This is a genomic window from Mesorhizobium sp. P2_E10 (assembly GCF_056404235.1).
This window is the reverse complement of sequence record NZ_JBFUEK010000014.1, coordinates 57,114-114,158: the sequence shown is the minus strand read 5'-3', so window position 1 is coordinate 114,158 and position 57,045 is coordinate 57,114. Positions and strand designations below refer to the sequence as shown.

51 protein-coding genes, 2 tRNA genes and 1 pseudogene (1 of these 54 cut by a window edge) are annotated in these 57,045 nt (G+C 61.6%); 23 read left to right on the top strand and 31 right to left on the bottom strand.

Annotated elements, in window-relative coordinates:
- Positions 1-27 precede the first annotated feature (27 nt).
- Complete coding sequence (locus AC1D0N_RS26520; RefSeq protein ID WP_477248925.1) at positions 28-645, top strand: DUF2062 domain-containing protein; 618 nt, start codon at positions 28-30, stop codon at positions 643-645.
- A 195-nt stretch (positions 646-840) separates the two neighbouring features.
- Here AC1D0N_RS26520 and AC1D0N_RS26515 read toward each other — a convergent pair.
- The 7 genes and pseudogenes from AC1D0N_RS26515 to AC1D0N_RS26485 all read right to left on the bottom strand — a co-directional run.
- Positions 841-936 (bottom strand): annotated as a pseudogene (locus AC1D0N_RS26515) (BA14K family protein); the annotation flags it as partial.
- 280 nt (positions 937-1,216) lie between these two features.
- On the bottom strand, positions 1,217-2,953 hold the full coding sequence (locus AC1D0N_RS26510) for an adenylate/guanylate cyclase domain-containing protein (RefSeq protein ID WP_477248933.1): 1,737 nt from the start codon (positions 2,951-2,953) through the stop codon (positions 1,217-1,219).
- A gap of 144 nt (positions 2,954-3,097) precedes the next feature.
- A complete protein-coding gene (locus AC1D0N_RS26505; RefSeq protein WP_477248924.1) occupies positions 3,098-4,351 on the bottom strand; it encodes an adenylate/guanylate cyclase domain-containing protein in 1,254 nt (417 codons plus the stop codon).
- Complete coding sequence (locus AC1D0N_RS26500; protein WP_095081778.1) at positions 4,348-4,737, bottom strand: response regulator; 390 nt, start codon at positions 4,735-4,737, stop codon at positions 4,348-4,350. Before AC1D0N_RS26500 ends, AC1D0N_RS26505 begins: the two co-directional genes overlap by 4 nt.
- Complete coding sequence (locus AC1D0N_RS26495; protein ID WP_477248923.1) at positions 4,734-9,920, bottom strand: GAF domain-containing protein; 5,187 nt, start codon at positions 9,918-9,920, stop codon at positions 4,734-4,736. Before AC1D0N_RS26495 ends, AC1D0N_RS26500 begins: the two co-directional genes overlap by 4 nt.
- 539 nt (positions 9,921-10,459) lie before the next feature.
- Positions 10,460-11,950, bottom strand: coding sequence for a winged helix-turn-helix domain-containing tetratricopeptide repeat protein (locus tag AC1D0N_RS26490; RefSeq protein ID WP_477248922.1), 1,491 nt, complete (start codon positions 11,948-11,950; stop codon positions 10,460-10,462).
- 1,531 nt (positions 11,951-13,481) lie between these two features.
- Positions 13,482-13,604: a hypothetical protein gene (locus AC1D0N_RS26485; RefSeq protein WP_477248921.1), complete on the bottom strand. Its 123-nt coding sequence runs from the start codon at positions 13,602-13,604 to the stop codon at positions 13,482-13,484.
- A 2-nt stretch (positions 13,605-13,606) separates the two neighbouring features.
- On the opposite strand from AC1D0N_RS26485, the gene AC1D0N_RS26480 reads away from it, so the two are divergent.
- Positions 13,607-14,011: an EamA family transporter gene (locus tag AC1D0N_RS26480; protein ID WP_477248920.1), complete on the top strand. Its 405-nt coding sequence runs from the start codon at positions 13,607-13,609 to the stop codon at positions 14,009-14,011.
- A 239-nt stretch (positions 14,012-14,250) separates the two neighbouring features.
- Here the strand turns inward: AC1D0N_RS26480 and AC1D0N_RS26475 are convergent, their stop codons facing one another.
- The 5 genes from AC1D0N_RS26475 to AC1D0N_RS26455 form a co-directional block, all read right to left on the bottom strand.
- On the bottom strand, positions 14,251-14,427 hold the full coding sequence (locus AC1D0N_RS26475) for a hypothetical protein (protein WP_477248919.1): 177 nt from the start codon (positions 14,425-14,427) through the stop codon (positions 14,251-14,253).
- Between the two features lie 521 nt (positions 14,428-14,948).
- Positions 14,949-15,446, bottom strand: a complete 498-nt coding sequence (locus tag AC1D0N_RS26470; protein WP_477248918.1) for an N-acetyltransferase family protein — start codon at positions 15,444-15,446, stop codon at positions 14,949-14,951.
- A 186-nt stretch (positions 15,447-15,632) separates the two neighbouring features.
- The gene (locus AC1D0N_RS26465; RefSeq protein ID WP_477248917.1) at positions 15,633-16,325 is read right to left on the bottom strand and encodes a class I SAM-dependent methyltransferase; all 693 of its coding nucleotides are present in this window, start codon (positions 16,323-16,325) and stop codon (positions 15,633-15,635) included.
- A 1,013-nt stretch (positions 16,326-17,338) separates the two neighbouring features.
- Positions 17,339-17,632 carry a hypothetical protein gene (locus AC1D0N_RS26460; RefSeq protein ID WP_477248916.1) on the bottom strand — a complete coding sequence of 98 codons (294 nt, stop codon included), beginning with the start codon at positions 17,630-17,632 and terminating at the stop codon, positions 17,339-17,341.
- A gap of 114 nt (positions 17,633-17,746) precedes the next feature.
- The gene (locus AC1D0N_RS26455) at positions 17,747-17,950 is read right to left on the bottom strand and encodes a hypothetical protein (protein WP_477248915.1); all 204 of its coding nucleotides are present in this window, start codon (positions 17,948-17,950) and stop codon (positions 17,747-17,749) included.
- A gap of 131 nt (positions 17,951-18,081) precedes the next feature.
- Here AC1D0N_RS26455 and AC1D0N_RS26450 point away from each other — a divergent pair, with 131 nt between their 5' ends.
- The 4 genes from AC1D0N_RS26450 to AC1D0N_RS26435 all read left to right on the top strand — a co-directional run bounded on the left by AC1D0N_RS26450 (position 18,082) and on the right by AC1D0N_RS26435 (position 20,406).
- Complete coding sequence (locus tag AC1D0N_RS26450) at positions 18,082-18,942, top strand: ATP-dependent DNA ligase (protein ID WP_477248914.1); 861 nt, start codon at positions 18,082-18,084, stop codon at positions 18,940-18,942.
- Positions 18,943-18,944: 2 nt separating this feature from the next.
- The gene (locus tag AC1D0N_RS26445) at positions 18,945-19,154 is read left to right on the top strand and encodes a hypothetical protein (protein ID WP_477248913.1); all 210 of its coding nucleotides are present in this window, start codon (positions 18,945-18,947) and stop codon (positions 19,152-19,154) included.
- 410 nt (positions 19,155-19,564) lie between these two features.
- Complete coding sequence (locus tag AC1D0N_RS26440) at positions 19,565-19,915, top strand: hypothetical protein (RefSeq protein ID WP_477248912.1); 351 nt, start codon at positions 19,565-19,567, stop codon at positions 19,913-19,915.
- A 209-nt stretch (positions 19,916-20,124) separates the two neighbouring features.
- Complete coding sequence (locus AC1D0N_RS26435; protein WP_477248932.1) at positions 20,125-20,406, top strand: hypothetical protein; 282 nt, start codon at positions 20,125-20,127, stop codon at positions 20,404-20,406.
- Positions 20,407-21,459: 1,053 nt separating this feature from the next.
- On the opposite strand, the gene AC1D0N_RS26430 is transcribed toward AC1D0N_RS26435, so the two are convergent.
- The 10 genes from AC1D0N_RS26430 to AC1D0N_RS26385 all read right to left on the bottom strand — a co-directional run bounded on the left by AC1D0N_RS26430 (position 21,460) and on the right by AC1D0N_RS26385 (position 27,604).
- A tRNA-Phe gene (locus AC1D0N_RS26430) sits at positions 21,460-21,535 on the bottom strand.
- Positions 21,536-21,730: 195 nt separating this feature from the next.
- Complete coding sequence (gene yacG, locus AC1D0N_RS26425; RefSeq protein WP_477248911.1) at positions 21,731-21,928, bottom strand: DNA gyrase inhibitor YacG; 198 nt, start codon at positions 21,926-21,928, stop codon at positions 21,731-21,733.
- Entirely contained in the window at positions 21,925-22,551 is a 627-nt protein-coding gene (locus AC1D0N_RS26420) for a Maf-like protein (RefSeq protein ID WP_477248910.1), read from the bottom strand. Before AC1D0N_RS26420 ends, yacG begins: the two co-directional genes overlap by 4 nt.
- A 25-nt stretch (positions 22,552-22,576) precedes the next feature.
- Entirely contained in the window at positions 22,577-22,795 is a 219-nt protein-coding gene (gene infA / locus AC1D0N_RS26415; protein WP_006200926.1) for a translation initiation factor IF-1, read from the bottom strand.
- 151 nt (positions 22,796-22,946) lie between these two features.
- Positions 22,947-23,414: an arsenate-mycothiol transferase ArsC gene (locus AC1D0N_RS26410; protein WP_477248931.1), complete on the bottom strand. Its 468-nt coding sequence runs from the start codon at positions 23,412-23,414 to the stop codon at positions 22,947-22,949.
- Complete coding sequence (locus AC1D0N_RS26405) at positions 23,402-23,887, bottom strand: UPF0262 family protein (RefSeq protein ID WP_477248909.1); 486 nt, start codon at positions 23,885-23,887, stop codon at positions 23,402-23,404. The genes AC1D0N_RS26410 and AC1D0N_RS26405 overlap by 13 nt, the downstream gene beginning before the upstream one ends.
- A 6-nt stretch (positions 23,888-23,893) precedes the next feature.
- Positions 23,894-25,186: a histidinol dehydrogenase gene (gene hisD, locus AC1D0N_RS26400; RefSeq protein ID WP_477248908.1), complete on the bottom strand. Its 1,293-nt coding sequence runs from the start codon at positions 25,184-25,186 to the stop codon at positions 23,894-23,896.
- Positions 25,187-25,196: 10 nt separating this feature from the next.
- On the bottom strand, positions 25,197-25,631 hold the full coding sequence (locus AC1D0N_RS26395; RefSeq protein WP_477248907.1) for a DUF2948 family protein: 435 nt from the start codon (positions 25,629-25,631) through the stop codon (positions 25,197-25,199).
- A gap of 375 nt (positions 25,632-26,006) precedes the next feature.
- Entirely contained in the window at positions 26,007-27,299 is a 1,293-nt protein-coding gene (gene murA / locus AC1D0N_RS26390; RefSeq protein WP_477248906.1) for a UDP-N-acetylglucosamine 1-carboxyvinyltransferase, read from the bottom strand.
- A 128-nt stretch (positions 27,300-27,427) separates the two neighbouring features.
- Positions 27,428-27,604: a hypothetical protein gene (locus AC1D0N_RS26385; RefSeq protein ID WP_477248905.1), complete on the bottom strand. Its 177-nt coding sequence runs from the start codon at positions 27,602-27,604 to the stop codon at positions 27,428-27,430.
- Positions 27,605-27,757: 153 nt separating this feature from the next.
- Here AC1D0N_RS26385 and AC1D0N_RS26380 point away from each other — a divergent pair.
- The 7 genes from AC1D0N_RS26380 to AC1D0N_RS26350 all read left to right on the top strand — a co-directional run bounded on the left by AC1D0N_RS26380 (position 27,758) and on the right by AC1D0N_RS26350 (position 35,197).
- A tRNA-Thr gene (locus tag AC1D0N_RS26380) sits at positions 27,758-27,832 on the top strand.
- A gap of 166 nt (positions 27,833-27,998) precedes the next feature.
- Positions 27,999-28,289, top strand: a complete 291-nt coding sequence (locus AC1D0N_RS26375) for a hypothetical protein (RefSeq protein WP_477248904.1) — start codon at positions 27,999-28,001, stop codon at positions 28,287-28,289.
- A 52-nt stretch (positions 28,290-28,341) separates the two neighbouring features.
- Complete coding sequence (locus AC1D0N_RS26370; RefSeq protein ID WP_477248903.1) at positions 28,342-29,595, top strand: YcaO-like family protein; 1,254 nt, start codon at positions 28,342-28,344, stop codon at positions 29,593-29,595.
- Complete coding sequence (locus AC1D0N_RS26365) at positions 29,592-30,890, top strand: TfuA-like protein (protein WP_477248902.1); 1,299 nt, start codon at positions 29,592-29,594, stop codon at positions 30,888-30,890. Before AC1D0N_RS26370 ends, AC1D0N_RS26365 begins: the two co-directional genes overlap by 4 nt.
- A gap of 255 nt (positions 30,891-31,145) precedes the next feature.
- Entirely contained in the window at positions 31,146-32,387 is a 1,242-nt protein-coding gene (locus tag AC1D0N_RS26360) for a gluzincin family metallopeptidase (protein ID WP_477248901.1), read from the top strand.
- Complete coding sequence (locus tag AC1D0N_RS26355) at positions 32,384-32,974, top strand: hypothetical protein (RefSeq protein WP_477248900.1); 591 nt, start codon at positions 32,384-32,386, stop codon at positions 32,972-32,974. The genes AC1D0N_RS26360 and AC1D0N_RS26355 overlap by 4 nt, the downstream gene beginning before the upstream one ends.
- 456 nt (positions 32,975-33,430) lie before the next feature.
- On the top strand, positions 33,431-35,197 hold the full coding sequence (locus AC1D0N_RS26350) for an adenylate/guanylate cyclase domain-containing protein (RefSeq protein WP_477248899.1): 1,767 nt from the start codon (positions 33,431-33,433) through the stop codon (positions 35,195-35,197).
- Between the two features lie 232 nt (positions 35,198-35,429).
- Here the strand turns inward: AC1D0N_RS26350 and AC1D0N_RS26345 are convergent, their stop codons facing one another.
- The gene (locus AC1D0N_RS26345) at positions 35,430-35,639 is read right to left on the bottom strand and encodes a hypothetical protein (protein ID WP_477248898.1); all 210 of its coding nucleotides are present in this window, start codon (positions 35,637-35,639) and stop codon (positions 35,430-35,432) included.
- A 119-nt stretch (positions 35,640-35,758) separates the two neighbouring features.
- Positions 35,759-36,532: an SDR family NAD(P)-dependent oxidoreductase gene (locus tag AC1D0N_RS26340; protein ID WP_477248897.1), complete on the bottom strand. Its 774-nt coding sequence runs from the start codon at positions 36,530-36,532 to the stop codon at positions 35,759-35,761.
- 127 nt (positions 36,533-36,659) lie between these two features.
- Between AC1D0N_RS26340 and AC1D0N_RS26335 the strand changes: the two genes are divergently transcribed.
- Both AC1D0N_RS26335 and AC1D0N_RS26330 read left to right on the top strand, forming a co-directional pair.
- Positions 36,660-36,803: a hypothetical protein gene (locus AC1D0N_RS26335; RefSeq protein ID WP_477248896.1), complete on the top strand. Its 144-nt coding sequence runs from the start codon at positions 36,660-36,662 to the stop codon at positions 36,801-36,803.
- 97 nt (positions 36,804-36,900) lie between these two features.
- Entirely contained in the window at positions 36,901-38,217 is a 1,317-nt protein-coding gene (locus AC1D0N_RS26330) for an NAD(P)H-dependent oxidoreductase (RefSeq protein WP_477248895.1), read from the top strand.
- 5 nt (positions 38,218-38,222) lie between these two features.
- Here the strand turns inward: AC1D0N_RS26330 and proC are convergent, their stop codons facing one another.
- The 3 genes from proC to AC1D0N_RS26315 are packed head-to-tail and all read right to left on the bottom strand — an operon-like array spanning position 38,223 to position 41,390.
- Entirely contained in the window at positions 38,223-39,038 is an 816-nt protein-coding gene (gene proC / locus AC1D0N_RS26325) for a pyrroline-5-carboxylate reductase (protein ID WP_477248894.1), read from the bottom strand.
- A gap of 59 nt (positions 39,039-39,097) precedes the next feature.
- Positions 39,098-40,423 carry an O-antigen ligase family protein gene (locus AC1D0N_RS26320; RefSeq protein WP_477248893.1) on the bottom strand — a complete coding sequence of 442 codons (1,326 nt, stop codon included), beginning with the start codon at positions 40,421-40,423 and terminating at the stop codon, positions 39,098-39,100.
- Positions 40,392-41,390: a glycosyltransferase family 2 protein gene (locus tag AC1D0N_RS26315; RefSeq protein ID WP_477248892.1), complete on the bottom strand. Its 999-nt coding sequence runs from the start codon at positions 41,388-41,390 to the stop codon at positions 40,392-40,394. Before AC1D0N_RS26315 ends, AC1D0N_RS26320 begins: the two co-directional genes overlap by 32 nt.
- Before the next feature lie 174 nt (positions 41,391-41,564).
- Between AC1D0N_RS26315 and AC1D0N_RS26310 the strand changes: the two genes are divergently transcribed.
- The 3 genes from AC1D0N_RS26310 to AC1D0N_RS26300 are packed head-to-tail and all read left to right on the top strand — an operon-like array spanning position 41,565 to position 44,451.
- Complete coding sequence (locus AC1D0N_RS26310; protein ID WP_477248891.1) at positions 41,565-42,737, top strand: glycosyltransferase; 1,173 nt, start codon at positions 41,565-41,567, stop codon at positions 42,735-42,737.
- Positions 42,734-43,528, top strand: coding sequence for a WecB/TagA/CpsF family glycosyltransferase (locus tag AC1D0N_RS26305; protein WP_477248890.1), 795 nt, complete (start codon positions 42,734-42,736; stop codon positions 43,526-43,528). The genes AC1D0N_RS26310 and AC1D0N_RS26305 overlap by 4 nt, the downstream gene beginning before the upstream one ends.
- Positions 43,525-44,451: a DUF6492 family protein gene (locus AC1D0N_RS26300; protein ID WP_477248889.1), complete on the top strand. Its 927-nt coding sequence runs from the start codon at positions 43,525-43,527 to the stop codon at positions 44,449-44,451. The genes AC1D0N_RS26305 and AC1D0N_RS26300 overlap by 4 nt, the downstream gene beginning before the upstream one ends.
- A 4-nt stretch (positions 44,452-44,455) precedes the next feature.
- Here AC1D0N_RS26300 and AC1D0N_RS26295 read toward each other — a convergent pair whose 3' ends face one another.
- A complete protein-coding gene (locus AC1D0N_RS26295) occupies positions 44,456-45,751 on the bottom strand; it encodes a lipopolysaccharide biosynthesis protein (protein WP_477248888.1) in 1,296 nt (431 codons plus the stop codon).
- Between the two features lie 200 nt (positions 45,752-45,951).
- On the opposite strand from AC1D0N_RS26295, the gene AC1D0N_RS26290 reads away from it, so the two are divergent.
- The 4 genes from AC1D0N_RS26290 (at position 45,952) to AC1D0N_RS26275 (ending at position 52,277) form a co-directional block, all read left to right on the top strand.
- Positions 45,952-48,369: a GumC family protein gene (locus AC1D0N_RS26290; RefSeq protein ID WP_477248887.1), complete on the top strand. Its 2,418-nt coding sequence runs from the start codon at positions 45,952-45,954 to the stop codon at positions 48,367-48,369.
- A 209-nt stretch (positions 48,370-48,578) separates the two neighbouring features.
- The gene (folD, locus tag AC1D0N_RS26285) at positions 48,579-49,478 is read left to right on the top strand and encodes a bifunctional methylenetetrahydrofolate dehydrogenase/methenyltetrahydrofolate cyclohydrolase FolD (RefSeq protein ID WP_477248886.1); all 900 of its coding nucleotides are present in this window, start codon (positions 48,579-48,581) and stop codon (positions 49,476-49,478) included.
- A gap of 53 nt (positions 49,479-49,531) precedes the next feature.
- Entirely contained in the window at positions 49,532-50,497 is a 966-nt protein-coding gene (locus AC1D0N_RS26280; protein ID WP_477248885.1) for a GlxA family transcriptional regulator, read from the top strand.
- Between the two features lie 115 nt (positions 50,498-50,612).
- Positions 50,613-52,277 (top strand): vWA domain-containing protein, encoded by a 1,665-nt coding sequence (locus AC1D0N_RS26275; RefSeq protein WP_477248884.1) that lies wholly within the window; start codon positions 50,613-50,615, stop codon positions 52,275-52,277.
- 68 nt (positions 52,278-52,345) lie between these two features.
- On the opposite strand, the gene edd is transcribed toward AC1D0N_RS26275, so the two are convergent.
- From edd to zwf, 3 genes are all read right to left on the bottom strand, one after another.
- Complete coding sequence (gene edd, locus AC1D0N_RS26270; protein ID WP_477248883.1) at positions 52,346-54,169, bottom strand: phosphogluconate dehydratase; 1,824 nt, start codon at positions 54,167-54,169, stop codon at positions 52,346-52,348.
- Positions 54,170-54,241: 72 nt separating this feature from the next.
- Complete coding sequence (pgl, locus tag AC1D0N_RS26265; RefSeq protein WP_477248882.1) at positions 54,242-54,958, bottom strand: 6-phosphogluconolactonase; 717 nt, start codon at positions 54,956-54,958, stop codon at positions 54,242-54,244.
- Complete coding sequence (gene zwf / locus AC1D0N_RS26260; RefSeq protein WP_477248881.1) at positions 54,940-56,409, bottom strand: glucose-6-phosphate dehydrogenase; 1,470 nt, start codon at positions 56,407-56,409, stop codon at positions 54,940-54,942. Before zwf ends, pgl begins: the two co-directional genes overlap by 19 nt.
- A 297-nt stretch (positions 56,410-56,706) precedes the next feature.
- Between zwf and AC1D0N_RS26255 the strand changes: the two genes are divergently transcribed.
- Positions 56,707-57,045 carry the 5' end (the start) of an SDR family oxidoreductase gene (locus AC1D0N_RS26255; RefSeq protein ID WP_477248930.1) on the top strand. 408 nt of this gene lie beyond the right edge of the window, so 339 of the gene's 747 nt are visible here — the first part of the coding sequence; it begins with the start codon at positions 56,707-56,709; its stop codon lies beyond the right edge, outside the window.

Genomic DNA, 57,045 nt, shown 5'->3' with positions numbered 1-57,045 from the left:
CCGACCGCGTTTGAAGTGGGCAAGAGAGTGCTCTTTAGACGCCGAAATCCTGATGGTCTCTTCGAGCGATTGCGCATTTATATGTGGCCGCGCCGCTCCTTCTCGCGATCGTTTCAGTACGTGTCAAAGCGTATTCTCCGTCTGAACGCCACTCCAAACGCCGTCGCGGCCGGGGTGGCGGCTGGGGTTTTCGCGTCTTTCTTTCCACTAGGGTCCCATTTCGCCATTGCCGCCATCGTGTGCTGGCTGATTTCAGGAAACATGGTGGCGGCAGGGTTAGGAACATTTGTCTTTGGCAATCCACTGACCCTCCCGTTTGTTGTGGGAGCGTCTTGGGAGACCGGCAAGATCATGTTGCACGGCCACATGCAAAGTCACGAACGGCCAGCCCATCTGAGTGAGATGTTGCAGACCCTTTCAATTTCGCAATTGTGGGCACCGGTCTTAAAGCCCATGCTGTGCGGTGCGGTGCCACTCGGGCTGATTTTTGGCCTGTTGTTCTATGGCATCACCCGCTATGGCATGACAGCCTTCCGCGAACAGAGGCGCAAGCGACTGGCCGAAAAGGGGAGCCTGTTCCAGGAGCAGGAAGACATCGTGTTATCACGCCCTCTGCCCACTCGACATCGCCGTTGTGGAGGGTGAATTGCGGGTAGGGCAGCTGTAGAGATGTCTCCGCTCGTCGGCAATATCGCCGCTATAGCGACGCTTCCCTACAATTGGCGGCCCTGGAGGCTCCGTCATGGTCCTCGCCGCACTTTATTGATGAACGCCCCACCCTGTCTCTTTGGCGCGATGTCAGGCCGATAGACGATCATGAAGCGCTCTGTACAGACAGGCCTATTGGCACTGCCTGCGTGGGCCGCCGGAATAGGGCTGGTAGGTGTTATCTTCGGGCCGATAGGAGCGGTAGCGGCTGAAGCAATAGTCAATGTGGTCGGCCGAAAGTTGGGGGCAGACCTCGTCCGTTAACGCGTAGCCATCCGTCGAAGCGCAGTTTGCCTCAACGTAGCTGACGGCAACGGCGGCTGCGCGGTGGCGACGTCGGAATAGGGCGAGATGCGGAATAGGGCGAGATGCATTGGCGCTGCCGCCCTGTGTAGGACCTATAGCTGTTGTCCTCCGAGACGTCATGACGATGGTCGTCCGATCGGTTCGCTGATGGCTTGCGGCGCGCGCTCTGGGTGATCGCCAAACTGAGAACGGAACACGACGCTCACACGTCCACGCCTGCTTTGCGAAACCCCTCGAGCCACAGTTCACGATCTTCGGCCAGCGCGCACATGCCTGCACAATTGCGGGCGAATGCCGGAATATCGAAACGTGTCGGTGCCTCGCCTAGAATTGCTTTTGCCTCATCGGTCCTTCGCAGTTGTGAAAGGCACATCGACTGAAGCAATCTTACATAGAAAGGTGCGCCGTTAATTGTTTTGTAGGTCTTAAGGGCTCCTTCAAAGTCACGCATTAGATACTGTACGTCTGCCAAGGTAACCGTCCATCCCGGCGGCACGCGTGGCTCAGCCCGACATACATGTTCAATTATTTCCAGTGCGTGATTGTGTTCGCCTATGAAGGCGAGAACTAGTGCGCGTGTGGCGGCCGTGGAGATGTCACGCGGATTGAGTAAACTTGCACTATCAGAGTATCGTCTTGCATTGTCTCCATCACCGAGCATTAGGTGCGCAGCTGCTACCTGTTCAAGCACGTAGGCGTCTGTCTTATCGGCAGCGATAGCTCTTTCAGCGTATCCGCGAGATAGTTCGGCGATTTTCATATGAGTGTCACGTGCGGATCCGGTGAATCGTCTATAGCCATACAGGCAACTCAACATGGCCAACGCTCTCGCATATTGAGGATCAACATTGATCGCCTGATTCAGGCAGCTTATAGCATCCTCCTCATCGCCATTTCTCGAAGCCTGCCTGCCGCGCAACCACAAACTATAAGCGGTGGTGCTTGTCGTCGGATTTCGCTGACGAGCTTTGCTTGCTGCTTCATCTAGATTGTAAAAAAGCCGACCAAGAATAGCGTCAACGATCTCGTCCTGAACTTGAAATATGTCTTCAATTTTCCGATCGAAGTTTTCTGCGAACGCATGAGTCCCAGTTTGAACGTCAATGAGTTGAACTGTAGCACGCACCCTGTTGCCGGCCTGCCGAATGCTTCCCTCGATCACGAAATCAGCCCGAAGCTTGCGGCCTATCTCCGCCACATTTGTGGACCGATCCTTAAACAGAGCTGTCGTGTTACGTGCAATCACGGACAGATGTTGATAGTGGGAAAGCTCCGTGATTATGTCCTCGGTTATTCCATCCGAGAAATAGTCTTGTGCTGGGTCGCCAGACATATTTGCGAATGGCAATACCGCCACTGTCGTACGCTCGTTGCCCCTTAAAAATTGGGCTTCTTCGACTCCTTCTGCATCTCTGGGCCTGATGCGATAGGTGCGAATTGTCCGGGATATATTCTTGAGGGAACTTTCCCCAATATCCTCGATTGAAATCTCGAGCTTTCCTTGAATCGCGTCGTACATTTGGCCCGAAATGCAAATACCTCCCGGCTCGGACAGGGTTTCAAGCCGAGCGGCGATGTTAACACCGTCACCATAGACATCCGACTCGTCCTCTATGATGTCGCCTAGGTTAATGCCTATCCGCAATCTGATCCGGTTAGCATCTGCTAGCGTTTCATTTGCCTTGGCCATGCGGAGCTGAAGTTCAAGTGCACAACTCACCGCATTTACCGCGCTAGCAAATTCGGCCAGGATTCCGTCGCCCATGAACTTGACAATTCGACCTGCGTGCTCTCGAACGGCCGGCACCACGATCTCCCTTCGCCGGTCCTTGATCACATCAAAAGTGCCGAACTCATCCGCCTCCATGAGGCGGGAGTAACCAACCACGTCCGCCACTAGGATGGCAGCCAAACGGCGCTGCGCAGCATTTCCAACCACGCCGACCAACCTCTTCGTTCCCATCGCCCCTAACCAGTCTACAACACGGCGCAAATGTCTGCCAGAAACTTGCCTCAAGACGGTCGAGCAGGTTTTTGGCGCGGCGACGAGGCTTGACGGTCGCGGTCGCTACAGGCGCAAAGATCAGTCGAGGCTGATCCGCGTTCCCCTGGCGCCGTTGAGCAGCCGCTTGAGATGGAAGCTGGCGAGCTGGTCGTCCGGACATTTGCCGATCAGCGCGGCGAAAGCCGTAAGCGCGTTTGCATCGCCGGCCTCCAATCTGCCGAAGGCTTCGAGATAGCTCGCCGTCGAAGGATCATCATACTGCTTTGACGACAAAGGCTCGAACGCGCGCAGCGCCTCGGCCCTGCCGCGCAGCATCAGATCGCCGACCGGCCGTCCGCGGAAGCCGTCGACCCTTGCAGCCGCGCTCCCGCTGACGCAGATACGCGTGCCCAGCTGCTTGTTAGCGCTTTCCAGCCGCGCCGCGATATTGATGGTGTCGCCATAGGCCGTGTAGTCGAAGAAGCGCCCTCCGCCGAAATTTCCGACCAGCGCCGGACCTGCATGGACGCCGATGCGGGTCGTACCGACCGTGACGCCCTTGTCGCGCCAGCTATCGCGGAACGATTGCGACAGCGCGTCGAGCTCGAGCGCGCAGGCAACCGCGCGCGCCGCATGGTCCTGCTGCTCGCCAGGCGCGCCGAACAGCACATGCAGCGCATCGCCGACGATCTTGGCGACGGTGCCTTCATGCGCGAACACGACGTCGGTCATGCCGGCCAAATAGTCGTTGAGGAGCGCGCCTAGCGTGGCAGGGTCGATCGTTTCCACCAGCGTTGTGAAGCTGGTAATGTCGGTGAACAGCGAGGCGACCTCGCGCCACTGTCCGGCTAGCGCCAACCCGTCGGCGTCGCCGGCCAGCCGCTCGGCCAGATTGGGCGAGAAGTAGCGCGACAGCGATGCATGCGCGCGCTCCGCGACCGCTTGCCGCCGATGCGCCTCGTGCAGCACCTCGCGATGCTTCAAGGTCTTGGCGATCGTGGTCTCCAGGTCGGCAAAGTCGATCGGCTTAGTGATGAAGTCGAAGGCGCCGCGGTTCATCGCCGTGCGGATGTTGGCCATGTCGCCGTAAGCGGAGACGATGACCGTCGAAAGCTGCTGCCCCTCGGCCTGCTGCAGCTTTTCCAGCAGCGACAGGCCATCCATACGGGGCATGTTGATGTCGCACAGCACCATGTCGATGTCGCTGTTGCCGTCGATGACGGACAGGGCGTCCACACCATCGCTGGCAAACAGGAAAATGACCGCGCCGTCGCGGATCTGACGCCGGAACTTCTGGACGATCAAGACCTCAAGATCGGGCTCGTCGTCGACCACGAGGATGCGCGCCGTCACGCCACCATTCCCAGCCGGGTTTCGATCTGTTGCCTGAGCGCCGAGAAGTCGATCGGCTTGGTCAGCAGCGCTTCGGCACCGTTCTCCAACGCCTTGCTCTTGGTTTCGGCGTCGCCATAGGCGGTGATCATGATGACCGGGACGTCGGGCCGCAGCACCTTGATCTTCGGCAGCAGCTCGAGCCCGCTCATGCCGGGCATGTTGATATCGGACAGCACCAGGATCAGTGTCACCCCTTCGGCGTGGTCGATCTGCTCCAACGCATCGACCGCCGATTGCGCGAACTCCATGGTGAAGCGGCTGGCTCGGATGTCGCGGCGGAACTGCTGGCGAAACAGCGGCTCGACGTCGGGCTCATCGTCGACGACCAGGATGAGGAGGCTCATGCTTCACCTCCCGATTTTGCGAGCGAGGCCGCAGCGCGCGGCAGCACAATCCGGAACTCGGTGAACTCGCCTGGCTGGCTGTCGACGTTGATCGTGCCGGCATGCTGTTTGACGACGATGTCGTGGCTGAGCGACAGGCCGAGCCCGGTGCCCTCGCCGGCTGGCTTGGTCGTGAAGAATGGATTGAACATCTTCTCCTTCACCTCCGGCGGAATGCCGGTGCCGTTGTCGCGGATCCTGATTTCGACACGGTCACCGAGACTCCTGGTGGTGGCGGAGAGCGTCGGCTCATAGCCCGCGCCATTCGCCGCGGCGCTCCGCTTGGCCGTTGCATAAAGGCCGTTGGAGATGAGGTTGAGAAGCACCCGCGTGATCTCCTGCGGGTAGAGATCGACATCCCCCGCCTGCGGGTCGAAATTCCGCGTCAGCGTGACGTTGAATCCTGGCTTTTCGGCGCGCGCCCCGTGATAGGCAAGGTTCAGGCTCTCCTCCACGACGGCATTGATGTCGATCGGACGATGCTCTCCTGAACCCGCGCGCGAATGCAGCAGCATGTTCCTGACGATGGAATCGGCCCGCTTGCCGTGCTGGACCACCTTGTCGAGATTGCTCTTGAGCATGCCTGTCAGCTCGGCGACCTCTTCGCGCACGGATGCCTCCAAAGGCGCTCCGGCCAGCACACTGCTCAAATCATCGATGAGTTCGCCGGAGAGCGCTGAGAAGTTGTTGACGAAGTTGAGCGGATTCTTGATCTCGTGGGCGATACCGGCGGTCAACTGGCCGAGTGAGGCGAGCTTCTCCGTTTGCACGAGGCGGTCCTGCGCGGCCCTCAGATCTTCGAGCGAGCGTGACAATTCGCGGGTACGCGCCTGCACCTCGTCGAACAGCCGGACGTTCTCGATCGCTATGCCAGACTGGTCGGCAAACGTCTCGACGAGCTCGATCTGCCTCGGCGTGAAGTCCCGCACCTGTGACCGCGTCAGCGCGAACACGCCGACCGGCGCGCCTTCGCGCAAGATCGGAACGCATAGAATGGTCCGGTAGCCGCCGAGCTTCTGAAGCTGCGTTGCCCCGTAGTCCGGGTCGGCGAGCACGTCCGAAACGTGGACGGCGCGGGCTTCGAGGGCCACCCTTCCGGTGACGCTGTCGCGACTGGCGGCGAAGGGATTGGCTTTGGCGAAAACCGCGGCTTCAGGCAAATTGCCGTAGTCGGCCGACCACCGGTAGAGATCGCCGTCGCGCTTGAAGATGACGCTCGTGTCCGCGTCGCACAGCTTGGCCGCTGATTCCGCCAGCGTGTCGAGAACCGGCTGCAGGTCGAACGTAGAGCGGCTGATCGCCTTCAGCACATCCGCCGTTGCCGTCTGTTGCTGCAGCGCCTCTCCGAGTTCGGCCGTCCGCGCCTGCACTTCGTCGAACAGGCGGACATTTTCGATGGCGATCACCGCCTGGTCGGCAAAGGTTTCGACGAGTTCGATCTGCCTTTCGGTGAAGGGCCGCACCGTCGAGCGGGTGAGCGAGAAAACGCCGATTGGAAGCCCCTCGCGCAGCAGCGGCACGGCCAGCACCGTGCGGTATCCGCCGAGCCGCTGTCCTTCCCGCAGCGTGTAGTCGGCGTCTGCCAGCACGTCCGGAATCTGGACGGCCTTGCCTTCGAGCAGGACTCGACCGACCCCGGTGCCGCGCCCCGGGATGTGCACAAAGCCGCTGAAATATTTCTCGAGCTCGGCCGGATAGCCGTAACTCGCGGCCTCGACGAATTTGCCGTCCGTCTCACGCACGATCGAGGCGTTGTCCGCTTCGCACAGCCGCGTGACCGATTCGGCCAGTGCGTCGAGCACTGCCCGGAGGTCGAAGGTCGAGCGGCTAATCGCCTTCAGGACGTCGGCCGTCGCCGTCTGCTGCTGCAGCGACTCGCTCAATTCCGCGGTGCGCGCCTGCACTTCTTCGAACAGGCGTGCATTCTCGATGGCTATGACCGCCTGGTCTGCCAAGGTCTGGATCAGATCGATCTGTTTCTCGGTGAAAGGTTGGACTTTCTGGCGGGCCAGTATGAGTACGCCGATCGGATTTCCCTCGCGCATCAACGGCACACCCAGCACGGTCCGGAACCAAACCTCGCTCGTGGACTCCAGGAAGGTGTATTCGGGATCGGCCAGGACGTCAGCCAGATGCACGATCCCGCGGTCGAGCAATGCCCGCCCGACCACACTGCCGCGTCCGGGCACAAAGTGCTTGTCCTTGACGTACTCCAGCCAGTCCGGAGGCAGATTGTAGTTGGTGGCGTAGTAGGCGCCTTCCGGCTCCTGCCGAGTGATGCCAGCCATATCCGCCTCGCAAAGCTGCGCGGCCGATTGCGTGAGCGTATCGAGCACCGTCTGCAAATCGAACGTCGAGCGGCTGATCACCTTCAACACGTCGGCGGTGGCCGTCTGCTGCTGCAGGGCGTCGCCGAGTTCTGCCGTGCGCGCCTGGACCTCGTCGAAAAGGCGCACGTTCTCGATCGCGATCACCGCCTGGTCGGCGAACGTCTGGACGAGATCGACCTGTCGAGGTGTATAGGGACCTGGCTCCGGCTTGCCCATTGAGAAAACGCCGATCGGTACGCCCTCGCGCATCAGCGGCACGGACAGGACGGCCTTAAAGCCGCCGAGACTTGGTAGTTCCGGGAACCCGTATTCGAGATCCTTGGCGACATCAGGAACGTGGATCACCGCTTTTTCCAATGCACTGCGTCCGACGTAAGAATCCCGTCCTACGCGGATGGCATGGCGAGCCTCGTAGGCAACAAGCTCTGGTCTCATTCCGTAGTTGGCAGCGAGTTTGTAGGCGTCGCCGTCGTTGTCCAGCATGTAGATTCCGCCCGTGTGCGACCCGCAAAGCTTGCAGGCCGAATCGATCAGCGTTTCCAGGACACGGTGCAAGTCGAAGGCGGATCGGCTGATGACTTTCAGCACATCGGCCGTGGCCGTCTGCTGCTGTAATGCTTCGCCAAGCTCGGCGGTGCGCGCCTGCACCTCTTCGAAGAGCCGCACATTGCCGATCGCGATGACGGCCTGGTTGGCGAAAGTTTTGAGAAGGCCAATTTGGCTGTCGCTAAAGGGCCGTGCCTCGATGCGCCGGATCATAAGCGCTCCGATTGCTTTTCCTTCCTGCAACAGCGGAGTGGCGAGAATCGCGCGAAAACCAAGCCGTTGAGCCATCATTCGGGCAGTTGCAAACTCCTCGCCAGCGATGGTCAAGTCGTGAACGTGGACCGGCACCCGATCCAATACGGCGCGGCCGGTAACGATGTCGCGCGCGACCGGCAAGCCAGCGCTGTCAATCGGAATCGGTCCGTGATGCGCTCCCACAGCCAGCCTGTCGGAGCGCAGCAGATAGATCGTTGCGTCATAGGCGTCGCAGAGCCGAGCGGCACTTTCAGCGACGGCGTCCAGCACAGGCTGAATGTCCGTAGGAGACCCGGCGATCACTTGCAATATCGCGCCGGTGGCCATCTGCTGTTCCAGCGACTCGGCTAGGTCGCGGTTGCGGGTCTCCACCTCTTCGAACAGCCGCACGTTCTCGATCGCGATGACCGCCTGATCCGAAAATGTCTGCACCAGTTCGATTTCGCGCGTACTGAACGGCGTGACCGACGAGCGGGCGAGGACAAACACGCCGGTCACGGCGCCGTCACGCATCAGCGGAACGCCCAGCAGGGTGCGGAAGCCGCCGAGCCGCTGGCCTTCGATGTTGGTATACTCCGGATCGTCGAGAACGTCGGCAATCTGCTCTACGGACCCGCTCTGGGCAACGCGGGCGGCGATGCTGCCCCGGCCCGGCGTGACCGGGAGGTTGTTCATGTGGTCCTGGAATTCCTGGCTCCATCCGATCTGTACCGTCGGCTGCAACACGTCGCCCTGGCGCAGATAGATGTAGCCCATCCCGGAATGACAGAGGTCGGACGCGGACTTCACAAGCGTATGCAGCACGGAATCGAGATCGAACGCCGAACTGCTGATCGTCTTCAACACTTCGGCCGTCGCCGTCTGCTGTTCCAGCGCTTCAGTCACCTCACGGTTGCGGGCCTGCACTTCTTCGAACAGGCGAGCATTTTCGATGGCGATGACGGCCTGGTCGGCGAAGCTCTCGACCAGTTCGACTTGGCGCGGTGAAAATAGCCCGATCGTCCGCCGCCCCATGCCGAATACGCCGATGGTCTCCTGACCCCGCTTCAGCGGAACAGAAAGTACTCCGCGGAAACCGCCCATGATTGCCGCTTCCGGCCTTTCGTATTCCGGGTCTTCAAGCGCGTCCGCCACGTGGATCGTCAATCCCTCCAGCGCGGCGCGGCCCTGGAACGTCCCTCGTGCCACGACATGTGGGTTGGCTCGTTCGTATGCCTGCAGCTCGGTAGCCTGCCCGCCGCCTGCCATGAACCGCAACGTATCGCCAACGCGCAATGTGATTGCGCCCATGTCCGCCCCGGCCAGGCGTATTGCCGAGTCGACCAGCGTCTGCAGTACCGGTTGGAGATCGAAGGCCGACCGGCTGATCGCCTTGAGCACATCGGCCGTCGCGGTCTGCTGCTCCAACGCCTCGCCGAGGTCGCGTGTACGCGCCTGCACCTCGTCGAACAGGCGCACGTTCTCGATGGCGATGACCGCTTGGTCGGCGAAAATCTTGAGCAGCTTGATCTGCTTCTCGCTGAAAGGCTTGACCTCGATGCGCCTGATGACGAGCGCGCCGATCGCCTCGGTGTCACGCATGAGAGGTGTTGCGAGCATCGTGCGGTGGCCAAGCCTTTCGGCAAGTGTTTGGCTGACAGGAAACTCCGCACCTGCAACCGCTATGTCGTTGACATGCACAGTCTTGCAGTCGGCGAAGGCGCGACCGCAGACCCAATCGCGTGCGACCGGCATCGGTTCGAAGTCGAAGGCGATGGGGCCGTAGTGCGCTTTGGGGAATAGTGTCCCGTCTCGCGCTAGGAAAATGCCGGCGTCGTAGGTGTCGCAAAAGCGCGCAGCACTCTCCGCCACGACCTGCAGGACGGGTTGGATGTCGGTCGGCGATGCGGCGATCACCCTGAGGATCGCACTCGTCGCATTCTGCTGTTCAAGGAGATTGGCGACCTCCGCGGTGCGTACCTGATTTTCTTCGTGCGCCGCTGTCAACTCGGATCGGAGCGAGCTGATCGTCATCTCAGAGTCGGAGTCGGGCCCTCCCACTGAGGTACTCCTGTTTTTCTCTGCTCCAGTGTCGGCTTTGGCCAACCCAGCGTCAAGTTTGGTGACCTGCAATGTCGGTTTGTGACGCAGAGCGGCCGCTTTGGTGATGCACCTGAGCTTGTGCTTTCGGAGCTATTGCAGACAGGGAATGCGTCCGAGATAGGGTCGTAGGTGGAATGTCCGCTTCTTCGCGCCTGACCTAAAACCAGTCGGTCCGCCTTCGGACAAAAGCTGCCGGTCTGAATCGCGCCTCATTTCGAACGTTCAAGCTAGCACCCTCATCTCCCAAAGGCTGCCGTTCCAACTCAGGGCCGTCGATGGTTGAGGTGGAGTGGAGAGCGGGAAGTCTGCTTCCCAGCGGCGATTCTACAAAGCGGACGTTCGACACTGACGGACGCGGCGCCCAGCGATCCGCTCATAGGGGGCTGATCTGGGTCGTTGCGAGCTAGATAGATGCCGGCGTCCACCAACAGGCGCGAAAGTTTGCCACACACCTTGCCGGCCGAGAAAGCTCATTCGTCCTGGTCAACGCGCTGGAGAATCGAGCGATAACGGTCAAGTACGGCAGGATCTTCGTGGACCACCTCCTCTGTCAGAATGTCTTCAATGGAATTTCCTGGACGCCGAAAGCAAGATGACCTTACACGCGCGAGAGCTCCCCCGGCCTGTGCGGTTTCGCCCAGTTCGGCATGGCAGATGGCGACGTAGACAAGCGACCATGAGTGCAAGGTTGACATCCTTGCGAAGCTGGCCAACCCCTCGCGATAGCGTCCTGCGTTCGTGAGTATGATACCGAGGACATCGTCAAACCATCCTACAGCAAACGGGTCGCGGCGCCGGGCCTGCTCCAATTCGCGAAGCGCAGCATCGTACTTGCCGACGTAGTTGAGTAGAAGAGCGTTGTAGATGAGTATGAACGGATCGTTTGGATTGAGGGAAACGGCACGGTCGAGACTGGCTTCGGCTTCCCGAAAGTGGCGCAGGAACATTGAGGCAAAACCGTTGGCCAGATGCGCGTAAGCCTCTTCGGAATCGAGTCGCAGGGCGGCTTTCGCCGTCCGTAGTCCAACCTCGACATCGCTGATGTCGTTGGACCAGAAGTATTTGATCGCCTCGACAAAGCTGAGCAGGCCGAGCGCCCCTGCGAAGTCCGGATCGAGTTTGACCGCAAGGCGCAGGAACGGCGCCGCTTGGACGGCCGTTTCAAGCTGGCCGACAAGCTGGAGCGCCCGGAGGTAGTTTTCGTACGCGGAGACATTTCCCGTCGGGCGAGCCCTGGTGCGCGATGCTATCGCCGTTCTGGCCTGTCGCGCCAGCCGGGCGGCAATCATTTGTGTGATTTCGTCCTGAATGGCGAAAATGTCATCGAGCTGGCGGTCGTAGTGCTCGCCCCATACATGATCCATAGTAGCTGCGTCGGTCAGTTGCACGCTGACCCTGATACGGCTACCGATTTTCCGAACACTGCCCTCCACAACATACTGGACACCGAGCCTCATCGCGACCTCGGCGATGTCCCCTTTCTTACCACGAAGGTGGAAGGACGAATTCCGCCCGATGACCAGGAACTCCCTGAATTTGCCGAGTTGCGCGATGATGTCTTCAGTAATCCCGTCGCTAAAATAGTCCTGCTCGCGGTCGCAGCTCATGTTGTCGAAGGGAAGAACGGCGATGGAGGGTCTGGCTTGCATCGAAGCCGGTTCGGCGGCCAGAGCGGGCTTGGGACCGCCATATTTGTAGCCGCGACCATGCACCGTCACGATCATGTCAGCAGGCAGCAGTTTTCGCAGCGCGGAAACATGGACCTGGAGCGTGTTTTCCTCCACCACCAAGCCGGGCCAGGCGGCATCGAAGAGTTCGGACTTGCCGATCACCTCGTCCGGCCGGTCCAACAACGCCGCTAGGATATCAAAGGATCGCGCCGAAAGCTCGACCGGTCCAGTGGGTCCAAGCAGTAGCCGCTCGGTACGTTTCAGGCGAAAGTTGCCGAATTCCACGTCCATCACCAAAGACCCGTCGCTTCGGGGCAAGATAGCTGAACCAGGATAGCTGAAGATGGTCCTGATGGCGAACTTCAGGGATGTTCAGGTTCGTTGAGCAGTCTTCAGGTTTCGGACAAGGACCCACGCATGGGACGGTGCCATCCTTAGCGGCGCAGGAGGGCCCATGACCGACATTTCGACTGATCCCCAAATCCATTTTGATCCAATAGCTGTCCGAAGCACAGTCTTGGCTCGACTTAGCCTTCGGGGCCCCCAAGCGTCACTGATCGCCATGGCACGTCTGGTCGGCGACGCATTCAGGATGGCCTACGTAGATCCATATGTCAGTCACGGACGCCAGCCAAAGATTGCGCCAGACAAAGATTTTGAAGGCCGGGATCCAACTTGGTGAAATGTTCACGCGTCTATCGAAGAAACCAAGCAATCTTTGCAAAGCAGCGGACGAACCTCCCTTGCCCGACCATACCGACGGGTGAAGGTTCAAGTAGCGGCGGCTTTCGAGAAGCCGTACGTGACCTCGAACGACAGAATGGGGGTCGGTAGCTGCCATTCGGTCACCGGTGATTGAATGGCAGCTATCTCACGGCCGATGCCCGAAAGCGGACGGTCCGGAACCGGCCCCAAATGAGACCTTGGAAATCGAGGGCAGGGGGGCGGTTCATGGCGCAAATGAGATAGAAGGCTCCGACAGTCATGGAGCCTGACTAACGCAGACGAATGCAGGCAAGCCGGCATTCGCCGTGATGGACGAGCGCGGCAAGGCTGTAGGGCATTACGTAGCGCAGGCCGCAGTCGACCTTCGAGGCGCGGCACGCCCTCGACGAAATCATGTCAATATTTCTGGACGATTTCAAACGCAATAGAGGCGCTTAAGGAGCCAATTCAGAAAGCGTTTGCCTTTGCCGCGCGTGAGCGAGGGGATCCGAACGGAGCAGCCAAGGGAGCGACGCGTCGAAGCGCAACGGTTGCTACATTGCAGGCGTCGACGGCGACAATTGACACGGCGGAAAAGTTCAGCGGTTGCGTAGCCCTCTGCCTCAGGGTGGCGCGTTCAGGCCGGAACATTCTTCGTATGGCGCAGTTTCTGAACCGGCCTTGGCGTTTACTCCCGTGGCCAAGGCCCCGGAAGCTGTCCTCTAACAGCTTCTACAGCCCGCCTCGGATGGGGGCGAACTATCTGGGGCGGGCTTCCGGGCGCCAAAACGCGACACTTCAGGCGGTGTAAGGAATGTCCCGTTCCGAACTTTAGCAAACTGAAACAAAAACCGGTGCTTACCGTTTTCATTCTGCCAGACCCCAATCTGGCTACTTCAGACCCTTCCCGCTGGCTTCGGCCGGCGGGCTTTTTTGTTTCCCGCCTCGGAACTTCGCTGACGCCGGCCTGTTTTACCCACAGCAGCTTAGGGAGCCCTCACTTCCGGCTGCTGATCAAGGCTCCAAAGCTTGATCGGCCCGCGTCCGCTGCTTGGACGCGGGCCATACCCTACCGTTCCCGTGAGGCGAGAAGTGACCTCATCCTCGACCGGCATGGCTAAGAAAGCTTGATGGACTGCGCGATCTTGTCCAGCATGCCGAGCGCCTGGCTGGGCTTGATTGGCTGGAGAAGGCCTTGCTGCCGTGCAGCGGCGGTGAATGCTGCGAAGGCCACCGCCAAACGTGGCCTTCGCGATCGCCATGATGACTGTTATCATGCGCCGTTATCGCGAGACACCCATGCTGGAAGCAGTGGCTCTCGCTGGTTTCATAGCAGCCTTCTTCGCGTTCTTTTTCGCTGTTCCGTTCGCTGTTCCCCTCGGCGAGGTGGCGCTGCTCAGTCTTTTTGGGATCATCACCCAGGGGGTTGCCCTAGGCATTTACGCGATGGGCGCACGACGCCTGCCCGCCGCTCAAGCCACCCTGCTTAGCTCGGCGGAAATGCCGATGGCCCCGCTCTGGGTCTGGTTGTTTTTCAATGAGATGCCAGCGATGGAAACGTTCGCGGGCGGCGCGTTGGTGCTTGTGGCGATTCTCGGAAACATCGTCGTTGAGTTACGTGCCAGTTCAACCGTAGAGACCGTTTAGACGGGAAATCCAGTTTAGCAAGAGCAGTTGAGGCAGATCGCAATCGCTATGGAGGAGATCGCCGGGTTTGTCCGCACCTGAAGCGACATCGAGCCGCGCGGCGAGCCGGCTCGCATATATCCCCCGCACGACTTCGAGCACTTCGAAGAGCATCCTGGCGCGCGCTCAGTTTGATAAGCGGGAAAAATGAAGTCAGAGCTGGGGGTGCTCCTTCCCAGGTGGCTTCCAGACCGAAGGTGCTAGGCGCGCTTTTTGACCACCTCAACACCAAGCCGAAACGCTTGCCCGTCAGCATAGGAGCGCGCGTAGCTTTCAGCTGTAAAGGCAACGGTCTTGGTGACGCCATTGAAGGTCACGCGAACCGACCACGTATTGCCTTCGACAATTTCAACGGCATGCTGTCCGAGCGGAGCCATGCTAAATCCCCAAAGCTTACGTTGAGGAAGCATCCGTAGCGGCGCGAAATTGATTTGTATACGAATAATCCGACGTGCGGTTGTTGAATTCCCGACTTAGCCATGGAACGACAGAAAGGTCCTCGTGGCGTTGCAGGACCTGTTCGCGGTCGAGGGCTCGCCTGCATGCCGGATCGAACTGGATTTAGCGTTTAATACAATCGTGCCACCCACCATGCCGGCGCTCTGCGTTGGCATTCTTTCTGCCGAAAACGTCAACCATCCCCAGGCAGGCCAGCCGACCGCGCGCGGTTCTCGGGAAAAGACAGGACCTCAAAGAAAAGGCTTCTGCAAAGGGGACGATAGTCGGCGGATATCCTGCCGGAAGGTTTTCGACGCCGCTCTCTGTCACCGTAGATGGCTTGCTTCGGGAAGCACTGACATTGATCACACGAAGCCGGCACTCGAATGTGGCCGCGTGCGGGAAGCAGCGCTGCCAGGACCCGGCTGAGGGTAGCGGGCGTGGCAGTGCACCGGTGCGGTTAGGTGGGCGGTAGCAGTTTCCGCATAATGAACGATGCATGGCCTTCTGCACCGTGCGAGGCTGCCCTGCGATCGACCACTTCAAAACCATGTTTGCGGTAAAAGGCCATTGCGCGGTCGTTTCCCTCGAGTACTTCGAGTGCAATGCTTAGGATTCCCGACTGGGTGGCAATGACAGCGTGCAAAATATCAGAAGCCAGCCCAGTGCCATACTCACTTTGATCGATGTGGAGCCGGCCAAGGATGACGTCGCCAGATTCATCCGTCTCGGCCATCGCGTAGCCAACGATTGAGCCGTCTGGCCGTTCTGCCACGAACGACATTTTGTTGGCGTCCGTCAGTTCCGAAGCGATCCGCTGTGGCGAGTGATATTCATCCGAAATCCGGGCCGTGGCTTCCGCGCCGATGAGCGGTGAGTAGGTCCTGCGCCAAGACTCGCCCATGAGCTGTGATACCGATGGCACGTCCCATTCAGTCATGGCTCTGATGTGCGGCATTGGCAACCTCCCGGTCCAGACCACGGCGACTCAAGTCCGGAGCGGCCCTATGGCGCCCGGCCGGCATCCATGCCGCAAACCGAGTGTTCGTACACGTTGCCGACACATAAGGCGACGCTTGCATGGTGGCAGAGTTCTATGTGGCCGCCCCGTTAACTATTCGCCCACCTACCACGCGCGATGAAATTAGTGACGAAACCGGTAGACCCGTGCCAGTCTGTTCGGAACGATCATCAACTCGTCCGCAGTTCGGAAGCCGGCATCGCGCCCCATGCCAATCCAAGTAGCGGCCGTCTCGGCATAATCTGATGCGCGGCAGTGACTCTCAAAGGCGGCGAACTCCTCGTCAGAGACCCCCGCCCACTCCGGTCGTACCTGATGAAATCGCGCCAGCCAACCTTCGCGATCTTCGCCTTCAAGAAGCGTCGGCTCCCAGATCATCAAAAGACCGCCTGGTGGCAGCAGGTCGCGGATTTTGCGCATAAGGGTGCCCTTATCCTGCTCAAGAAGATGGTGCAGGGACTGACCAATCCATACAACGTCGAGTGGGCCATTCCAAGAATCGATGGCCGCTACGAAATCCTCGCAACGCAGTTCAACCGGACAGGTGAGAGCCGCAAGCGCTTCCTTCGCGACGTCAAGCGACTGCTGGGATATGTCGACGCCGATGTAGCGGGTGACCTTGCTGCCGCCCAGTGCGGCGGCTGAACCAGGAGCAGTACCGCAAGCTAGATCGGCAAAGACGAAGCCGTCGGAAACCTCATCGAGCAGCACACGGCGCAAAGTCTCATAGACCTCCCCGTGGGCCATATAGTTCGCTGAGACAACCTTTTGGTATGTGGCAAGGCCCTTCGCGAATAATTCCTGATCGGACTTCATGGTCCCTCCTCACGACGATCAATTTTGCATCCAGCGGCAGGAAATTGTATTTGAAGTTGCCGTGATATTAGTGACAGCTAAAGGATTGTCCGCCTTTTGCCAAAGGCCGTCAATCTTCATCCTGTAGCGGCCAGATGGCTTCGCTTCATGATCAAGCCGTGGTTGGTCAGGCGTCGACCAAAGGCCTCCAGCGAGAGAGGCTGGAGCAACAGCCTACCGAGATATGCGCTTTCGCTAATATAAAATTGACGTAACGTTATGTTCCAGCATCTTGGGGATGCGCAACCGTGGGGAAATCCAATGAGAGTGGCTATGTTTTGTGCGGCAATATTGCTCGCTGCGACCGGTGTCGCAGTTGCCAAGGACAAGAAGGTGGCGGTGAGTGACGCTGCGGCCCTATGCTCTACCAAGCATTCGGGCAAGAAGCCGGTGCCAGAGCTGGACTGCAAGTCGACCGGAACTACCAAATTACCGAATGGCGCAACGCCCGCAAAGCCCAGCCTCGGGTTCGACACCAATCCTTGGATCATATCTGGCTTTTAACATGCAACCGCGATTTGCGAGGCGAGCGGGCGCCTCGTAAGTGAGGGCCAAGGCGTAAGGCAAACGCGCGCTTGCGAGCTGTAGTCGTCGCGCAAGCCCCCACGGTGGCGGGCTTTTTCATTGCTCAGCTCCTACGTCTCGACGCCGAGTTGCGGAACGCAAACGTCGTGATGTCGTCACGGGAAATCCCGATGTCGCTGAGCATGCCGTCTGGTGACGCGCTCAACTCGTCTGTTGCCTTCAACAGCGCCTTCTGCTCGGCTCGATGACGGAGCCAATTGGCAAGGGGAACAACTGCGACAAGAGGGAGGTTCACAAGCATAGGAAGGTTCACAAGCATCGGAGCACTCCTTTCACCGCTGCAGGAAACTACACCCCGCTGCAAGCTTAGGTCCGATGCGTCGATGCGTCTGTGAGTTTTGTCACAGACGCGTTAATGCTCGGTCCGCTGCCTCACGGTGGCGGGCTTTTTAGTTTTTGTGCGGCACGAGGTAGGTGCTGCTGACGCTGTTGTTCCCGATGCCTCGCGTGACAACAACTGTTGAATAGCTGTTCGGTAGCGAGCCGGTCATCGTGGCGTCGATACGGCGGCAGCGGCCGATGATTTCACCCCTGGGAGCGGTTGCCATCTTGTTCTTCAGTGAAGTCCGGCACTGGTCAAGCGATGAATATACTGCCGGTGGCATATTAACTGGCTTGCAGACAAGAGGCTCGCTCTGGCTGCACGAAAGCAAAATCATCACTGCCGCAGTTGCCGGGTCCATCTCCGAGACTCACATGATGTTGGACTAGGCTTCAACGCTGAGAGAGGCACTTTTGTTTCCTATGGAGAGAGCTGGTTTACCGCTCGTGCCCGAAGAGTTGCCTGCTCCTAAGGCTTACTCGGCAGAGCCATTATCGGTGAACGGCGAAGCGTCCGGAACGCACTGCAATGACCAGCCCGCCGGCACTGGCTGCTTTTGGTATTCGGCGATGGCGGCGACACATTGTTCCCGCTTGTCAAATGTGCTCGGCAACACGACCATGCCGCCTTGAGGCCCCGCGATTACGAGGTACCAGATTAGCGCTGCGGTCGAAGCCATCGGATTTCCTTAGGTGCCTTCGCCATCTATGGGAGTCTGGCGCGGTCGACTTGGCCGTCAAGGTTTGGGTTAGCAATTTAGTCAATTGGAACCATTTTAGCGCAAGCTAATTGAAATGCGCGGATGGGTTCATGAGTTTGAGGTTTATCGAGCCATTGATGCCGACCCTTGTGGAGAAGCCTCCAGAGGGTGGCGACTGGATTCACGAAGTCAAATTCGACGGCTACCGATCACAGATGATTATCGGCGACCAGGGAACCCGGATCTTCACCCGGCGCGGTCTCGACTGGACCTCGAAATATCGCGACCTCGCCGCAGCCGCGTTATCCCTCGGGGTGGAGAGCGCCATCCTGGACGGCGAAATCATCGTGCTGAACGACAAGGGTCTGTCCGACTTCGCTGAGCTGCGCAAAGCCATCACGCGCCGGCAGCACGACCTCTATTTCGTCGCCTTCGATCTTCTGCACCTGAACGGCCACGACCTGCGAGACATGCCTTTAGTGGACCGGCGCGAGATCCTGGCCGAGATGATACCGGACGGCGGCCGCATCCAATTCAGCGAAGCGCTGCCTGGCACCGGCGCTGCAGTCTTTCACCTCGTCGATCAGGCCGGTCTCGAAGGCATGGTATCAAAGCGGAAGGACAGCAAATATCGCAGCGGTCCGTCGACCAACTGGCTGAAGGCGAAATGCTACGCGATCGGCGAGTTCGACCTGCTCGGCGTGGAGCGTGAGGCAGGCAAGCCGGCCTTTGCTTTCATGGCTGAACGCGGGACCGGGCGCTATGTCGGCAGCGCGTTCATCACCTTGAACAGGGAATTGCGCGAACGACTTTGGGAGCGTGTCCAGCAGCACGCAGGATCGGCGCCGAAGGGCATGAAGCGGCCGGCGACGCAATGGGTCAAGCCAGGACTGATCGGCCGTGTGAAGCACCTGCGGGGCGAGGAAGACTTGCGGCATGCCTCGCTGCAGGATTTCAGGGAGGAGGATTAGCCATGCCCATCAGACGAAAAGCTCTAGAAGCCGGGATTCTCGATCCTTCCGAATTGGCCTTGCTGGGGCGGGTATTCGGGCAGATCAACTTTGCTCACCAATCGACTACCGCACGGGAAGCGTTGGCGTCTCGGATCATCGCCAACTACATGGCCGGCGTAGTTGATGAAGCGGAACTGATATCCCTTTCAAGGCAGCCTCTGGGCCGCTAAGGCGAGGCGCTAGGGACGCGCGAGGCGCTTGGGCGCCTTGTGGCGCTGCTAGCTCATAGCAGCAGGTGAATGACTAGAAGCTCGATGACCAGAAAAACCGCACATAACGCACCCCCAAGGGCATAGCCTCGCCAATACTGGCGGGCATCCTCATCTGTTTGGAATGCTTCTACCCAGAGCGCTTCAGGGGCGACGCCAAGGCAAATGGGGACCGGCATCGTGGCTGGCACGATTGCAGCAGGCGCTAAAGCATCTCGACCCGACATGCAGGCGACCTCTCGATCGCGAAGAGGTCTGCATATTAGTCCTCGCTAACCAATGGCGCAACGGCCGGCTTTGTAGCGGAGGCGGGCCCGACACCTTTGGTTTTGGGAACTCCGAGACGCCGGGCCCTTGGACCGGAGAGAAGGGTGGATTCCCCAAGTCCCGTCTATAATTTGCTCCTAATTAAACGCAGTGGCAAACGCGAGCTGGCGAGGCTCCAGGCGCCCCGCTATATCGGCCAGATGGCAAAGGGCTGGACGTTCCAATCGCTGATCGACGCCAAGATGACGGTAACCGCGCATCGCCATCACGCGCCATGCAACCATAGCCAGGTGCTGGATATGGCGAAGCTGCGCGATCGGTTCGGGCCGGATGCTCCCGCAATGGCCGATGACCTCATTCCGAAGCTGAAATGTGCGAAGTGCGGCAGCAAGAAAGTCGGGCTGATCTATACACCGGACTCGCGGCCGAACGCATACGGCAAGGCCAGCCGATGACTGACAAGCCAGTGACGACCTTCACCGTGAGCGTGTTCGAGAAACCGCATTGGCGCAGGTTGCTCACCACCAAGGACAAGGCGAAAGCTATGCCTGCCTATGGCAAAATCGATCACGCGAAGGTGAAAGGGCGCTGTGAAACGGGTTCAGTAGATGCACGTTTTTTCCTGAAGGTCACCGCGAATGACCTAATACGGAGGAATAGTCAAATGAACATCAAGACGCTCACAATGGGCGCAATGGCGCTTGCAATGATGACTGGTTCGGCACTCGCCGCTGGTAGCACATCCGCGCTCGACGATCCGGCAAAGATGTCACCGTTCTTCACCGATGCCGGGATGAAAACGTTGAGGACGGAAAAGGATTTCACGACCGCATGGAAGGCGATGAAACCCGATGAGCAGAAGGCAGTGCTGAAAGACTGCGGCGATACCACCCTCAACAAGTCGCATGCAGATTTCTGCTTGATGGCAAAGAAGATGGGCGGCTGAAATCTAGAGCCGAACGTCGGAAAGGCGGGGCCGTCGCTTCGCAAATGGGGCGGCGGGCCTTCGACGCGCGAAGCCCACCTTCAACCGAAGCGATAAACCGCCAGCTTGACGGAACATTAGCTGTTTCGAATAGTTGAACTCACGCTCGGATGTTGTCACTAGCATCCGGCGGCTGGTGGGTTAAACCGTCAGTCGGCCCGCGTCATTGGTCCCTCCATGGCGCGGGCCTTTCATCGATCAGGGGAAGAGATGGCCGACAAGTCTGCTGGTGGTGAGGGCCGGCGCATGTCGTGGAAGGGTGCGAACGACGCCGGCCTTGTGGGCCGCCGCGGTGGCCAAATGTAGCGCACGACAATTGGCCGGCAATGGCCAACGGGTTCTTCTAATCCATCCGCCGGATACGGCCCTTTTCGAGCCGGAAGACCCCGGAGTTGCCTCCTTGCTTCTCGAAGTCGGTCTGCAGTTCATCCCACGTCCCCAGGTACTCTCCGCAATCATCGCAAACGATCGGCGTCTCCGGGCCAGCATCGTGCGGGATTCTCAGCCTTATCGTCAGGCAGTAAGGGCATTCCAATCGATGGTCGAGGAATTGCTGGTGGGACATGGCAGGAGAATGCACTCGGCGGGGGTCCCCCTGCAAGGTGCCCATAACGGGTCAATAGGCTCGAGTTGTTGGAATACAGCCTTTCGGACGATGGCCGGCGCCGCTTGCTGGATAAGATGGCCGGCGCCACAAGGGCGGGTTGGGGTACCATTTGGGGAGGGCGCCGGCCAGGCGGACTAGGTCCGCCGCCAAGATAGGCTAACAGTCGGGCCCCCGTTGCATATGGCGTGATAGCGGAACAGGGCCTCGCCGGCAGTGCCAACACCACAACCGCGAGAACATCATCAGGTAGGCGGCCCATGTCGCGGATCATGTCGCGTCGACTTGCCGCGTGTCAGAGGAAACCGATGTAAACCAAGGGAAGTCAGTTGCAACATGCCGCGACACATTAATCCGGTTTACCGGGCCACTAGATTACAGCAACTACTTGAATTATTTGTAGAAAGTGATGGTGCCCAGAGGCGGATTCGAACCACCGACACGCGGATTTTCAGTCCGCTGCTCTACCAACTGAGCTATCTGGGCCTCGCCGGCAAACGAAATCTCGCTGACCGGATTTCACGAAAGCGCCGTGCGGCGCCCCTTGAAAGCGCGTGGGTTATAGCACGGGAATCCGGCCTGTCCAGCGCCTAAGCGTTGATTTCCCGCAGGAAACGAGACTGGGTCCGCAGGGCCGATTCATATGCCACGGTTGTTGACGCAAACCCGTCCCCAACGGCCTCATTTGGGTCCGTCAGGATCCGTTTCTTCCTCGTCATCGCGGGCTGATATGACATAAGCGCCCTTGAGCCAGCGGTTGAGGTCGACGTCCTTGCAGCGCGTCGAGCAGAACGGATAGGTATCGCGCGCCGTCGGCTTGCCGCATTCGGGGCAGGGGCGCCTGGGGCGCAGCGGCGTGACCTTGGCGTCGGCACTCATGGCCGCGCGCCCAGCCAGCTGGCGTGCACCTTGAAGCCTTCGCCGGAGAGCAGCGCCACCGTCTCGTACAGCGGCAGGCCGACGATGTTGGTGTAGGAGCCCACAAGCTTGACGACGAAGGAGCCGGCCAGCCCCTGGACGGCATAGCCGCCGGCCTTGCCGCGCCATTCGCCCGAGGCGACATAGGCGTCGATCTCCTCGCGCGGCAGCCGCTTGAACCGCACCCTGGTCTCGACCAGCCGCAAACGCTGCTTGCCGCCCGGCGTGATCAGGCAGATGCCGGAATAGACCCGGTGCGAACGGCCGGACAGCAGGCCGAGGCAGTTGGCGGCGTCGTCGAGCGTCTCGGCCTTGGGCAGGATGCGCCGCCCGACGGCGACCACCGTGTCGGCGGCCAGCACGAAGCTCGGCGTATAGTCGTCCTCGGTCTTGAGCGACGCCAGCGCCTTCTCGGCCTTCTCCTGCGACAGCCGCTTGGCCAGCGAGCGCGGATGCTCGGCGCGCAGCGGCGTCTCGTCGACGTCGGCCGGCAGCACGCGATCCGGCTCGATGCCGGCCTGCTGCAGCAGTTCGATCCGGCGCGGCGACCCCGAAGCAAGCACGAGCTTTTGCAAAATGCTCATCGCGGGACCAGGCCGGTTCTAAATCTTACTTGAAACGATAGGTGATGCGGCCCTTGGTCAGGTCATAGGGCGTCATCTCGACCAGGACCTTGTCGCCGGTCAGCACGCGGATGCGGTTCTTGCGCATGCGGCCGGCCGTGTGGGCTATGATTTCGTGTTCGTTTTCGAGCTTCACCCTGAACATCGCGTTGGGCAACAATTCCGTCACGACACCCGGAAACTCGAGGACTTCTTCCTTCGGCATTCGATACCTTTGCTTGGATTGCAGTTCCGGCGCTTAGAGCATGATGCCGAAAAGTGTGAAGCGGTTTTCGGACGACATCATGCTCTGCTTGTTTGACTCGAGCCGGAATTTCGGCGGAACCTATATGATAATCGTGCGCTTGTGAACACGCTTAATCCGTCGCGTTTTTTGCGTCTGGAAGCAAGAAACGTCGGCTGATTCGCGCCTTCAGCCGCTCGCGCACGTCGCGATAGGCGGCCAGGATCTGTTCTCGTCGGCCGCCGACATCGGTCGGGTCGGGCATCGGCCAGTATTCGACGTCGACGGCAAGCGAGCGGGTCAGTTCGAGCGCGGCGTGATGCGCTTCCGGCGCCAGCGTGACGATCAGGTCGAAATAATCGTCTTCCAGATCGTCCATCGTCCGTGGCTGGCGCTCGCCCAGCGACAGGTCGTCTTCGGCCAGCACCGCGTCGACGAACGGATCGCGCTCGCCGCGGTGCACGCCGGCCGAGGCGACGAATGTGGCGGGCGGCAGCATCCGGCGCGCCAAAAGCTCGGCCATCGGCGAGCGCACGGCATTCATGCCGCAAAGGAACAGGATCGAGCGGGGCAAAGGGGCGGGCAGAACTAACCCCGCCAGTGCAGCACGCAGACCAGCGTGAACAGCCGCCGCGCTGTGTCGAAGTCGATGTCGATCTTGCCGGAGAGCCGGTCCATCAGCGTCTGCGAGCCCTCATTGTGCAGGCCGCGCCGGCCCATGTCGATCGCCTCGATATGGCTCGGCGTCGAGGAGCGGATAGCGTCGTAATAGCTCTCGCAGATCATGTAATAGTCCTTGACGATGCGCCTGAGCGGCGTCAGCGACAGGATGTGGGTGACCACGGCCGCGCCATCCTCGCGCGTCACGGCAAACACCAGGCGCGATTCGGCCAGAGACAATTTCAGCCGGTAGGGCCCGGCACCATCGTCATTGACCGGCTGGAAGCTGTTCTCCTCGATCAGGTCGAAGATCGCCACCGCGCGCTCATGCTCGACGTCGGGCGTCGAACGGCCGATCGATTCGTCGAGTTCGACATCGATCAGCTTGGCGCGGGTTCGATCGTCGTCCGACATGGTGGCCTACATGTTCAGCCGTATGGCGACGGAGCGGCCATGGGCATCGAGACCTTCCGCCTTGGCCAGCGCGATGGCCGCCGGCGCCAGTGCCCGCAACTGCTCGGAGCCCAGCTTCAGGATCGAAGTGCGCTTGACGAAGTCGAGCACCGACAGGCCCGACGAAAAGCGCGCCGAGCGCGCCGTCGGCAGCACGTGATTGGAGCCGCCGACATAGTCGCCGATGACCTCCGGCGTGTGGCGGCCGAGAAACACGGCGCCGGCATTGCGCATTCTGGCCAGAAAGGCCTCCGGGTCGTCGATGGCGAGCTCGACATGTTCGGCGGCGATGCGGTCGACCAGCGGTAGCGAGGCTTCGATCGTCGGCACCAGGATGACAGCACCGAAATCGCGCCAGCTTGCGGCTGCCGTTTCGGCCCGCGACAGCTTTTGCAACTGCCGCTCGACCGCCTGCTCGACCGCTTTGCCGAAGGCTGGATCGTCGGTGATCAGGATCGACTGCGCCGACACGTCATGCTCGGCCTGCGCCAACAGGTCGGCGGCGATCCAGTCCGGATCGTTGCTGCCGTCGGCCACCACCAGCACTTCCGACGGCCCGGCGATCATGTCGATGCCAACAGTGCCGAACACCTGGCGCTTGGCCGCCGCGACATAGGCATTGCCGGGGCCGACGATCTTGGCCACCGGCTTGATGGTCTGGGTTCCATAGGCCAGGGCTGCGATCGCGTGCGCGCCGCCGACACGGTAGATCTCCGACACATCAGATATATCGGCCGCCACCAGCACCAGCGGATTGATGATGCCTTGCGGCGCCGGCACCACCATGACGATGCGCTCGACGCCGGCGACGACGGCCGGAACCGCGTTCATCAGCACGGAGCTTGGATAGCTCGCCGTGCCGCCCGGCACATAGAGGCCTACCGCTTCGATCGCCGTCCAGCGCGAGCCGAGTTCGACGCCGATGGCGTCGGTATAGCGGTCGTCCTTTGGCCGCTGCCGTTCGTGATGGGCGCGGATGCGCTCGCGGGCGAACTTAAGCGCTTCGATCGTCTGCGGATCGGCGGCTTTGTAAGCTTCGGCGATATCTTCTTTGGAGACGGCGATGCCAAGGCTTTTCAAGTCGGCATGGTCGAATTTCTGGGTGTAGTCGATCAGCGCCGCGTCGCCGTCGGCGCGCACCCGCGCGATGATGGCACGCACGGCGGCATCGACATCCTCCGACACCTCCCGCTTGGTCAGCAGGAAAGCGGCGAAACGCTGTTCGAAATCGGCGTCGTATTGGGCAAGCGTGATGGCCATCGGATAACGCTCAGGCCCTGTGGACGGGGCGCGACGTGGCGCCCCAGGCGCCGCCAATATCGGCAAGCCGCGCCTCGATGCACTCGACATCGAGCATGATCGTGCCGCCGCCCGAAAAGATCAGCTCGACAATGCCGGCAGGCTTGCTGATCTCGACGAAGCTGATCGCCAGCAGCGACAGAACCTCTGCCGGCCTGTCGCGGGCAATGCCGTTGGTCTTGGCGCCGAGCACGCGGTCGAAATGCAGCACCGTCTGCCGCCGCTCATTGTGCTGGCTGAACAGGCCCGACTTCGCCTCCCAGACAAAGCGGTTCATGGTCAGCACGAAACGCTTGGCCGCAGGCAGGAATTCGAGGTCCGCGACCTTCATCACGGCGTCCTGGACATGGGCCGAGACGATGGCCAGATCCTGGTCGTCGAGCGCGATGAGCTTGAGAGCTGCCATACGAATTCCGCACCTGAAAGTTGACTGTTCCGCCTTCTGTTAGAGCATGATCCCGAAAAGTGGAAACCGGTTTTTGGAAAAGATCATGCTCAAAACCGGAAACTGGCGGTCTTGGTGATCGGTGCAACCACCCCAATGGCATCAGATTTGCGCTGCCTCAGCGTTGCGGCCACGTGCGGCTCTTCCTTCTCCCCTTGTGGGAGAAGGTGGCCGAGCGAAGCTCGGTCGGATGAGGGGTGCTCCGGCTTGGCACCAACCGTGATCCTTCCGACACCCCTCAACCGTCTTGGCGCTGCGCGCCAATCCACCTTCTCCCACAAGGGGAGAAGGAAAGGACGGCGGCGCCAACTCGGAGGCCGGTAACTGCCGATGCGTTTACGCCGAAATCCGCTCGATCACCGCGCCGCAATTGGACAGCTTTTCTTCCAGCCGCTCGAAGCCGCGGTCGAGGTGGTAGACGCGGTTGACCGTGGTTTCGCCTTCGGCGGCGAGACCGGCAATGACCAGCGACACCGAAGCGCGCAGGTCGGTGGCCATCACGGGCGCGCCCTTCAGCTTCGACACGCCGTCGACGATCGCGGTCTGGCCGGACAGCGTGATGTGAGCGCCGAGCCGCGCCAGTTCCTGCACATGCATGAAGCGGTTCTCGAAAATCGTCTCGGTGATGCGCGACTTGCCCTTGGCCATGGTCATCAGGCCCATGAACTGCGCCTGCAGATCGGTCGGGAAGGCCGGGAACGGCGCCGTCGTCACGTCGACCGGCGCAATGCCGGCGCCGTTGCGCTTGACGCGGATGCCGGAATTGGTCGGCGTGATCTCGGCGCCTGTCTGGGCAATGACGTCGAGCGCGGTCTGCAGCAGCTCCGGCCGAGCCCCTTCAAGCACGACATCGCCGCCGGTCATGGCAACCGCCATTGCGTAGGTGCCGGTCTCGATGCGATCGGGGATGACCCGGACGCGGGCGCCCGATAGCGACTCGACGCCGTCGATGGTGATAACAGTCGTGCCGGCGCCGGAAATCTTTGCGCCCATGGCGTTGAGGCATTCGGCCAGGTTGACGATCTCAGGCTCGCAAGCGGCGTTTTCCAGCACCGTCTCGCCCTTGGCCAGCGCCGCCGCCATCATCAGCACATGGGTGGCGCCGACCGACACTTTCGGGAAGATGTAGCGGTTGCCGACGAGGCGACCATTTTTGGTCTTGGCGATGACATAGCCGGTGTCGACGTCGATATCGGCGCCCAGCGCCTGCAGGCCTTCGAGGAACAGATCGACCGGGCGCGTGCCGATGGCGCAACCGCCCGGCAGCGACACCTTGGCCTCGCCCATGCGGGCCAGCAGCGGGCCGATCACCCAGAACGACGCCCGCATCTTTGACACCAGCTCGTAAGGCGCTGTCGTGTCGACGATGTTGCGGGCCGAGAAATTGATGGTGCGCGAATAGCCCTCATTCTGCTTTTCGCGGCGGCCATTGACCGAATAGTCGACGCCGTGGTTGCCGAGGATGCGGATCAACTGCTCGACATCGGCCAGATGCGGCACGTTTTCCAAGGTCAGCGTGTCGTCGGTCAGCAGCGAGGCTATCATCAGTGGCAGCGCCGCATTTTTCGCGCCCGAGATCGGGATGCTTCCGACAAGCTTGTTGCCGCCGACAATTCTGATGCGATCCATGGAAAAACGTCCCCTCGGCCCGAAAGGCCGGTTTTCAATCGTTTGAGTATCGGTCCGTCTAGACCATTGGCCGGCTTGGTTCAAGAAATAGGATTTCTTGGCATTTGGGCCAAGGGTGGCTGGTTGAGTTAATCTTTTTGCGTGTCCTTGGCCGCGCCTAGCCCGTCAGGCCGCTGGTCCGCATCTCCGGTTCGCCGCGAGCGCGACTGCGCCTTGCGCTTCTGCAGGTTGGCGCGCAACTGCTCGGCGAGCCGGTCCTTGCGGGTCGCGCCGCCCTTTTTCAACGGAAGTGTCTTGTCGTTCATGGCTCCGTCCCGACCGGCCAACCTGATATCAAGGGATAGCCAACATTGTGGCGCCGCCATGTCATCAAAAGCCGTCCGGTGCGGCCTTTCGCACATCCACGCACTTGGCCTTGCGCTTGCCGGTTCGATATGGCAGAAGCCCCGCCATCAGCGGCTGCGGTAGCTCAGTGGTAGAGCACTCCCTTGGTAAGGGAGAGGTCGAGAGTTCAATCCTCTCTCGCAGCACCAGCCCATCTCCTTGAAATCATTCAAGCGCTGTTGCCTCCGTTGCGTTTTACTGGCTGGCATCAAGACATCAACGCAGCGGGCAGGCCCGTTTGGCGACGCTGCATCGCGAGAGCGGACTCATGGGAGTTTCGCCCGATGACGCGCAAGAGGAAGCCAAAGCTCTCGAGTGGTATTATCCACCGTATATGATGCAGGGCCACATCAAAAATACGAAGCCTTGCCAATTGCGGTGCCAGATGTATTGACCCAACAAGGGGCACCTTTGGTCCTGGCGATGCTCGATCACCCCCCCCGCATCTCGCGACGACCGGAAAAATATACGCATGCGATGATCGACGACATGCGCGTTGCGGTGGAAGCTGCGACGAAAACCAACCGCTCGAAACGGGCCACTAAGCAGCAAGAAATCGGCCTGATTAATGTTTGCCTCTTTTGGGCCGACCCGCGTTGCCTGTGAATCTCCCTGTTACGAACCTATCAAAGTCGTTAGGCTGCCTCCTAAGCACACGATGTTCGTGGTGGTTAGGTCAGAGCTCGAAGTGTTAGCCGTGGATGGCACGCCTTTAGTTTCATCAAAGACTCCTCAATATGGAGGAGATGCAGCCAAAACTATTGCGCGGGTAAAACCGCATTGGGCCCGTATGGGGATTACTCGGGTCGCCAACCTGACCGGGCTCGATCGTATTGGCATACCTGTCGTGATGGTGTGCCGGCCGAATGCCCGGTCGCTTGCGGTATCGCAAGGCAAAGGCACCGATATGGATGCCGCGATCGCGTCTGGCTTGATGGAAAGTGTGGAACTTTACCACGCCGAACACATAGAGCTCCCACTAAAGCTCGGCAGCATGGCGGAACTCTCGCATTCACACAGCTTTGCTGAAATTGATCGTCTGCCGCGAGTTGCCGGCGAACAGTTTACCCGCGATCTCGTGACGCTTTGGATAGAGGGCACGGATTTGATTTCGCACGAAGGGAGGTGGCTGCCGTTCGAGTGCGTCCGTGCAAACTTCACGGTGCCTGCGCCGCCGGGGAGCGGCTATTTTGATTGCAGCAGCAATGGGCTAGCCTCGGGCGGCAGCTACGACGAGGCGATCCATCACGCAATCTGCGAGGTTGTCGAACGCGATGCGACCGCCCTTTGGAACCGCCTGCCGTCTCCCCAACGAAGGAGCACCGGGGTCGATCTTGGCAGCGCGCCGGACGGTCCTTGCCGAGACGTGCTTGAAAAACTGAAACGCGCCGACTTCCGCGTCGCGGGGTGGGAAACGACTTCGGACATCGGTGTGCCAGCGTTCTTTTGCCTGATCGCCGATCAACGCGATCGAAACAGCCATCACGGCATCGGCGCTGCAGCGCATCCGGTGCCGGAACTCGCATTGCTCAAGGCGCTAATCGAGGCCGCGCAGGTTCGAACGACTTACGTTTCCGGGGCGCGTGATGATCTGCAGCCCGAGGAATATCGCGAAGCGTATCGGGAGAACCGCCACCGGCTCGCTGAAAGACTTTTATCCGAGCATTCTCCTGACAGGCGGATTGCCGTCGCCGAAAAAGACTCGACGGTCGGGATAGTGTCGAATCTGGGTTGGTTGATCAATAGGTTGCAAGCGGCGAGAGTCACGGAGGTTGTCGCCGTCGACCTCAGTAAGGATGACATCGGCTTGCCGGTTGTCAAAGTGGTGATACCCGGCCTCGAAGGACCGGACGATCACGGCGGCTACGTGCCGGGCGAACGGGCCCGCCGTACCCTGGGAGCCGCTCTGTGAACGCGGTCGTCTTCTGCGGCCCCAGTGTGAAAGCAGAAGATGTAGCAGGTTATGACAGCTTCGAGTTCAGGCCGCCGGTGCGTCAGGGCGAGTTCTATGCAGCAGCCTGCCGGAGTCCCAGAGCCATTGGCATCATCGACGGCTATTTCGACGGACAGGCGGCTGTGCTGCATAAGGAAATACTATGGGCGCTTGCACACAGGATCGCCGTGTTCGGCGCATCCAGCATGGGAGCGCTGCGGGCCGCGGAGCTGCATCCTTTCGGCATGCGCGGCGTCGGCCGCATCTTCGAAGCGTATCGGGACGGCGAGCTCACCGATGACGATGAGGTGGCGCTCATCCATGGCCCGCCGGAAACTGGTTACATCCGCCTCAGCGAACCGATGGTCAACATCCGCGCGACGCTCGAAAAGGCGATCGAAGGACGAATCATCGACCAAGCCACCGGAATACGTCTCGCCGCCGGGGCGAAAGCACGCTTTTATCAATTGAGAACCTGGCGCAGTCTACTGGAGGATATTGGCGATCCGGAGCAGATGCAGGCGCTTTCCGAGTGGTTGCGAACAGGAAAGGTTGATTGTAAGCGCGACGACGCGCTCGAACTGTTGAGCCAGATGGACGCGTTCATCCGTAGCGGCGCGCAACCCGAGCCACCAACCTTCCATTTCGAGTGGACCGAAAACTGGCACAACGCACACTGGCGCAGCGAAACTCTGAGGAACGATAAAGCGACCACGGTCGAAGACGAAGCCATCCTGGACGAACTTCGGTTGCGGGGCGACTACGCGCAAGTGCGTCGCGATGCCCTGCTTCGACTGCTGGCTCGGAGTGACGGCGATATAGCGCCCGATCGCCAAGCCGTAAAGCGCGCGACCGGTGAGTTCCGCTCGCGGCGCGGCTTCATGCGGCAAACGGACGTAATCCGCTGGGCAGGAGAGAACGGCACGGATCTCGCGGGAGTGGAGCTTATACTGGAGGACAATGCCCGTATCGAGGCGCTCGCGCGAGATCGCGATGTCGCACTTCATCAGGGCATGCTGGACCGGCTGCGCGAACTCGATCTCTACAGCGGCTACCGCGACCAGGCTCTGGCCAGGCGGCGATGGGCGTCGACATCTGCGCCGGTGCCGCGTGCCCTGTTGGCAGTTTGGTATTTCGAGAAATGCCTCGGCCAGGCAGTTCCAGAAGACCTTGCCGACCATGCCGCCTCAATCGGGCTTGTCAGCGTGGACAAGTTCTACGAGCTTTTGGCCAGTGACTATACTTTCGCGACCCAACGCACGTTGGGGGAATGACTCTGGCACCCCGGGCGAAAGTTCGTTAGCATGACTTTGCTGCGGCCGACGATGCCGCGGCCAATAAGACGTGAATGCCTCTGTCCACAGGGTGCGACCAGCATGGCATTTGGAGGGGAAGGCTACGCAGTCAAAAACGGAACGCGCTTCAGGCTGTTTGCCCAGGCGCCGTTTCTGCTACCTTTCCGCAAACCTGAAACTGTTATCGTATCGTCGCCTGCCGGGTCTATAGGACCAGGGCCTGGTGATGATCGCATGTATGTCGTCGATCCCATCGGCAAGCCGCTCGCTTACGGACTAGTGAAAAACCTGCGCGGTGACCAGCTCTATCTGCTGCCGCCATGGCCGGGCGATATCTTTCCGCCGGCGCTCCCCGATCGCGAGGGACATTTCGACCACATCGCGCCGGAGGATCCTGAGTTCGAGGCTGCGCATCTGTTCGGCTCGGTGCGCCGCACGCTCGACGTATGGGAGAAATATTTCGGCCATCCAATCGCCTGGCATTTCCGGCGTGACCTCGACCGGCTGGAACTGGTCATCCAGCGCAATCTTCTGGAAAACGCCTTCATGGGCTACGGCTTCCTGGAGGTCGGCATCCATGAGAGCGAAGACGGCGGCGTCGAGCCCTTCAGCCTGAACTTCGACGTCATCGCGCACGAGGTCGGGCACTGCATCATCTATTCGGTCATCGGCGTGCCCGATCCGGGAACGGCGTCCGCCGAATATTACGGCTTCCATGAATCTGCCGCCGACCTGACCGCGCTGGTCGCCGCCCTGCATTTCGATTCTGTCATCGACGAGCTGCTGGAGGCGAGCCACGGAAATCTCTACACGCGCAATCTCGTCAACCGCATCGCCGAATTGTCCGCTAACAGCCAGATCAGACTCGCCGCCAATCCGCTGTCGCTGCTCGACTTCGTCCAGGGCTGGCGCGACGAGCATGCGCTCGCCCAGCCGCTTACCGGCGCGATGTTCGACATCTTCGTCGACATGTTCCATGAGGAATTGGTCGCGGGCGGCCTGATCACCCAAAGTCAGGAAGACCTTTCCGACAGGATGGAGGACAGTCCAGACTATTTCCGCGTGGTGCAGCCGATCTTCGACGAGGCCTATGCGGCGGAGCCCAACGGCTTCCGCGAAGCGCTGGTCACTGCACGCGACGAACTCGGCATGCTTCTCGCCGAAACGTGGCGCAGGCTTTCGCCGGACGATCTCAGCTACGCGGGGGTCGGAAGCACGTTGCGGGCGGTCGACCGGATGGTGACCGGCGGGCGCTATCGCCGCATCATAGCGGTCAATCTCGACCGCCGCGCCATTGGCCAGGTCCGCGTTGGGCCGCGGCTGGCGGCACCGGCTAAGGACAGCCATTTCCAGATGCCGCGCGTGTTCGTGCCGCGATCGACGAAGCCGTGTTGCGGCTGGCGGAGGCTGTCCTACCGGGAGAAATACGAAGCTAGGCAGATGCAGAATGCAAAGGGGAGGGGAATGGCATCATGACTGAGACCTTACTGAGCCCGTCTAATGTTCTAATTTTTGGTCGCGTGGTCGAGGATCTTTCCATTGTTGCTCCGGCAGCGACCGCGACACACAGCCCCTTTGTTGTTGCTCGACCCGGGCCGATTGGGGAGTTGCAAGAAAGCTTGGTCTTTGCAGCTGCGAAAATCGCAAGGATATACGGATTCAGTTATGAAAATTATTACTACGATCTTCCGAGGCCGGTCCTTTTCCTTGTTCACGGGGCGGGCACTCCCGCTAGTGAGGCCAAGCCTGGGGGACCCGCCCAGAATAAAGCACGTGCGGCGGCGCAACCTTCCCTGACGGGATTGGGAGAAATGGACTTCCAGTTCGCGGACGACCTCATGGTCTGGTCCTACGACAAGGCCGACTACACGATCCGCATGGATGTCGAGACGGGCATGTTCGAAGACGTGCTGCTTGCAGCGATGCTCGGCGACGGACCGGGCGGCATGGACGCCGCCGGAATGAGCGCGCGCGGGATGAGTGCACGGGGTATGAGCGCGCGTGGGATGAGTGCACGAGGAATGAGTGCGCGCGGCACCCGCGGCGGCAACAACAACGATTGACCGGAAAGGAGTGCGTCCCCGACGCGGGCTTGCGCTCGTCCCACCATGCCGAGGATTGGCGACGCTTGGGATCGACGATGCGGAAGCCGAACCGCTCCCAGAGACTGATCGCACGGATGCAAATGACCGACAGGGAGACGGTCTTCTCCTCGCGCCGCCGTGTCGAGCAGGCCCCTGATCAGCCGCGTGCCGATGCCGAGCCCGCAATAGTCGTCTAGCAACGGCAACTGCGCGCGATTGTAGGCGGTGTCGCGCCCCGGGTAACCTCGATCCCCCTATGTCGCGCCCGTCGAGAATGATGATGCTGGAGTTTCAGCCTTGAAGAAACGGCGCACCGCCGCCCCGGCATTCCCCCTCGTTCCAACTCGCCGGCTTCTGCATGAGCGGCCATTTGTGTGCTAAGCTGGATCGCACGGTGGTTGTATTGCGGCTGCGAACAATGGGGTGAAGGGGGCCATGGTCATCGCGCGATCCGAGAAACTCAATCGCAAGCTGTCAGCGATCCTCTACGCAGACGTCCACGGCTACAGCCGCCTGGTGGATAAGGACGAGGAGGGGACGGTCGTCCGTTTGATACGCTCTCTGAGTCTCATCAGAAGCCTCGTCGGCGACTACGGCGGGTCGGTTGTCGATACCGCGGGCGACGGACTGGTCGCCCTGTTTCCAAGCGCGACCGTAGCCCTGGATTTTGCCGTCGAAATGCAGCGGGAGATGTCCAACGCCGCGGTGTGGTCCGGTGGCCAGGAGCCTATCGCCTACCGGATCGGCATCACCATAGGCGACACGATCGTCGGCGACAGTGGCGTCTACGGTCATGGCATCAACATGGCCGCACGCATTCAGGCGCTGGCGTCGCCTGGCGGCATATGTATTGCCGAATCGGTTCACCAGTTTGTCCGCAATGAGCCGGAATGCTCGTTCCGGTCGCTCGGAAAACAGAAGCTGAAGAACATAGCTGACGAGGTCGAAGTCCTCGCCGTCGACTTCAGTCGGGCAAATGTCGAGCCCAAAGTGTCGGCGCTGCCGTTTGCGCCGGCACCCCAGCGTTCCGTCCCGAACAGCTCGCTAGCCGTCCTGCCGCTCGAGAACGTCTCGGGCGATCCGGCAGATCTGCATCTGTGCCAGGGTGTTGCTGCGGACCTGATTTCCAATCTGTGCCGGTTCCGCAACCTGATGGTGATTGCTCGTCATTCGACCTTTGCTGCGACCGCCCAGACGCGGTCGCTGCGCGAGATTGCCAATCAGCTCGGCGTTCGATACCTCCTGTCGGGACGCCTGAGGCGCGCTGGAAACAAGCTGCGGATCGCCGTCGACCTGATCGAGGCGCAGACTGAGAATACGATCTGGTCCGAACACTACGATGGCGGGATCGAGGATATATTTGCCTTCCAGGACGACGTGACTGCCACCACAGCCTCGCGCTTGGCCGTCCAAATCGACGTGGCGGAAAAACGCCGCTTTACGGCTCAAAACCACCCCAACGTCCATGCCTATGGACTGATCTTGCGAGGACAGGATCTTAGTTTCCGCTTCCGCCCGGAGAGCAACGGGCATGCCAGGCGACTTTATAGACAGGCGCAGGAACTCGATCCTCAATATGCGCGCAGCTATGCGGCCATGTCGCGGACGTTCAACGTTGAATGGCGCTATGCATGGACCAACGATCCGGAGGGCGCGCTGAACGAGGCGTTAAACCTGGCGAATCTGGCGGTCCAGCATGACGACCTCGATGCACGCGGTTATTCCGAAATGGGCCTGGCCCGCCTCTACAAGAAGGAGCACGATCCTGCGATCGCCGCCTACGAGCGTGCTCTTCATCTCAATCCCAACGACGCCGACCTGTTAGCCGAAATGGGTGATTGCCTTGTCTACGTTCGTCAAGCGGAGCGGTCCGTGAAGCTGATAGAGAGGGCGATGCGGCTCAACCCTTATTATCCGGATTCCTATCTCTGGTATCTCGGCGATGCCTATTTCCAGCTCGGCGAATATGAAAAAACGATAGAGACATTGCAAAAGATGCGGGATGACTCCGAGGGCCATCGGCTTATGGCAGCGAGCTATGCGTATCTCGGGAACGCCCGAGAAGCGGACAGGCATGCCCATGCGCTATTGGAGGTGCACCCAAATTTCACTACCGCGCAGTGGCGCAAGGTTCCTCCGCACAAATATCCGGAGGACACTGAATTACTTATCGAGGGTCTGCGCAAAGCCGGGGTAAGGTAGCACCGTCACAGGGGGCCCTGGAGAAGGTCACCGTTTCAATGAATGCGTGCGATGCGCGGTTGTGGCACCGATGCACTCAGCTGCCCGCGGCCCAGTAGGCCATTTGCTGCTCATTCTGTGCTCCGTCACAATGTTACAAAATGATAAGTAAGTCATTGAAATAATTGGATTGGTCGAGAGTTCAATCCTCTCTCGCAGCACCAGCCCATCCCATTGAAACAACGATTCTGCTTCACCGACCAAGCGGCTGTCGTGACAAGGCGAGAAGTTCAGCCTCGTCGGTGATTCCGGTCATGTAGTTGGCGATGATACGAGAGGCCAGCGCTTCTCGGCTGGCATCAGAGTCGCCTTCGCGCTTTGCCTGCTCGAAGACGCGTCCAAGAAGGCCCACCTCGGACGGCGTGAAGTTGCTCGCCTCTTTGATCTTGCGATTGATGGACATGCCCGCCTCCCTCTCCAGGAAGTATACGCCCATCTGGCGTGAAGCGGTGATGGGCGACTGAACGAGCTACATTCTCAATTTCCGCCCTTTGAGATTGCGATAAGCGAATTCCCGCCCGCTCACGCCACCGACCACCCGCCATCGACCAGTATGTTGGCCCCCGTAATCATCGATGCCGCCGGCGAGGCCAGGAACACCACGGTGCCCGCGACATCGATCGGGTCGCCGATGCGGCCGAGCGGGATGTGGCCCAGTACATGCGCATGAAACTCCGGATCGGCGAGCGAGGGTCGCGTGCCGTCGGTCCAGATGAAGGTCGGCGCCACGCTGTTGACGGTGATCTTGTGCTGCGCCCATTCGGCGGCAAGGCAGCGCGTCAAATGGTTGATCGCCGCCTTCGACATGCAGTAGATCGCCTCGCCCTTCAGCGTCACCGTGCCGGCCTGCGAGCTGATGTTGATGATGCGCCCGGATTTCTGCGCGATCATCAGCTTTGCAACTGCCTGGGTGGTGAAGAACGTGCCCTTGAGGTTGACGTTGACGGTGAGGTCGAAATCCGCCTCGGTCACGTTTTCCGCCAGGTTTTCCGGCCCGAGCCCGACATTGTTGACCAGCACGTCGATGCGGCCGAAGGCGGCATGCGCCTCGGTGACAGCTTTTCGCACTGTCGCCAGGTCTGTGAGGTCCATCTGCACCGCCAGCGCCCGCCGGCCGATGCGCTCGATCTCGGCGGTCAGTTCCGCCCCGTCTGCCTTGCTGCGCACGCCGACGATCATGTCGGCGCCGGAGCCGGCGCAGGCGAGGGCCGAGGCGCGGCCGATGCCGCGTGTGGCGCCGGTGATCAGCACCACCTTGCCGGCCAGATCGAATTTCGGCGTGAAGTCCGCTGTCATTGAAACCTCCCTCAAAAGCCCCGTCGGACCGCAACCGGTTCGACGAGGACGAGCCGAACACTAACCGGTCTCGGCGTGAAAGCCAGCCGCGCATAGGCTCCAGGCGGCTCCATCATAGGAACACCGCGTGTACGAAGACTTGCCACGCGTCGGCCATCATGATGCCATGTCCCTGCTCGTCATCTTCCGGGATCGCAAGATGGACGACCTCGCTGCTGGCTCCGAAAAGAACCTTGCCGAGGCGCAGGCGCTGTTGTCTGCATTGCAATAGAGCGCGAGAAATTGCCGCCGGTCGCCGGTTTCGTTGGCAAACCGGGGCGGTTCCCTGCTATTCCCGCTTCAAACCAAAAAGCAGTGGACGTTTCTGCATGACCAATGTCGCCCTGACCGGGCTTGCCCGCGATCTCGCCAAGCGCGCCAGCGAAGGCCGTCCGGTGCGCATCGGCGTCATCGGCTCGGGCGAGATGGGCACCGATCTGGTGACGCAAGGCATGCTGATGCCGGGCATTGCGGTGTGTGCCGTCTCGACGCGGCGTCCGCACACAGCGCGCGACGCCATCCGCATCGCCTATGGCGACGAGGCGATGGCGGTCGAGGCCGACAGCGCTTCGAAAGTCACCGGCGCGATCGAGAGCGGCAAGATCGCCATCACCTCGAACGAGATGCTGGTCACCAACCCGCTGATCGACGTCGTCATCGATGCCACCGGCAAGCCGGGCGTTGCCGCCGATTTCGACCTGAAGGCGATGGAGCATGGCAAGCATCTGGTGATGATGAATGTCGAGGCCGACGTCACCATCGGCTGCTATCTCAAGCAGCAGGCCGACCGGCTCGGCGTCGTCTATTCGGTCGGTGCCGGCGACGAGCCGTCGAGCTGCATGGAGCTGATCGAGTTCGCCTCGGCACTCGGCTACACCATCGTCTCGGCCGGCAAGGGCAAGAACAATCCGCTCAACCACGACGCCGTTCCCGACGACTACCGCGAGGAAGCGCTGCGCCGCAACATGAACCCGCGCATGCTGGTCGAGTTCGTCGACGGCTCCAAAACCATGGTCGAGATGTGCGCCATCGCCAACGCCACCGGGCTGGTGCCGGATGTGCCCGGCATGCACGGCCCCAAGGCCGACCGTGATGAATTGGCAAAAGTGCTCATTCCACGCGCTGATGGCGGCATCCTGTCGAAGAAGGGCGTCGTCGACTACACGATAGGCAAGGGGGTGGCGCCGGGCGTCTTCGTCATCGTCGAGGCGACGCATCCGCGCATCATCGAGCGCATGGACGATCTGCATATCGGCCACGGCCCCTATTACAGCTTCTTCCGGCCCTACCATTTGACGTCGCTGGAAGTGCCGCTGACCGCCGCCCGCATCGTGCTCTACGGCCGGCCGGACATGGTGCCGTTGCCGCGGCCGGTCGCCGAGGTTTGCGCCGTCGCCAAGCGCGATCTGGCCGCCGGCGAAACATTCGATGCCATCGGCGAGACCTGCTACCGCTCCTGGACCATGACCGTCGAAGAGGCCCGCGCTATCAGCGCCGTGCCCGTCGGCCTGCTCGAAGGCGGCAAGGTGCAGAAACCGGTCAGGAAGGGCGAATTGCTGACCGCCGGCAACGCAGCTCCCGACCAGACGACCAGGCTTTTTGCTCTGCGTCGGCTGCAGGACGAGATGCTGTACGGAGCAGGCTGAGCGCCTTACTTCCCCAGTTCGATCGACCGCAGCCGCGCTGCTTCCACCGCTTCGGTCAGCAGGTGCGTCAGCCGGTCCTCGCCCATCAGCACGGCCAGGGCCGCCGCCGTTGTCCCGTTGGGGCTGGTCACTTGCTGGCGCAACACACCCGGCTCCTCGCCGCTTTCGGCGGCGAGCGAGGCCGCGCCATAGACCGTCTGGATAGCCAGCAGCTTGGCGGTCTTGGTCGGCAGGCCGGCCTTCTCGGCGGCCACGGTCAGCGCTTCGATGAAATGGAAGATATAGGCCGGTCCCGATCCAGACACTGCCGTCACCGCGTCCATCAGGCCCTCGTCGTCGATGGTTGCCACTTCACCGCTTGCCGAAAGCAGGTCGGCGACGAAACGCTTGCTGTCGTCGGAAACCAGCCGGTTGGAAAACACCACCATCATGCCTTTGCCGATCGCCGCCGGTGTGTTGGGCATGCAGCGCGCGATCGGCGCGCGGTCGCCCAGGATCGCCTCGAAGGTGGCGACCGGTGTCCCCGCTGCAATGCTGACGAAGGTGGTGCGGCCATCGCCGAAGCGCTTGTAGGCTGAAGTCACCTCGCTGATCACTTGCGGCTTGACTGCAATGACGACGAGCGCCGGGACAGTGTCCGCCGGAATGCCGCCGGCATCCGCCGCCGCGCCGCAGCCCAGCGCTTCGGCGCGCTGGCGCAAATCGGCATTGGGTTCGACCACGAAAACCGCCGCCGGGGCAAGCTTGCCCGATTTCAGCCAGCCCGAAAGCATGGCGTAACCCATATTGCCGCAGCCGGCGAGAACAAGCCTGATCGTCATTGAAAGCCCTCCGAAGGATGCTCTCCTGTAGACGCTAGCGGCGCAACGGGAAAGCCCTGTCAGGAGCGATGGGGATCGCGCACCAGGATTGGCCGCAGCGACACTTGCCGCAGGCCAAGCACGCCCAGTACGAAAAACATCCACACCGGATCGGCGCGGTGGAAGAAGAAGCTTTCGAGGAAGGCGTTCAACCCGGTGAACAGCACCACCATCATGAAGAAATCGCCGAGATAGATGTTTTCCTTGCGGGCCGGGATGCGCATGTAGTCGCGCAATGGCGCAATAAGGAAAGTGTAGACCGCCACGCAGAGCGCCGGAATGCCCATCAGCACGGCAATGTCGAGATAACCGTCATGGCCGTGCACGATGGTTCGGATGTCCCAGGCCCGGTCGAAGGGTTGATCCTGGTTGAGCAGCAGCGGCGTGCCCCAGAAGCTCTCATAGCCGTAGCCGGTCCATGGTCGCTGCGCCAGCATGCTGCCGGAGAACTCCCATAGTGTGGTGCGCCCGGTATAGGTCATATCGGGGAAATAGATCGCCGCCAGGTGCTTTACCGGCGGCAGGAAGACGATGCCCAGCGTGCCGACCGCGGTCGCGATGATCGCCAGCGCAAACAGGATCGGCGTGCCGAGCCGCATGCCGATGAGGCTTGGCAAAACCACGATCAGGATCGAAAACGGCACCAGTCCAGCTGTCGTCTTGGAGCCGGTGTGGAACATGAAGATCATCGCCGCACAGAAGATGCCGGCGCCCCACAGCCGCTGTCCGCGCCGATAGAGATAAAGGCCGGCGAAGCTGAAGCAGGCCATGATCGGGCCGGCGATGTTCTTGTGGGTGAAGACGCCGCGCCACAGGCCGGCATGCTCCGGCTCCTGCGAGTCGGCGGTGTGCAGGGCCTCATGCGGAAAGACGATCAGTCCGATATAGGACAGGCCCATGACGACAACGATGGTGAAGATGATGACCTTCGAGAACGCATCCGCGTCGCGTGGCAGTGCCAGGATCGTCGCCATCGTCAAAATGCCGATCAGCGTGAACGAGGCGGCGCGCGCCGCCGACGGCGGGTCGCTGGCCATCAGCACAGACAGCATGAAGAAACCCAGCATCAGCAGCCAGGACGGGCTGAGCAGCGAGCGCACCACCTTGGGATTGGCGAAAGCCATCAGCGAGAAGATCGAGATGGCGCCAAGCGAGCCGAAGCCGAGCTGGTTGACGATGTCGCCGCCATCGCCGATCACTTCGGCGCCGGCCGGCTGGAACGGCCGGAAGGATATCAGAATGGCGGTGAACAGCAGCGCCGCGATCGCGGTCGCAACGCCGTCGCGCGTGAACGCCGCGCTGAGCGGCGCCTGCTCAGTTCTTCTCAGGCTGTCGATACTGCTCATTGGCATATCCGAATTCGGCAAGCACGCGGCCGAGCGCGACGTGGACGGGGTACAAGGCGGTTGCCGGTGATCCTGTTTGCGCCAGCCTCACGATCCCGCGAAACGGCGAGACGGCAAGCAGCGCCAGGCTTTTCAGGAAGACCTTGGTGCCGGCAAAGGGTGTACCGGCACGTTTTTTCTTTTCGACCAGCGTCGAGATGACGCCGTTGCGCAGGCTGCGGGCGCGGATCCAGTCGGCCTCGACGCGCCGGGCCGGAACCGTTTCATGGACTTGACCCTCAGTGCACCAGCCGAGCACAAAGCCTCTTTGCGCCGATCGGCTGAGAAAGTCGGAATCGCCGCCGCCCATGAAATTGAATTTGAGATCGAGGAAGGGCGGCCCCATGGCGGTCAGCACGTTTCGTCCCACCAGAAGGTTGCCGGACGAATAGAGCGCCGGTACACGCCCGGTCTCGCGGTAAGGCGGCGCAAAGACCGGGTGTTGCGCCCATTTCGCATGCGTCGGGTCGGCAAAGACCGGCACTTGTGGGCCGCCGACAATGTCGACGCCGAGGGTCTCGGCGGCCTTGCACATGCGCTCGAGCCAATCCGGGTCGGCGATCTCGTCATCGTCGATGACCAGCAGGTGTTTGAAATTGGGGAAATGCACGATCGCCGTTTGCCAGCCGGCATTGTAGGCGCTGCAATTGCCACGCTCATGGGCGACGATGACCATGCCTGATAGGTCGCCGCGCTCGAACAGCGGCAGTGCCGCTTTGGCGCCGGCGCGCGCCTCGGCCTCGTTCTCCATGACGATGATGGCGAAGCGTCTGCCGGTCTTCTGCGCCTTGAGCGATGCCAGCGTTTCCAGCACCTGCTCGGGCCGTTTGAAGGTCGGCAGTGTGACGACCGCTTCGACGGTCTCGGTGGCAAGCCCCGCGGACCGTCCCACGATCGATACCGAACCGTCCGATGGCAAAGGGATCATTCGTGTCCAGCCGCAGGTGAGTTTGGCTTCTCGATAGCATCGCGATGATAACGTTTCGTTAATCACCTTTCGCGGCGACCCCGCCAAACGCGTGGCTTTCAACCGCCGATTGCCGCCATTTAATCAAGGCTTCACCCCGCTTTGTTATCCGGTTGGCCACAGGATTAGGGTGAGATGCATCTGCTGTTCGCCACATCGATCGTGCCCGACGGCGCTCTCGCTTCGGGCTACGAGATTGCCAACGCGGCCATCATCGACGCCTTGCGGCGCGCTGGCGCGCGCGTCACCGTGGCTGGCTTCATCTGGCCCGGCAAGGCGGCCAGCGACCCTGAAAACACAATCGTGCTTGGCGCCATCGATGTGCGCACGGAAAATGCCTCGCCGCTGCGCAAACTCGTCTGGGTCGCCAAGGCGATGCTGTCCGGTCTCACCTTCGCCTCGGTCAAACTGCGTGTGCTTTCCGACACCGACATCCGCGCCGCCATCGAGCACGCCGGCCCCTTCGACGGTTATGTCCTGAACTCGGTGCAGTTCGCGGGCGCCTTCGAAAACCTCTTCGACGATCGGCCATCGATCTTCGTCGCTCACAATGTCGAACATCGCTCGGCGCAGGAGAACGCCGCTGCCGCTGGCGGCCTCTTCCAGCGTCTGCTGTTTCGCCGCGAGGCGAGGCTGCTCAAGACCATGGAAGAACGGCTCTGCCGCCGGGCACGCTTCGTCTTCACGCTGGCCGAGGAAGATCGCTCAGCGCTCGGCGTTGCCTCCGATGACCGCTCGGCAGTGCTGCCGCTGGTGACCCGCTCGTCAACCCCGACGCAGAAGGACCCGCGCCGCATCGATTGCGACGCAGCGTTGATCGGCACCTGGACCTGGCAGCCGAACCGCATCGGCCTCGACTGGTTCCTGGAAAAAGTCGTGCCGCATCTCAGGCGGAACTTTCGTATCAGGATCGCCGGCAACATGCCGTCGGGCGTCACCTCGACGCATCCGGGGGTCGAGTTCGTCGGCCGCGTGCCGGACGCGCAGGCCTTTGTGCGCGGCGGCGCCGTCATCCCGCTGATCAGCACCGCCGGCAGCGGCGTGCAGCTGAAAACCATCGAAACCTTCGAGCTCGGCCTGCCCTCGGTCGCCACCAGCCGCTCGCTGCGCGGCATCGACCATCGCCCGGTCAATTGCGTCGTGACCGACGATGCGGCCGAATTCGCCGGCGCGCTCGAGGCGGCAGCGGCCGATGTCAGGGACGTCGATGGCAGCGCTTTCCACCGTCGGCAGGTCAAGGCGCTCGATGCCGCGATCAGGCTCGGCCTGGAAAGGCTCGGCCCGGTCAGGCAAGAGGTGGCTGCATGAATATGCATTCCGCCCGCGCCGCGTTGGGTCTCGACACGTTGAAGATGATCCTCGGCATTTCTGTGCTGGCCATCGGCTGGGACGATGCGATCGCCCTTTTGGTCCGGCTGGTGGCCGAGCGCCGCTTCACCAAGGTCAGCTTCCTCAACGCCCATAATGCCAACATCGCCTATTCGGACCCGGTCTTCGCCGAGGCGCTCGACGATTTTCTCGTGCTGCCTGACGGCGTCGGTGTCGATGTCGCGGCGAAACTGCTCTATGGCGCACCGTTCCCCGACAATCTCAACGGCACCGATTTCGTCCCTGCCTTCCTGCAGGCATCGACCCGGCCGCTGACCGTGGGGCTGCTCGGGGCGACGCGCGTCAACGCCGAGGCAGCGTCGGTCAAGCTGGCGGCATTGGCCGTCCAGCACAATTTCGTGGTCATCCATGACGGCTATTTCTCGGCTGCCGAGGAACAGGGCATCGTCGACCGGATCGAAAAGCTGCGACCCGACGTGCTGCTTGTCGCCATGGGCGTGCCGCGTCAGGAACTGTGGATTGCGCGCCATATCGATGCGCGCCATTGCACGCTGCCGATCGCGGTCGGCGCGCTGCTTGATTTCCTCAGCGGCACGGTGCCGCGGGCGCCTTTGTGGATGCGCCAGTTGCGCCTCGAATGGCTGTTTCGCCTATGGGTCGAACCTGGCCGCCTCTGGCGCCGCTATGTCGTCGGCAACCCGCTGTTCCTGTTGCGGGTCATCAGGCAGAAACTGTCGCGGAAGCCCGAACCTGCCGGAGAGATTCGGTGAACAACCGGTTCGTACCGAGCCCTGCTAGCGAAATCGACACCCTTCGGCAGACGCCGACTGCGGCGGTGGTGACGGCCAGCTACGCACCGGATTTCGAGCGCTGCCGGCTGTTGTGCGAAACCCTCGACCGCCACGTTTCCGGTGTGGCGCATCACTATATCCTCGTCGAGCATCGCGACATCGGACTGTTTCGCCAGCTGGAAAACAGCCGCCGCAGCATCGTCGATGAGCGCGATCTGCTGCCGCGATGGCTGCATGTGTTTGACGACCCGCTCAGCCTGTTTCGCCGCCGCATCTGGCTCAGCCTGAAGACCATGCCGTTGCGCGGCTGGCATGTGCAGCAACTGCGCCGCATCGCCATATCAGCGCATGCACAAGAGGACGTGCTGATCTTTTGCGATTCCGACGTCGCCTTCCTCAAGCCGTTCGACACAAACGCTTTTTGGCGCGACGGCAAGGTGCGGCTGTTCCGGCGCGACGGCGTGCTCGCCAATGACGGCCATGACGAGCATCGCATCTGGTCGCGCAATGCGGGCTCGGCGCTCGGCATCGATGCATCCAGGGTCTCGACCCACGACTATATTTCGACACTGATTGCCTGGCGCCGCCAGACGGTGACTGCGATGTGCGCCGAGATCGAGAAGGTGCATGGCCGCAACTGGGTTCAGGTCATTGGCTCGGCACGTAAATTCTCCGAATGCATGATCTACGGCCGCTATGTCGACGATGTGCTGGAGGATGCCGGCCATTTCCACGGTTCGGAAGAGTTCTGCCGCGTCCACTGGACCGGCGACGCGCTGTCGGATGACGAGTTCCGCAGTTTCGTCGCCGACATGGCGCCCGAGCAGGTGGCGATCGGCATGCAGTCGTTCATAGGCACGGATATCGGCCGCATTCGCCGGCTGATTGGACTGGACGTTTAGAGGCTTAGACCGGCTTTGCCGGTTTGCGCATCGCCGAATAGGTGAGCAGCGCCGAGGCGAGATAGAGCAGCAGGAAGACGACGTTGAGCGACAGCACCAGATTGGGCGTGTCGGCGATCGTGGTCAGCACATAGGTCAAGAGCACCGCCTTCAGCCCGGCCAGCAGGCCGAGATTGAGCGCCCGCACCAGCGTCTGGCCGCGCGCGAACAGAAGCTCGGCCTGGTATTCGACCAGGTTGCGCAGTCCCGGCACGCAGATCGCCAGCGCCACCAGCGGGGCGGCCTCGGCGACATTCTTGCCCAGCGCGTTGGGGAAGAAATGCAGCACGACGCCAAGCGTCGCCAAGGCCAGTGTCGAGACCAGGAAGACGCCGCCTTCGATGCCACTCTTGACCACCAGGCGCGACAGCAGTTCCGGCGCGCGCATCATGCGCTGCACCAGCATCATCGAGAAGGTGCGGATCGGGATTGCCGTCAGGTCGACCAGCCGCATGATGATGGCATAGATACCGGCCAGATGCGGCCCGCCGATCGCCAGCACCAGCAGCTTGTCGAATTCCGACTGCAGGTAGAACAGCACCTCGGCGCCGGCGACATAGATCGAATCGGCGAGGCGCCTGAGATAGAGCTCGGTGCGCAGCCTGAGCCGCTGGCGTGGATAGTAGAAGCCGAAGGCGAGCAGCAGCGAGGCGGCATTGGCGCCGATGTAGAACCACGACCAGACCCAGACGCTGTGCTGTCCCGAAAGCATGAACAGCACCGCGCCGAGTGCGCGCAAGGCCGTGGTCACGATTGCCAGCACGGCGGCGCGGCCGAATTTGCCGAGCCCGTTGTTGACGATCAGCACCACCTCGACCGGCCGCCACAAAAGCGCCTCGGCGAAGACGATCGCCGCAAAGACCGCCAGCGGCACATTGCTGGCAAAGAAGATCAGGTAGACGCCGTAGGAGGCCGCCGCCAGCAGCGGCAGTGAGATGACGCCAAGCAGCAGGAAGCCGGCGGTGAAGGTGCCGATCAGATTGGGGCGGATGGTGGCCGTGCGGTAAAGCGCCGAAATGAAGCCGAAGGCGAGGATGCGCGACAGCATGACGCCAGCCGCCGATGCGGTGGCGAACATGCCGAACTCGGCGATGGACAGCGTGTTGGCCAGCGCGATGAAATAGGCGAGCGAAAACACCAGTCGTCCGCCGGCGCCGCTGATCGCTGAAAGATAGTCGCGAACCAGCCCCCGTCGTTCGGCCAGAAAGCTGCCGATCCGGGCGAGGGGCCGCCTTTGCGGTATGTGATTGGCCTGCGTCATATCTCGCGCAAAGCCTTAGCGCGGAAAGCTTAACGTGCGGTTCTGAGCCTTCGGATTGGCCTCCGAAAACATACAACCGAAGAGAGAAACTGCGTCCTCAAATCGCCAAAATTAACCTTTTGTTTTCTATGCCTGTTTAGCGTGGCTTAACGATTGGCCGACTGCCGCTTCCAAGCCGCCAGAGAGTAAGCTCCAAGACAATGGTCGACAGGCAAAACCGTGAAGACTGGAAGCGTGAGCGCTCCTTGCTAGCGCTTGGCCAGGCTGTACGCGGCGAGGACGAGACCGACGCTTCGCTGGTTTCGCTCGGCGACCGCACAGACGCGTCATGGCGCGAGGATGCCGCCACGCGCCATCGCGTCGCCCGCTCGCAACGTGAGGCGCGCGCCAATCCGCCGCCCACTTGGACCGCCGAGACGTCCCAAGTTCAAGCTGGCGGTGGTCCCGTTTCGGAGGCCGAGGCACGGCTGGAAGCGGACAAGGCCACTCGAGGAGGCTACCCGCAAGCCAGGCCGCGCGACGAGCCTGCCGGCGTCTCCGAGGCCTACCGTCCTCGTGCTGCCGCATATGAGCCCCGATACGCCGGTGGCGAGCACTGGTCTTCCCGCGACGATGCCGACAACCAGGAATGGAAGCCGCTGATCGATCCGATGAAGGTGATCGGCGGCATCGCCAGGTCGAAGATGCTGATCGTCACGACGACGATACTGGGCGCAGCACTTGGCGTTGCGATCGCTTTGTCGACGCCAAAGAAATACGAGTCCTCCACCGAAATTGTCGTCGATCCGCGCGACCTCAAGCTCACCGAGCGCGATCTCACCCAGTCGGTCGTTGCCTCCGATGCCACACTGGCACTGATCGAAAACAAGGCGCGTCTGCTCACCTCCGGCAACGTTCTGAGCAAGGTCGTCGACGACCCCAAACTCGATCTGGTCAACGATCCCGAGTTCAATGGCGAGGGCTCGGGCGGGCTCTCGCTCCGCTCGCTGATCCACTCTTTGTTCTCGAACAACAAGGGCGGCGCGGTCGACCTGGCGCGCCGCAAGTCGCTCGCTATCAGCAATCTGGCCGAAAGCCTGTCTGTCGAGCGCGGCGGCAAGACCTTTGTCATCACCGTTGGCGCGACGACGCAGAATCCCCAGAAGTCGGCTGATATCGTAACCACGGTGACGAGGGTCTTCATCGAGGCCTCCCGCGACATGCAGTCCGACACTGCCGGCCGCGCCACCGACGAACTGACGGCCAGGCTCGATGAATTGCGCAAGGGCGTCGAGACGGCCGAGCGCAAGGTCGAGGATTTCAGGGCAACGCATGACCTTGTCGACGCGCAGGGCCATTTGATCAGCGACGACGAGATGCTGAAGCTCAACGAACAGCTCGCCATCGCTCGCGCCCGCACGCTGGAACTCAACGCGCGGGCGGCATCGGCTCGCTCGCTCGATGTCAATTCGGTTCTCAACGGCACCTTGCCGGAGGAGATCAACTCCAACACCATGAGCGAATTGCGCTCGCAATATGCGGCGCTGAAGCAGGAGGCCGACCGCGCCGCGGTGCGGCTCGGGCCGCGTCACCCCGAACTGCAGGCGCTCGGTGCCCAGCTTGCCGGCTCACGCCAACGCATCGCCGGCGAGCTCACCCGCATTGCCTCGTCACTGCAGGTTGACCTGAAGCGCGCGGTCCAGCTCGAACAGAGCCTTGCTTCCCGCCTGGCGCAGCTGAAGGTGCGCAGCGGCGATGTCAACGACGACCTCGTCAGCTTGCGCGAACTGGAGCGCGAGGCCACCGCCAAGCGTTCCGTCTACGAGCAATATCTGCTGCGCGCCAAGGAGACCGCCGAGCAGAAGGACATCGACACCGCCAACATCAGTGTCATGTCGCCAGCCTACATCCCGCTCGAGGCGAAAGGCCCTTCGCGTGCCGTCACCGCGCTTGCCGGCCTGTTGCTGGGCATGGCTGCGGGTATCGGCCTCGGCGCCATGCGCGGCGCCTATGAGAGCCTGCGCGAGACCGCCAATTCCCGTTCGCGCCCCAGGCCGGACGAACGGCGCATACCTATCGAAGACAAGGCATATCAGGCACCGCAGCCGCCTGCGCCTCCGGTCGAGAGCGTTCGCACCGAGCGTTCTGGTCTGTTCGGTGGGTTGTTCTCGGCCGTAGGCAAGATCATGCCCGGCAAGGCATCGACACAAAAGTCCTCCGATACCCGTCCCGTTGAACCCGTCTCACCCGCGATGGTCGAAAGCGGCAATCCGAGGCAGGGGAATGCCTTCTATCCGCCGCCCGATTTCAGGCAAGACGCCTATGCTGCCCAACCGCAACAGCCGCCATTGCCCGCTCACATGATGCCACAGCAGCCGATGTACCCGGCCCCGCATGGCCAGGCCTATGGGACGCAGCCGGGCTACCCGCCGGTGCAAGCCGGGCAGATGCAGCCGCCGACTGGCTACCCGCAGCCGATGGCGCCCTATGCGGGACAGACGCAATATCGGCAGCCTCCGGTGGCCGCCAATCCCGCCGAGCAGCAAACCCAGGTCGAGGAAATCCGCAACAGCCTGCGCGAATTCCGCGAAGCGGTCCGCGAACTCACCGAAAACCGCTCGCGCCGTCGCTATTTCTAAAACGCCCAGCAGCGAATAAAACATGCCGGTTTCGAGTTTACGGCATATGACGGCGCTCTGACGGGATTGCCCGGTCGAATTTTCGTGAAAATGCCGCACAAATTGCATGTCGCCCAAAAGTGTTGAGCGGTTTTGGGACAACGACATGCACGAACAAGTGCCAAGGCGCAGTGCCGTGCTTGGGGTGGAACGGTGTCGAAGGATAGTTCATGGCCGAGTTGATTGACGGAAAAAGCGTCGCCGAAGACGTGGTGCGCACGGTCAAGGGGTTGACCGCCGAACTGACGGCCAAGGGCGCCAGGCAGCCTGGTCTTGCGGTGGTCATCGTCGGCGAGGATCCGGCGAGCCAGGTCTACGTCGCCTCCAAGTCGCGCACCGCCAAGGAATGCGGTTTCCATTCGGTCCAGCATACATTGTCGGCGCAGACCTCCGAACAGGAACTGCTCGACATCATCGGCGCCCTCAACGCCGATCCGGCCATCAACGGCATCCTGGTGCAACTTCCGCTTCCCAGCCACATCGACGCCGGCAAGGTCATCCAGACCATCGCACCGGAAAAGGATGTCGACGGCTTTCATTTCATCAATGTCGGCAAGCTCGGCACCGGCGAACTCGAAACCGCCTTCGTTCCCTGTACGCCGGCCGGCTCGATGCTTTTGATCGAACGCGTGCGCGGCAAGGACCTGTCCGGTCTCAATGCGGTTGTCGTCGGCCGCTCCAACATTGTCGGCAAGCCGATGGCGAACCTTTTGCTCGCTGCCAACTGCACGGTCACCATCGCCCACAGCCGCACCAAGGATCTGCCGGCGCTGGCCCGCACCGCCGACATTCTGGTCGCCGCCGTCGGCCGGCCCGAAATGGTCAAGGGCGACTGGGTAAAACCCGGCGCCACCGTCATCGATGTCGGCATCAACCGTATTGCCGCGCCGGAGAAGGGCGAGGGCAAGACCCGCCTCGTCGGCGACGTCGCCTATGCCGAGGCAGCGAAGGCGGCCGGCGCCATCACCCCGGTACCGGGCGGCGTCGGGCCGATGACCATTGCCATGCTGATGGCCAACACAGTAGCCTCCGCCTATCTTGCGGCCGGATTGAAACGGCCCTCCTTCTGACCAGAAAGCCGCCAGCTTTGCCGAACCTCACTATTCCCTCGGAACGGCCGGTCATGACTGACCCCGTTCAAGGTGGCGGCAGGCAGTTCGCGTTCCTGCTGGTCGACAAGTTTTCGATGTTTTCGCTGGCGGCGGCAATCGATACGTTCCGCTCGGCGAACCGGCTGCTCGGTCGCGATTTCTATGGCTGGACGACGGTCTCGGCCGACGGCGATTCCGTCATGGCCTCCAACGGCCTGCCGCTCAAGATCGACTACGCCGTTGCCGACCTGCCGCCGGTCGACATCCTGTTCGTCTCGGTCGGCTTGACCACCGAATTCCCCGGCAAGAGCAAGGTGCTGGCGGCGCTGCGCAGCTGGGGCCGGCGCGGCAACGCGCTCGGCGCTCTGTCGGTCGGCTCCTATCTGCTCGCCGAGGCCGGCCAGCTCGAAGGCTATCGCTGCACCATCCATTGGGAAAACCGCGCCGGCTTCGTCGAGCGCTTTCCCGACATCAACTGCACCGGCAACGTCTTCGAGATCGACCGCAAGCGCTACACCTGCGCCGGCGGCACCACCTCGATCGACCTGATGCTGGAGATCGTGCGCGGCGATTTCGGCTCCAACCTCGCCAACGGCGTCGCCAACCAGTTCCAGCACGAGCGCATCCGCTCCGCCGGCGACCGCCAGCGCGTCGGACCGGAACGCGACCTGACCGGCAAGTCGGAAAAACTGCGGCGCATCGTCGAACTGATGGCCGACCATCTCGACGAGCCGCTGTCGGCGGTACAGCTGGCCAAGTCGGCGGGCTTGTCGGTGCGCCAGGTCGAGCGCCTTTTCCTGCGCCACCTCACTGTCACCCCCGGCCGCTACTACATGCGGCTGCGGCTCGAGCGGGCGCGTGAATTGCTGCGCCAGACCAACATGCCGATCCTCGACGTGGCCATCGCCACCGGCTTCACCTCGCACTCGTATTTCGCTCAGAGCTACCGGCTGCAGTTCGGCCGGCCGCCTTCCGAGGAGCGGCGCACGACCTACTGAGCGGATTCGCTTCCCTCAAAAGTTCGCCCGCCTCACACCTGCGTTCGGGCTTGTGTCCTGACGCCGCGTCAAATAGCTTTCCGGCCCGGAGCACGGCGGACTTGAGGAGATTTTCATGGCGGGACTGGCACGGAGCGTCGCTGCGGCGATTCTCCTTTTGTCGATGACGACGTTCGGCTTTGCGGCAAACAAGGTCATCATCATTCTCGACGCATCCGGCTCCATGTGGGCGCAGATCGACGGCAAGCCCAAGCTCGAAATCGCCCGTGAATCGCTCAGGACCGTGCTGCAGTCGGTCCCCGCCGACGACGAAATCGGCTTCATGGCCTATGGTCATCGCGAGAAGGGCAGTTGCGACGACATCGAGCTGATCGTGCCGCCGCAGGCCGGTTCGGCCAGCGCGATCTCCGCAGCCGCCGACAGTTTGAAATTCCTCGGCAAGACGCCGCTGACGGCTGCCGTCAAGCAGGCGGCCGAGGCATTGAAATACACCGAGGACAAGGCCACAGTCGTGCTCATCACCGACGGGCTGGAAACCTGCGGCGGCGACCCATGCGCGCTCGGCAAGGAACTGGAGGCGTCCGGCATCGACTTTACCGCCGATGTCGTCGGCTTTGGCCTGACCGCCGACGAAGGCAAGCAGATCGCCTGTCTCGCCGACAACACCGGCGGCAAATACATCCAGGCTTCGGACGAGAAAGCGCTGCAGGAAGCTTTGGTCGAAACCGTCGCGGCACCTGCGCCTGCGCCCGAACCAGCGCCGGCACCGGCTCCAGCTCCGGCGCCCGAGCCGGAAAAGCCCGAATTCAATCTGCTGCCGACCTTGGTGCTTGCCGAGGGCGGCGATCCCGTCACCGACGGCAATGCCTGGGAAATCTACAAGGCAAAGTCCGACGGCACGCGTGGCGACAACGTCACCACCGAATACGGCGCCTACAAGGGCAATCTGGAGCCGGGCGACTACATCATCGTCGCGCGCGACGGTGAGGCCAAGACCGAACAGAAGCTCAAGATCGAGGCCGGCCAGGTGTACAAGCCGCTGTTCACCTTGAATGCGGGCACCCTCATCATTCATCCGCGGCCAAGCGCGGGGACGGATGTCGTCGATGGCGCGGCTGTCGTGATCGACTACCCGGGTGCCGACAACCCCGCGACCTACTATGGCACCACCAAGACCGTGTTGCCGGCCGGCGACGAGAAAGTGACTGTCACGATCGGCCAGGGCGTCGCTACGGAGACGATCCCGCTTGCCGCCGGCAAGACGGTCGAAAAGGACATCATCGTCGGGGTCGGCCATGTGGTTGCCAACGCCTACTACACCGCCGGCGGCGACAAGGCCGACGGTTCGGGCGTCGGCTTCAAGGTGTTCAAGGCGAAAAAGAAGATCGACGGGACCAGGGAGGAGGTGACCTACGCCTATGGTCCCGACAGCAAGTTCGATCTGTCGCCGGACGATTATGTGTTGATCGCGACGGTCGAGCTGGCAGAGGTAGAGCAGCCGTTCACGGTGAAGGCCGGCGAGTCTCAGGATGTGAAAGTCGCCATGAATGCCGGTGTACTGGCAATCACGGCGCCCGGCGCCTCGAAGATCGAGATTTTCGAAGCGAAGAAGGACATCAACGGCAATCGCAAGTCGCTTGGCTACGCCTACGACCAGAAGTATCAGGCCGCGATAGTGGCCGGTGACTATGTGGTCGTCTCGGAGAAGTCGGACAACAGCTCGAAGGAAGGCACCGTGACAGTCAAGGCCGGCGAGCGGGTCGAGCTAACGGTGCAATAGCGCCGTATGGACCAACGCAAAAAGGGCGGCCACGGGCCGCCCTTTTTCATGAACGAGACAACAATCGCTCAGGCTGTTCCGAAGGCGCTGGCGCCATGATCGGCGCGGCCGACCAATTGCCGGAAACCGGCGAAAAGCTCGCGGCCGAAACCGAATTCATTGCCGATCAAATCGGCTTCCGCCGTCCGGCGCAAGGCAAAATCTCCGGCCGGCACCAGCACTTCCAGCGTGCCGGCGTCGGCGTCGAGCCTGATGATGTCGCCCTCGTGAATCCGGGCGATCGGCCCATCCTCGACCGCTTCCGGCGTCACATGGATCGCCGCCGGCACCTTGCCGGATGCGCCCGACATACGCCCGTCTGTGACCAGCGCCACATGCTGGCCGCGATCCTGCAGGATGCCGAGCACGGTGGTCAGCTTGTGCAGCTCCGGCATGCCGTTGGCCTTCGGTCCCTGGAAGCGGATGACGGCGATAAAGTCGCCGGTCAGCGTGCCCGCCTTGAACGCCTCATTCAACCCTTGCTGGCTGTCGAAAACCTTGGCCGGCGCTTCGACGATGCGCCGCTCCGGCTTCACCGCCGAAGTCTTGATGACGGCGTGGCCGAGATTGCCTGACAGCACTTTCAACCCGCCTGTCGGCTGGAACGCCTTGCTGAACGGCGCCAGCACCTTCTCGTCGCCACTCACGCGGGGCGAGGCCTCGCGCACCACGCTGCCGTCGGCGCCGAGCTTGGCCTCGACCGCATAGGGCCGCAGGCCTTCGCCCCACACCGTCTGCACGTCCTCATGCAGGATGCCCTCGTCGAGCAGTTCGCGGATCAGGAAACCGAGCCCGCCGGCGGCGTTGAAATGGTTCACGTCAGCGAGGCCGTTCGGATAGACCCGCGCCAGCAGCGGCACGGCTTCCGACAGGTCCGAAATGTCCTGCCAGGTGATGGCGATGCCGGCCGCGGCCGCCATGGCGATCAAGTGGATGGTGTGGTTGGTCGAGCCGCCGGTAGCGTGCAGGCCGACGATGCCGTTGACGATCGAGCGCTCGTCGATCATCCGGCCGGCCGGCGTATAGGCGTTGCCGAGCGCGGTGATCGCAAGCGCCCGCTTCGTCGCTTCCCGGGTTAGCGCTTCGCGCAGCGGCGTGCCGGGATTGACGAAGGAGCCACCCGGCGTGTGCAGGCCCATGATCTCCATCAGCATCTGGTTGGAGTTCGCCGTGCCGTAGAAGGTGCAGGTTCCCGGCCCGTGATAGGATTTGGACTCGGCCTCGAGCAGTTCGGCCCGTCCCGCCTTGCCCTCGGCATAGAGCTGGCGGACCTTGGCCTTCTCGTCATTGGGCAGGCCGGTCGTCATCGGCCCGGCCGGGATGAACACCGCTGGCAAGTGGCCAAAGGTGAGTGCTGCGATCACCAGCCCCGGCACGATCTTGTCGCAGACGCCGAGATAGACGGCGGCGTCGAACATGTTGTGCGACAGGCCGATCGCAGCAGCCATGGCGATCACGTCGCGCGAAAACAGCGACAGTTCCATGCCGGGCTGGCCTTGCGTGACGCCGTCGCACATTGCCGGCACGCCGCCGGCCACCTGGGCGATGCCGCCGGCCTCGCGCGCCGCGTCCTTGATCAGCGCCGGATAGGTCTCGAACGGCTGATGCGCCGACAGCATGTCGTTGTAGGAGGTGATGATGCCGAGGTTGGGCACCCGGTCGCCGCCGAGCGCCACCTTTTCCGATGGGCTGCAGACGGCAAAACCGTGGGCAAGGTTGCCGCAGGACAGCACGGCCCGGTTGGCGGTGCGGTTCGACGCCTCGGCGATGCGGCTCAGATAGCGCTCGCGGCCCGGCTTGGAGCGTTGGCGGATGCGCTCGGTGATGGCTTCGATGTCGCGTCTGGCGGTCATGGTACAGGTCCTTTCAGGCGAGGTCCCGGAAACACCCTCCGGCTGTACGCCGGGACCCTCAGCAAGTTGAAATCAGGGTGCCCAGAAGACCTCTACGGGTCTCTCTGCTGCGTCGAGCACGGCGCGAATGGGCTTTTGCTTTCCCGGCCCCATCGCGGCCTCGAATGCGGCGCGCTTGTCCTCGCTTTCGATGTGCAATGCGATGAAACCGGCACTGACGATCCGCGCCAGCGACAATGTCAGGCGCGGCTCGCCGGCGCTTGTCGCGTGAACCGGCAGCACGACTCTTGTCGAGGACGGGTCGAGCAGCTTTTCGAGGTCGTCGGCATCAGGAAAGAACGATGCGGTATGGCCATCGGTTCCCATGCCAAGCACGACGACATCAAGCGGCCAGTGCAGTGACCGCAGCATCCTGCTGTCGGACGCCGCCGCATCCTCGATGCTTGCGGCCTCCTGGTAGAGTGGCACGAAACGCGCGGCTGCGGCCGCGTTCTGCAACAGATTCGCGGCAACCAGTCCGGCGTTCGAGCGTGGCGAGGAGGCCGGCACACAACGCTCATCGACCAGCGTCACTGTGACCTTGCTCCAGGCGATCGGTATGTTCGAAAGTGCTGCGAAGAATTTTGCCGGTGTCGTGCCGCCTGAAACGGCCAGAACGGCTGCGTCGCGCTCGGCAATCGCGTCGGTCAGCCGGCCGGCAACGCGGCCGGCAAGGGCTGCCGCCAGATCCGGGCGTGCGGAAAAGGCGTGCCAGTTGAAGGCGACGCCGTTTAGTTGCTCTCGTGCCATGTCCGCCCGTCACGTTCGATCAGCGCAATGGAAGCCGAGGGGCCCCATGTGCCGGCGGTGTAACCCTGCGCTTCCTGCCTTGCGCTTTCCCAGGCGTGCTGGATCGGGTCGATCCATTTCCACGCCGCCTCGACTTCGTCGCGGCGCATGAACAGCGTCTGGTTGCCACGGATGACATCCATGATCAGCCGCTCATAGGCGTCGGGCGCGCGGCCGTCGAAGGATTGCGCGAAGCTCATGTCGAGCGGAATCTGGCGCAGCCGCATGCCGCCCGGTCCCGGATCCTTGATCATGATGAACTGCTTGACGCCCTCGTCGGGCTGCAGCCGGATGACCAGCTGATTGGCAAAAATCGGCCCGGCACTGTCGCCGAAGATCGAATGCGGGATCGGCCTGAACTCAATGACGATTTCCGAAACACGGGTCGCCAGCCGCTTGCCGGTCCTGAGGTAGAACGGCACGCCCGACCAGCGCCAGTTACCGATCTCGGCCTTGATGGCAACGAAAGTCTCGGTGTTGCTCTCCTTGCCGAGTTCCTCGACATAGCCTTTCACCGGCCCGCCGGCCGAGGCGCCGGCGCGATACTGGCCGCGCACCGTGTGCTTGGGCGCCTCGTTGCCGTTGATGCGCTTCAGCGCCCTGAGCACCTTCAGCTTTTCGTCGCGCACGGCATCGGCGTCCATCGACGACGGCGCCTCCATGGCGACGAGGCACAGGAGCTGCAGCATGTGGTTCTGCACCATGTCGCGCAGTGCACCGGCCTTGTCATAGTAGGTGACGCGGTCTTCCAGGCCGACTGTCTCGGCGACCGTGATCTGCACATGGTCGACATTGGCGGAGTTCCATAGTGGCTCGTAGAGCGCATTGGCAAAGCGCAGCGCCATCAGGTTCTGCACCGTTTCCTTGCCGAGATAGTGGTCGATGCGGAAAATCTGGCTTTCATGGAAATCATCGCCGACCAGATCGTTGAGCGCGCGCGCCGAGGCAAGGTCGCGCCCGATCGGCTTCTCCAGCACGATGCGGGAGTTCGGCGTGATCAGCTTGTGCTCTTTGAGCTTGTGCGAGATGTCGCCGAACAGCGCCGGCGCCACCGCCAGATAGAAGGCGCGAATGCGATCGCTGTCGCCAATCGCCTTTTTCAGCTTGTCGAAGCCGGCGCCAGTGGTGGCGTCGGCCGAGACATAGGAAAGCCGGGCCAGGAATGTCTTTAATTCCTTTGGGTCGATATCGGCCGGTTTGACATGGTCGGAAATCGCCTGCTTGGCGAAAGCCTGGAACTCCTCGTCGGTCATCTTCGAACGCGACGTCCCGATGATCCGCGTTGGCTCGGAAAATTGATGGTCGCGCTGGCGATGGTAGAGTGACGGCAGGAGCTTGCGTTCCGACAGATCGCCGGTGCCGCCGAAAATGATGAAGTCGAAAGGATCGACGGGAATGATCTGGCTGGTCATGGTCTGTCCGCTTTGACGCCGGTCACGAGTACGCGGCTGATATAATCTAATCGATTTAAATTTTCCAGTGCCACGGTGTCACATCTAAGTGTCGGAACCTGACCCTTGACACTGGCACAACCCGGAGGCTTGTCGGCGGGCGATGGTTCCGGGAAGCCTTCGCAGATGCAGCATAGAGCGGGATTGAAGCGAAAGCCAAAGGAGAAATCGAGGATGGATGCACATCTTTCGACGGACGTGGCCGGTTTGATACGACGGCTTGCGGGACAATGATCTTCAATCATGGGTGAGAAAAGCATGCGCCTGGAAAACAAGGTGGCTATCATCACCGGTGCCGCGTCGGGCTTCGGCGAGGGCATGGCCAGACGTTTTGCCGAGGAGGGCGCCAGGGTCGTGGTCGCCGACCTCAACGCCAAGGGCGCCGAACGTGTCGCCAACGAGATCGGCGAGGCGGCGATCTGGACCCAGACGGACGTCTCGTTACGCTCCGAATTCGATGAGATGGTCTATGCCGCCAAGAGCGCCTTCGGCCGCATCGACATCATGGTCAACAATGCCGGCTACACCCATCGCAACGGCGATATGCTCGATGTTAGCGAGGAGACCTTCGACCTGATCACATCAGTCAACATGAAG

Bases quoted from the DNA above. Each gene is read 5' to 3' on its own strand.
- AC1D0N_RS26500 (WP_095081778.1), bottom strand. From the start codon at position 4,737: ATGAGCCTCCTCATCCTGGTCGTCGACGATGAGCCCGACGTCGAGCCG.
- AC1D0N_RS26495 (WP_477248923.1), bottom strand. From the start codon at position 9,920: ATGACGATCAGCTCGCTCCGATCCGAGTTGACAGCGGCGCACGAAGAA.
- AC1D0N_RS26490 (WP_477248922.1), bottom strand. From the start codon at position 11,950: ATGGACGTGGAATTCGGCAACTTTCGCCTGAAACGTACCGAGCGGCTA.
- AC1D0N_RS26475 (WP_477248919.1), bottom strand. From the start codon at position 14,427: ATGGCTCCGCTCGGACAGCATGCCGTTGAAATTGTCGAAGGCAATACG.
- AC1D0N_RS26470 (WP_477248918.1), bottom strand. From the start codon at position 15,446: ATGCCGCACATCAGAGCCATGACTGAATGGGACGTGCCATCGGTATCA.
- AC1D0N_RS26465 (WP_477248917.1), bottom strand. From the start codon at position 16,325: ATGAAGTCCGATCAGGAATTATTCGCGAAGGGCCTTGCCACATACCAA.
- AC1D0N_RS26460 (WP_477248916.1), bottom strand. From the start codon at position 17,632: ATGGACCCGGCAACTGCGGCAGTGATGATTTTGCTTTCGTGCAGCCAG.
- AC1D0N_RS26455 (WP_477248915.1), bottom strand. From the start codon at position 17,950: ATGGCTTCGACCGCAGCGCTAATCTGGTACCTCGTAATCGCGGGGCCT.
- AC1D0N_RS26450 (WP_477248914.1), top strand. From the start codon at position 18,082: ATGAGTTTGAGGTTTATCGAGCCATTGATGCCGACCCTTGTGGAGAAG.
- AC1D0N_RS26445 (WP_477248913.1), top strand. From the start codon at position 18,945: ATGCCCATCAGACGAAAAGCTCTAGAAGCCGGGATTCTCGATCCTTCC.
- AC1D0N_RS26435 (WP_477248932.1), top strand. From the start codon at position 20,125: ATGAACATCAAGACGCTCACAATGGGCGCAATGGCGCTTGCAATGATG.
- yacG (WP_477248911.1), bottom strand. From the start codon at position 21,928: ATGAGTGCCGACGCCAAGGTCACGCCGCTGCGCCCCAGGCGCCCCTGC.
- AC1D0N_RS26420 (WP_477248910.1), bottom strand. From the start codon at position 22,551: ATGAGCATTTTGCAAAAGCTCGTGCTTGCTTCGGGGTCGCCGCGCCGG.
- infA (WP_006200926.1), bottom strand. From the start codon at position 22,795: ATGCCGAAGGAAGAAGTCCTCGAGTTTCCGGGTGTCGTGACGGAATTG.
- AC1D0N_RS26405 (WP_477248909.1), bottom strand. From the start codon at position 23,887: ATGTCGGACGACGATCGAACCCGCGCCAAGCTGATCGATGTCGAACTC.
- hisD (WP_477248908.1), bottom strand. From the start codon at position 25,186: ATGGCCATCACGCTTGCCCAATACGACGCCGATTTCGAACAGCGTTTC.
- AC1D0N_RS26395 (WP_477248907.1), bottom strand. From the start codon at position 25,631: ATGGCAGCTCTCAAGCTCATCGCGCTCGACGACCAGGATCTGGCCATC.
- murA (WP_477248906.1), bottom strand. From the start codon at position 27,299: ATGGATCGCATCAGAATTGTCGGCGGCAACAAGCTTGTCGGAAGCATC.
- AC1D0N_RS26385 (WP_477248905.1), bottom strand. From the start codon at position 27,604: ATGAACGACAAGACACTTCCGTTGAAAAAGGGCGGCGCGACCCGCAAG.
- AC1D0N_RS26370 (WP_477248903.1), top strand. From the start codon at position 28,342: ATGTTCGTGGTGGTTAGGTCAGAGCTCGAAGTGTTAGCCGTGGATGGC.
- AC1D0N_RS26360 (WP_477248901.1), top strand. From the start codon at position 31,146: ATGTATGTCGTCGATCCCATCGGCAAGCCGCTCGCTTACGGACTAGTG.
- AC1D0N_RS26355 (WP_477248900.1), top strand. From the start codon at position 32,384: ATGACTGAGACCTTACTGAGCCCGTCTAATGTTCTAATTTTTGGTCGC.
- AC1D0N_RS26350 (WP_477248899.1), top strand. From the start codon at position 33,431: ATGGTCATCGCGCGATCCGAGAAACTCAATCGCAAGCTGTCAGCGATC.
- AC1D0N_RS26345 (WP_477248898.1), bottom strand. From the start codon at position 35,639: ATGTCCATCAATCGCAAGATCAAAGAGGCGAGCAACTTCACGCCGTCC.
- AC1D0N_RS26340 (WP_477248897.1), bottom strand. From the start codon at position 36,532: ATGACAGCGGACTTCACGCCGAAATTCGATCTGGCCGGCAAGGTGGTG.
- AC1D0N_RS26330 (WP_477248895.1), top strand. From the start codon at position 36,901: ATGACCAATGTCGCCCTGACCGGGCTTGCCCGCGATCTCGCCAAGCGC.
- proC (WP_477248894.1), bottom strand. From the start codon at position 39,038: ATGACGATCAGGCTTGTTCTCGCCGGCTGCGGCAATATGGGTTACGCC.
- AC1D0N_RS26320 (WP_477248893.1), bottom strand. From the start codon at position 40,423: ATGAGCAGTATCGACAGCCTGAGAAGAACTGAGCAGGCGCCGCTCAGC.
- AC1D0N_RS26315 (WP_477248892.1), bottom strand. From the start codon at position 41,390: ATGATCCCTTTGCCATCGGACGGTTCGGTATCGATCGTGGGACGGTCC.
- AC1D0N_RS26310 (WP_477248891.1), top strand. From the start codon at position 41,565: ATGCATCTGCTGTTCGCCACATCGATCGTGCCCGACGGCGCTCTCGCT.
- AC1D0N_RS26305 (WP_477248890.1), top strand. From the start codon at position 42,734: ATGAATATGCATTCCGCCCGCGCCGCGTTGGGTCTCGACACGTTGAAG.
- AC1D0N_RS26295 (WP_477248888.1), bottom strand. From the start codon at position 45,751: ATGACGCAGGCCAATCACATACCGCAAAGGCGGCCCCTCGCCCGGATC.
- AC1D0N_RS26290 (WP_477248887.1), top strand. From the start codon at position 45,952: ATGGTCGACAGGCAAAACCGTGAAGACTGGAAGCGTGAGCGCTCCTTG.
- folD (WP_477248886.1), top strand. From the start codon at position 48,579: ATGGCCGAGTTGATTGACGGAAAAAGCGTCGCCGAAGACGTGGTGCGC.
- AC1D0N_RS26280 (WP_477248885.1), top strand. From the start codon at position 49,532: ATGACTGACCCCGTTCAAGGTGGCGGCAGGCAGTTCGCGTTCCTGCTG.
- AC1D0N_RS26275 (WP_477248884.1), top strand. From the start codon at position 50,613: ATGGCGGGACTGGCACGGAGCGTCGCTGCGGCGATTCTCCTTTTGTCG.
- edd (WP_477248883.1), bottom strand. From the start codon at position 54,169: ATGACCGCCAGACGCGACATCGAAGCCATCACCGAGCGCATCCGCCAA.
- pgl (WP_477248882.1), bottom strand. From the start codon at position 54,958: ATGGCACGAGAGCAACTAAACGGCGTCGCCTTCAACTGGCACGCCTTT.
- zwf (WP_477248881.1), bottom strand. From the start codon at position 56,409: ATGACCAGCCAGATCATTCCCGTCGATCCTTTCGACTTCATCATTTTC.